The 57,671-nt window shown below is 58.6% G+C and carries 27 protein-coding genes and 1 riboswitch (1 of these 28 running past the window's edge); of the genes, 11 read left to right on the forward strand and 16 right to left on the reverse strand.

The features are described from left to right. Positions 1 to 116 precede the first annotated feature (116 nt). Positions 117 to 740, forward strand: a complete 624-nt coding sequence (locus E6C55_RS05050) for an IS110 family RNA-guided transposase (protein ID WP_168735466.1) — start codon at positions 117 to 119, stop codon at positions 738 to 740. A gap of 226 nt (positions 741 to 966) precedes the next feature. Here the strand turns inward: E6C55_RS05050 and E6C55_RS05055 are convergent, their stop codons facing one another. The 3 genes from E6C55_RS05055 to E6C55_RS05065 all read right to left on the reverse strand — a co-directional run bounded on the left by E6C55_RS05055 (position 967) and on the right by E6C55_RS05065 (position 18,443). Next, a complete protein-coding gene (locus E6C55_RS05055; protein ID WP_136368705.1) occupies positions 967 to 15,012 on the reverse strand; it encodes an S-layer homology domain-containing protein in 14,046 nt (4,681 codons plus the stop codon). A gap of 468 nt (positions 15,013 to 15,480) precedes the next feature. Continuing rightward, positions 15,481 to 16,632, reverse strand: coding sequence for a response regulator (locus E6C55_RS05060; protein WP_136368706.1), 1,152 nt, complete (start codon positions 16,630 to 16,632; stop codon positions 15,481 to 15,483). After that, positions 16,629 to 18,443 (reverse strand): sensor histidine kinase, encoded by a 1,815-nt coding sequence (locus E6C55_RS05065; protein WP_168735467.1) that lies wholly within the window; start codon positions 18,441 to 18,443, stop codon positions 16,629 to 16,631. Before E6C55_RS05065 ends, E6C55_RS05060 begins: the two co-directional genes overlap by 4 nt. Positions 18,444 to 18,537: 94 nt before the next feature. Between E6C55_RS05065 and E6C55_RS05070 the strand changes: the two genes are divergently transcribed. From E6C55_RS05070 to E6C55_RS05100, 7 genes are all read left to right on the forward strand, one after another. Continuing rightward, positions 18,538 to 20,058 (forward strand): spore germination protein, encoded by a 1,521-nt coding sequence (locus tag E6C55_RS05070; RefSeq protein ID WP_136368708.1) that lies wholly within the window; start codon positions 18,538 to 18,540, stop codon positions 20,056 to 20,058. Next, the gene (locus E6C55_RS05075) at positions 20,055 to 21,236 is read left to right on the forward strand and encodes a Ger(x)C family spore germination protein (RefSeq protein WP_136368709.1); all 1,182 of its coding nucleotides are present in this window, start codon (positions 20,055 to 20,057) and stop codon (positions 21,234 to 21,236) included. The genes E6C55_RS05070 and E6C55_RS05075 overlap by 4 nt, the downstream gene beginning before the upstream one ends. Positions 21,237 to 21,239: 3 nt before the next feature. Beyond that, on the forward strand, positions 21,240 to 21,473 hold the full coding sequence (locus tag E6C55_RS05080; protein WP_136368710.1) for a hypothetical protein: 234 nt from the start codon (positions 21,240 to 21,242) through the stop codon (positions 21,471 to 21,473). Between the two features lie 60 nt (positions 21,474 to 21,533). Continuing rightward, positions 21,534 to 22,652, forward strand: coding sequence for a GerAB/ArcD/ProY family transporter (locus E6C55_RS05085; RefSeq protein WP_136368711.1), 1,119 nt, complete (start codon positions 21,534 to 21,536; stop codon positions 22,650 to 22,652). Positions 22,653 to 22,788: 136 nt separating this feature from the next. Further along, a riboswitch (cyclic di-GMP riboswitch) is annotated at positions 22,789 to 22,874 on the forward strand. Between the two features lie 32 nt (positions 22,875 to 22,906). Then, positions 22,907 to 23,680: an EAL domain-containing protein gene (locus E6C55_RS05090; RefSeq protein WP_136368712.1), complete on the forward strand. Its 774-nt coding sequence runs from the start codon at positions 22,907 to 22,909 to the stop codon at positions 23,678 to 23,680. Between the two features lie 61 nt (positions 23,681 to 23,741). Next, positions 23,742 to 24,023, forward strand: coding sequence for a hypothetical protein (locus E6C55_RS05095; protein ID WP_230986547.1), 282 nt, complete (start codon positions 23,742 to 23,744; stop codon positions 24,021 to 24,023). After that, positions 24,020 to 24,817, forward strand: a complete 798-nt coding sequence (locus E6C55_RS05100) for a CBS domain-containing protein (RefSeq protein WP_136368714.1) — start codon at positions 24,020 to 24,022, stop codon at positions 24,815 to 24,817. The genes E6C55_RS05095 and E6C55_RS05100 overlap by 4 nt, the downstream gene beginning before the upstream one ends. A gap of 1,640 nt (positions 24,818 to 26,457) precedes the next feature. Here E6C55_RS05100 and E6C55_RS05105 read toward each other — a convergent pair. Beyond that, positions 26,458 to 28,821 (reverse strand): beta-glucosidase, encoded by a 2,364-nt coding sequence (locus E6C55_RS05105; RefSeq protein ID WP_136368715.1) that lies wholly within the window; start codon positions 28,819 to 28,821, stop codon positions 26,458 to 26,460. 116 nt (positions 28,822 to 28,937) lie between these two features. Between E6C55_RS05105 and E6C55_RS05110 the strand changes: the two genes are divergently transcribed. Together E6C55_RS05110 and E6C55_RS05115 are read left to right on the forward strand one after the other, a co-directional pair. After that, positions 28,938 to 30,203 carry a helix-turn-helix domain-containing protein gene (locus E6C55_RS05110; protein ID WP_136368716.1) on the forward strand — a complete coding sequence of 422 codons (1,266 nt, stop codon included), beginning with the start codon at positions 28,938 to 28,940 and terminating at the stop codon, positions 30,201 to 30,203. A 189-nt stretch (positions 30,204 to 30,392) separates the two neighbouring features. Further along, entirely contained in the window at positions 30,393 to 32,369 is a 1,977-nt protein-coding gene (locus E6C55_RS05115) for a methyl-accepting chemotaxis protein (protein WP_136368717.1), read from the forward strand. Positions 32,370 to 32,534: 165 nt separating this feature from the next. Here E6C55_RS05115 and E6C55_RS05120 read toward each other — a convergent pair whose 3' ends face one another. The 11 genes from E6C55_RS05120 to E6C55_RS05170 all read right to left on the reverse strand — a co-directional run bounded on the left by E6C55_RS05120 (position 32,535) and on the right by E6C55_RS05170 (position 52,447). Beyond that, entirely contained in the window at positions 32,535 to 38,696 is a 6,162-nt protein-coding gene (locus E6C55_RS05120) for a discoidin domain-containing protein (RefSeq protein ID WP_136368718.1), read from the reverse strand. 91 nt (positions 38,697 to 38,787) lie between these two features. Next, complete coding sequence (locus E6C55_RS05125) at positions 38,788 to 40,458, reverse strand: type 2 periplasmic-binding domain-containing protein (RefSeq protein WP_136368719.1); 1,671 nt, start codon at positions 40,456 to 40,458, stop codon at positions 38,788 to 38,790. A 121-nt stretch (positions 40,459 to 40,579) separates the two neighbouring features. After that, positions 40,580 to 41,455, reverse strand: a complete 876-nt coding sequence (locus E6C55_RS05130; protein WP_136368720.1) for a carbohydrate ABC transporter permease — start codon at positions 41,453 to 41,455, stop codon at positions 40,580 to 40,582. Between the two features lies 1 nt (position 41,456). Next, positions 41,457 to 42,416, reverse strand: a complete 960-nt coding sequence (locus E6C55_RS05135; protein ID WP_136368721.1) for an ABC transporter permease — start codon at positions 42,414 to 42,416, stop codon at positions 41,457 to 41,459. Between the two features lie 200 nt (positions 42,417 to 42,616). Then, positions 42,617 to 44,035, reverse strand: coding sequence for a response regulator transcription factor (locus tag E6C55_RS05140; RefSeq protein WP_136368722.1), 1,419 nt, complete (start codon positions 44,033 to 44,035; stop codon positions 42,617 to 42,619). Further along, positions 44,028 to 45,758 (reverse strand): sensor histidine kinase, encoded by a 1,731-nt coding sequence (locus E6C55_RS05145; RefSeq protein ID WP_136368723.1) that lies wholly within the window; start codon positions 45,756 to 45,758, stop codon positions 44,028 to 44,030. Before E6C55_RS05145 ends, E6C55_RS05140 begins: the two co-directional genes overlap by 8 nt. A 222-nt stretch (positions 45,759 to 45,980) precedes the next feature. Further along, on the reverse strand, positions 45,981 to 47,441 hold the full coding sequence (locus E6C55_RS05150) for an RICIN domain-containing protein (RefSeq protein ID WP_136368724.1): 1,461 nt from the start codon (positions 47,439 to 47,441) through the stop codon (positions 45,981 to 45,983). A gap of 127 nt (positions 47,442 to 47,568) precedes the next feature. Beyond that, positions 47,569 to 49,221, reverse strand: a complete 1,653-nt coding sequence (locus E6C55_RS05155; protein ID WP_136368725.1) for an alpha-L-rhamnosidase-related protein — start codon at positions 49,219 to 49,221, stop codon at positions 47,569 to 47,571. A 22-nt stretch (positions 49,222 to 49,243) separates the two neighbouring features. Next, positions 49,244 to 50,083, reverse strand: coding sequence for a carbohydrate ABC transporter permease (locus E6C55_RS05160; protein ID WP_136368726.1), 840 nt, complete (start codon positions 50,081 to 50,083; stop codon positions 49,244 to 49,246). Beyond that, on the reverse strand, positions 50,080 to 50,961 hold the full coding sequence (locus E6C55_RS05165) for a carbohydrate ABC transporter permease (protein WP_136368727.1): 882 nt from the start codon (positions 50,959 to 50,961) through the stop codon (positions 50,080 to 50,082). Before E6C55_RS05165 ends, E6C55_RS05160 begins: the two co-directional genes overlap by 4 nt. A gap of 109 nt (positions 50,962 to 51,070) precedes the next feature. Then, positions 51,071 to 52,447, reverse strand: a complete 1,377-nt coding sequence (locus E6C55_RS05170) for an ABC transporter substrate-binding protein (RefSeq protein WP_136368728.1) — start codon at positions 52,445 to 52,447, stop codon at positions 51,071 to 51,073. A gap of 609 nt (positions 52,448 to 53,056) precedes the next feature. On the opposite strand from E6C55_RS05170, the gene E6C55_RS05175 reads away from it, so the two are divergent. Then, positions 53,057 to 54,019, forward strand: coding sequence for an ABC transporter substrate-binding protein (locus tag E6C55_RS05175; protein ID WP_136368729.1), 963 nt, complete (start codon positions 53,057 to 53,059; stop codon positions 54,017 to 54,019). Positions 54,020 to 54,090: 71 nt separating this feature from the next. Here the strand turns inward: E6C55_RS05175 and E6C55_RS05180 are convergent, their stop codons facing one another. Then, positions 54,091 to 57,671, reverse strand: partial view of an S-layer homology domain-containing protein gene (locus tag E6C55_RS05180; protein ID WP_136368730.1) — the 3' end only. It continues 4,945 nt past the right edge of the window; the window shows 3,581 of its 8,526 coding nt (coding positions 4,946-8,526); the start codon falls outside the window, past its right edge; it ends in the stop codon at positions 54,091 to 54,093.

Below are 57,671 nucleotides of genomic sequence, written 5' to 3' on the forward strand. Positions count from 1 at the left end.
CGGAGGCCCTCGAGCCATTTATGCCGTGGTCCGAGCAGCTTCCGGCAGAATGCCGGATGCCCCAATCCAAGTAAAAGCTTAGTCGAATCTCGCTCCCATCGCCAGGTGGGGGCTATTTGACGCTTACGGCGTTGTCGGCCAACCACCGCTTTCTTCTTCAACAGTCTTGGGATCATTTGTGTTACCTGGAACAATCCCTCGCCCAGTTTGATGCTGAAATTGATAGCCACTTGGAACCCTATAGGCTTGAAGTGGAGCTCATTCGATCGATTCCAGGCATAGATAGGACTGCTGCTGCCTCCATCTTGTCCGAGATTGGAGCAGATATGCTTCGGTTTCACTCGGAGAGGCACTTGGCTTCTTGGGCTGGGCTTTCACCTGGAAATAACGAGAGCGCCGGAAAGAAGAAATCTTCCCGCACCTCAAGTGGAAACCCTCACATTAAATCGGTGTTAGTCGAGTGCGCCTGGGCTGCATCTCGAACCAAACGAACCTATTTAGCCGCAAAGTTCTGGAAACTTGCTGCAAGGCGAGGGAAGAAGAAAGCGCTCATCGCGCTCGCTCATAAAATGCTGATTATTGTGTATCACCTGCTACATAGACAACAACCTTATCTTGATTTGGGCGAGGATTACCTGGACACTTTAGGTCGAGATTCAAAAGCAAAACGCTTGCTGCGACAGCTCAAATCGTTGGGATACGATGTGCCCAGCGAATCTCATCCGAACGAAGCTTCCTAATTGCAAATAACATATGGCTTGATTCAAGGAGCGGAATCGCACAGAATAGCCGCACCGGGCATCCTATTGCCATTTTCCCGCTCCTTCGTTCAATGATCGACATCGTGCATGACTTTGGGGTAGATCGAAGAAGTTCCTTTTTCGTAAAAAAAAAAGCAGGAGCTGCCTCTCGGTCGTGAATACCCGGGGACAGCTCCTTCTTCCAATCCATTCTTCGTTCAGTCGCTTATGTCGCGGCCTCGACCACTTTGGTCGTGATGTTCACGACCTTGTAGAGCAGCTTCGCCATATCGTAGTATTGCTTGAAGTCCGGAATAAAGCTCGCGGCGGCCTTCAAGGCCATGGACTTGATGATCGTGATGCCGATGACCTCCCGGTACACATCCCACATGGTCTCGAGAATGTCGCCTACGTTAAATCCGGCGTACACGAGAATCTTGACGGCGGTCATCAGATCCGTCACGTGTTCCGTGTTCAACAACTGCTCGGCGGCGTTCGTCAAGCTGACATTCGCGTATCTCAGCGTGGAAGCCATGACGATCATCGCGATGTCGTCGTTATTCAGCAGCTTGCGGCTGACCGAATCCAGCGCGTCGTAGTACGCTTGTCTCTCCTTCGTCGAGATCTCCCGGAGAATCAAATACGCGTCATCCAGACGATTGCCGTTGGCGTACTGGATGGCTCCCACTAGTTCCACCAGAGAGAGCAACCCCCCGTCGAGCAGTTCCTTCGCAATTCCCTTGATCGTCCAATCGGCGATCTCGTCCAAGTAATAGATGATCCACAGCTTGGAGCAGTTCGCGGCCAGCAAGGCGTCCGCCACTTCGCGAATGGATGTGAACCCGCCGTCGTACAGCACTTTGGCCATCCGGTAGTAGCCCAAATTCATAGGAAGCATCAGCACCGACAGTTCCTTCGCCGTGTAGCCGGCCTCTCTTAAGACCGCGATCGTATCCCCCGAGTTGACACCCGTCAGGGATAAATACCTGAAGTAGTCGGAGATCGGGTAGCCGTTCGCAACGAGATTGCGCACCATGTCGGTATAAGGCAGATCGGAAGCGTAATTCATCGCCTCGCGGGCGGTTAAGCCCAGCTTCTTGAACTTGGGAGCGAGCGAAGAAGGCTTCTCGCCGATCGCGTCTACCCCGCCCAGAATATCCGCTACGGACCAGTACCCGTAATCCTTCATCGCGAGAGCGATCTCTTCCGTCGTCGCACTCGGGTTCGCCGCACGCACGATGTAGAACGCCTTATAGGCCAGCATAGTCCACTTGCTAAGAACCGTCACGATATCCTTCGTCGAAGTTACGCCCAACTGGGCCAACTGAGTCCCCTGCTCCAGCTCGGTTCCTTCGTTGAGGCGCCCCGTATTGTAATAGAGATAGCGCACTTTCAAAATGGTGTCCGTATCGTAACCGAGCTGCAGCAGCAGATCGACCAGATAACCCGCCGGATTCAATTCCAGCAATCCCCGCTGATTCAGCTCCACCGCGATATCGTAGGCGGTCTTGCCATTGTCCTTCATCCGCTTCAGGTAGGCGAACAGCGGATCTTCGCCGAACACTTCGGCGACGACGGCGCGAACGCGCTCCGGGGACATGTAAGCCGGCGAGATCGCGTCGATGACCCCCAGCGCATCCAGCCCGAACATGACCTTCAAGGCCAGAACGATCTGCTTATCTCCGAAAATCCCGCTCATCTCGTTAACGACGGTACTTGGCGTAGACGAGTTGCCTGTGATCACTTTGGTGACGTAACCGATGCTGCTGTCGCTGTAGAAGGCTTTGACGATGGCGAGACCGAGTTCGCTTCCCGGATAAACCGGGGCAAGAATCTCCATCGTCTCGTCCGAGTCGAGTCCGTAAGCGTCCTTCATATACTGAACGACGTCCAGAACCGGAACCTCCTGTCCCTTGAGGAACGTTATCGCTTCCTCCCGGGACTTGATGCCGTACAGCTCCAGAACCTGCTGCAGCGTGCCGGACGACATGCTGACCGAATCATAAATCTGCGAGACCGTCGTCTCGATGGCGGACGATGAGTACAGGCCCAGCGAAGCCAGAATCGTCTTCGTCTCCGCGAACGTCTTGCCGTAGCTCCGCTTCATCGTCTCGGCGATATACGACATCCGGTACCCGCTTCCACTGAGCAGCAGAGCGGCCGTATCGGCAGAATCGAATACTCCGGAGCGCTTGAAGACGTCGAGCATCGCTTCGTCGTAGCTCGAGCCGTAAACTCCGTTCATGCTGTACAAGACGGCCAGCCGGTCAAGCGACGAATTGGCCAGCAGCATTCCGGCCGCTTCGACGGACGACTTGCCGTGGAATTCCTTCAAGAACCGGGCGATCTCCGGAACGGAATACCCCGCATTCCACAGATAGTCGATCGCCGCGTTCCCGTCGGTAATTCCCGCTTCCTCCAGCGCCTCAATCGGCGTCATGGATTCGGAGGTGCCCCCCGATGCTTCTCCGTATACATTCCGTACCGTCCATTCGATAATGGCGCCGTCCTCGAAGCCGAGGGCGGAGAGCGCATCGATCGTCGCCTGCATGGAATTGCCGTAGTACGTCCGCGATATGTCGGCCACATCCTGCAGCGAATACCCCATCGACCGAAGGAGCTGCGCCGCGTCGCCGATCGAAGCGATCCCGCTCTCGTCCAGCACGTCCTGGACGCTCTGGGCAATCGGCTTGCCATAATACTCGGCAACGGTTGCCACGACATTCCCCGTTGCGAATTGCTTCGACTCCAGCAAGGCGAACGTCGTTTGCCCTGCGGTCAGCTTGTAGTAGTCCTTGCCTGCGAGAACGATGTCGGACAGCTCGTATTGGAGCCTCCGCATCTCGACAATGCCGTCCGAGAAGCTCGGCTTGCCCATGGCGGCCAGCGCGTCGAGCATCGTCTGCGTCATCGTCTGATTGTACACATCCGTCACGGCCAGATTGATCTCGTCTCCGTTATAGAACCCGTCCAGAGCGGCATAGGTCTCTCCCGCGCTTAACTGATAGTACTCTTGGCCGACTCTGGCGATGTCGGACAAGCCGTACCCCTTCCGGCCCAGGAACGTAACCGCGCTCGCGAGCGTATCGTAGCCGTTAGCCGCCAGAGAATCCACGATACTCGACCGTTGAGAAGTGCCGTATACGTCCGCGACGGCGCCGACAACATTCGTCTGCGGATAAAGTGCAGAATCCATCAGCGCCTTCAATGCTTCACCGGACGAGATCCCGTAGCCGATCTTCGCGACCTTGACGCTGGTCGCCAGATTGAACGTAACCTGATAGACGAACGGGATCGCTCCGGCATAGGTGTTTGTCCCCGACGAGACAAGCAAGTCATGGATGACCTTCTCCACAGGGAGCTCGTAAGCGGCCGCGATCGCCGTCACAAGCACGCTTTTGGTGCCTCCCATGTTCCGCTGATTAAACGCCGCCCCCGTCTGTCCGGCCGTCCAGCCGAACCGATCCTTGAACAGAACGGCCAGCTCCTGGATGCCGAAGCCTTCGTAGCGCAAGTAATCGAGTGCGCTCTCCGCGGTCGTAATTCCGGCCGCTTCCAGCGATTCGGCCATCGTTGCCGAGAGATCCTGCCCGTACAGGCTGGCCAGAACGGACACGATCGCTTTCTTGTCGTTCGGGTATTTCTCCACGAGCAGCGCCGATGCCTCTCCGGCCGTCAAGCCGTAGTAATCCTTCAGGCTGCCCGCGATGTCTCCCATCTTGTACCCGGCATACGACAGGAAGTCGATCCCGCTCTGCGGCGTAGTCAGAGAAGCCGACTTCAGAAGCTGGCCGATCGTGACTTGTTGCTGGGAGAAAAGCGACTGCAGCACGCGAATCGTGTCCTTAAGCTGTACGACACCATAATAGCGATAAGCGATCGTTATCATGGCTTCCAGAATATCCTCCTGCGAGAAGCCGGCGTTCAGCAGAATCGGGCCGATCGTTCCGGCGTCCCGATAGCTCGGATAACGGGCGAGAATCGAGTTCATGACAGACGTCGCCGTCCCTCCTTGCGAACGGAGAGTCTGAACCCATAGCGCAATCGGGTCTCCGCCGTACGCCCACGAGATCGCGCGGCCGATGTCCTCGTCATCCTCGTTCGTATTCGCGACCAACGTCGCGATTGCCTCCGCGGAATCGAGAGCGTATATCTCCCGCAGGACAAGAGCCCGGTCCTTAAGCGGATACGGTTCAAGACGAGCGGTCGTCTCCGCGGCCGTGGCGGACTTGCTCTTCAGATAAGCGGCGACATCGCTTGCGGCGATGCCATTGTTGTGGAAGGCGTCGATCCAGCGGCTCAAGCCCAAGCGATCGAATTCGGCCGCCACATCCTCGAAGGCATATCCCGAATTTTTGAGAGATGCCAGGACGTACGGTGCGGCGGTGTTCCTGTCGCGTCCGTTCCTAGTGTCCTGCAGCTCAAAGTTCGCCAAGACTACATCGGAGAGGCTGTACGCGCTGGACACGCTCATCGCCGTGGTAAGATCCTGAATCGTCACTCCCGAGAACAAGTACGGCGCCTCGCGAACGACGGTTAGTGCCGAGCAAGGACAGCCGAACTTCTCGAAGCCGTTCGACCCTTCCAACTCGACGAATTCCTTCAGCGTCAATCCGAGCTGGCTCTTGATCGCCGCGGCAATCTCAAGCTTGGCCCAATAATTGCCGGCCGCGCGGGCAAGACCGACGGCGCTCAGATCCACATTCTCGTCCCCGGCGAACACCGTCTTTATCGCCGAGATAGCTTCCAGCGCCGTTGCCGGGCGGCTGTAATCTCTCAATATGACCAGCAGCGCGTCCTCCAACCCGAACGAGGTTCCGCTCTGAGCCAATGCGTCGTATACGCTCTTCAAAGCATCGGCGGTCGTTACTCCCGCTTCCTTGAACTGCCGGTACGCTTCGTAACGGCTAACCCCGTTCTTCAGGAAGATGTACATCACCTTCGCAGGCTCGTAGCCTCCCGCCAGGATAACCTTATAAATCCCCTTCTGCGAGCTATAGCTCTCGCTTGCGATGATGGCGCTCGCCGCCTCTGCGACGTCCGCGTCGAACTCCTCGCGCAACAACACGGCGCGCTGCTCGAACGTATATCCGTTCGCGGCGAATTCCGGAAGAATAGCGGCCAGAGAAGTGCCGGAGATCACCCAGATGTCCTTGACGAGTTGGGCAATGGCCGTATCCGAATCCCCTTCGCCCTTCATCGCGGCAATGATGACCCGCGCGCCGTCTGCGGCCAGGCGAACGGCTTCGCCGACCTCCCGCGCGGAGAAGTCTCTGTCCAGAAGCCCCGAAGCGATCGCTTCGCGCGGATATTCGCTGCGCAGAATCGCATAGGAATCGGCGCCGGAGAAGCCCGCTCCGAGGTATACGTCCAAGGCATCGTCCACGCTGTCATAGCTGTACAATTGCGCCAGAGCGGCACCGATCGCCGAGGCGTCGAATCCGGCTCCGGACAGGAGCGATGCATTCGTCACCGCATCGATGCCATAGAGCGATTGCACGGCTGCGGCGATATCGCCGACAGGCAGCCCGCCGCCAGCCAGCGCCTGAACAACATCCGGAATGTCGAGGCCATACGCGGCTCGAATGCCGACTGCGAGCTCGTTCGCACCGTAGCTGCCAATCCGCGCCAGCGAAGCCGAACTCCCGCTTGTCTCGTCGAAGCTGTTCCGAAGCACCCGCACGATATCCGTCGCAGAGGCTCCGGCCTGATACAGCACAATGGCCGCGCTCCGGCTTGAGAAGCCCATTTTCCGAAGGACAGCACCATACTCCACATACGTATAGCCCGCTTCGATCAACTGTTTGACGACCGTATAGGCCTGATCGTCGAGATGCTTGCTGCCGTAGGCCTCGAAGATCGTCTGCGGATCGGCATTGAGCGCATAGAGCAGCTTGGCGATCTCGACGCCTTCCAATCTGTATTCCAGAATAACCGTCCGGAAGAGGAGGGCATTCCTGAATCCGCCTTCCTGAAGCTTGCGTGCGGTCTCGATCGCCGTCAACCCGTACTGCCCGTGAAGCACTTGCGCCGGGTAGGCGGCCGGATTCTCGATATCGTCCCGGTACACATAGCTCTGGATCATGCCCATCAGCGTCGAGACATTCGTTACGGCAACCTCTTCGAACGGCGCCATGAACGTCTTGTTGACGGCGTTCACCCTGTTCACGCTGCTGGAGGCGACCGATACGGTCGAATTCTCGTCGATGACCTTGCCGCTCCAGGTCAGCACGATCTGCCTCTTGTCGGTTCCGAGCCTGGACAAGACGTCGCTCTGCCACTGGGAGTTGATCTTGACGGAGAACACCGCTCGCTCTTCCGTCCAGTTAAGCTGCTTATCGAAGGTAAGCGTAATGCTCTTGCCGTCGGCGCCCGTTACCGCCGTTGCCACCTGCGGAGGCGCGCTCACATTATTAACCGGAATATCGGAGCCGAGATCGTAACCGCTCTTGCCAAGCTTCAGCGTGAAGTCCTTATTGTAGGACACCGCCGCTTCGATAACATACGTCAAGCCGTTATCGTTCGTTGTGAGCCTGCCGACGTAATCGCTGCCGGTTGCGGCATCGATCAGCTTCACGTTCAAGTCGGTCACCGGCATCGACAAGCTGACCGTCAATCCGCCTTCGTGGATGGAGGCCACCTTGGCGCTGACCAGATAAGGAACGTAGACGCTCTTCGCCGTTCCGAAGTCGTAAGTGTACTTGTCAATTCGCAGCGAATACGTCGCTCCTTGCGCCAGCGCCGCTTGAACGGCGAAGGCTCCGGCCGTCTCCCCGGCAACGACCGAGCTCACGCGAACCGTGTCTCCGGCCGAAGTCAGCAGCTCGATGTCGGCCGGCAGAAGCTCAACGTCCGAGCGGCTCAGCAGGATCTTGATGCCGCTGTCGGAGACGCCGGTCACCGTGCTGCTCGCGGAGATTGGCATGACCAGCTCGATCGGACCTTCAACCGCCCGGCTCGTTCCTTCGATGGACAGCCAATACACGATGCCGGATTCCAGATAAGCTTGCGAGAACCTCGCCGTGAACTCCTGGTTGTTGCTCTGGCGAGAGAGCGATCCGACAGGAATGACCGTGCCGTCGTCGCTTACCACCTTGATAGAGCTTGGTTCCAGATCGGGCAACGGTTCGCTGAAGCGGATGCCGATTCGGTCCGAAGCGAGGTTCGTCAGCTCCAGCTCCACCATCATCTGGGCCTCGAACGACAGAGATGAACCGAATTCGACCTTGGACGAGGCGAGCGACAGCGTGTAGCTTCCGCCGCCGAGCAACGTCACGTCCGCCCGGTAGCTCAGCCCGGCATTCGCCGTCGTCAACGAATCGATCGCGATCGGATTGCCGAGGCTGTCCTTAAGCGAGAGATTGGCTGCCGTCAAGCTCTTGACCGCATGATCGAGACTCAGCGTGAAGCCGGTCTGCGTCGCGTTCTGAACCGCAGCCGCTGCCGGTTCTTTGACATAGAAGGACAATCCGGTGCCGAAGTCGTAGCCGTCGGCGGTTACGCTCAGGCTGTACGTATGATCGTAGGGCAGCTCCGCCTCCAGAATATACCCCAACCCGCCGTTAATGGGCGAAGCCGAATCGACAGCAATGCTCTGCCCCTCTTCGTCCGTCAGCGCAAAGTCGGCGGCGGTCAACGGGATCGCCCAATTGCCGAAGTTTACCGTAAGGCCGACGGGCGACACCCCTTCAAAGGTAAAGCCGACGGGAATCGGCACCTTGACGGTCGCAGGAGAGTCGAACTCGTAGCCCGCCGCCGTCACGGTTAAGGAATACGTCGCGCCGGCCGCCAGCTCGGCGCTTATCCGGTACGCCTTGCCATCGCTCAATTCCTCCACTGCTTGAATCGGGACAGGCTGGTAGGAAGCGTCCCTGAGCGCAAAGCTGCTTGCAGCAAGACCCTCGACCCCGGGATTCAGCAGCACCGTTAGCCCGGTCTCGTCGATCGCCGCCGCCTCGCTCGTTACCGCTCTTGCCAGCTGAGCCGCAAGCCCCTCGCTGCCGAAGTCGTATCCCGTATGCTGAGGTGCGACCGTGTACGTCTCTCCTCCAACGAACGGGCCGGACAGACGATACGATTGACCGCCGTCGAACGATTCCGCGGACGTCAGGGCGAGCGAATGGCCATCCTCATCCTTGACGATAAAGTCGGCGGCGTTAAGCCCCAAGACAGTCGGATTAAAGCCGATGTCGACGTAGTTGGCTCCCGTTCTCAGCACCGCCGGGCTCACAATAATCGGGACAAGAATCGGCAAGGCGTCGCCGAAGTCGTACCCGTTCTTGGACGGAAGCACCGTTACCGTCTCCGCGCCCCAGAAGCTCGATTCAATCCGGTAGGTGTAGCCGTTATCCTCGGTCGTCGCGTCAAGCACCGGCAGCGGCGCGCGCTGTCCGTACCTCATGATCGTGAAGTCGCTCGGCTTAAGGCCCGGCACGGCTTGGTCGAAGCTTAAGGTGAACGCGTTGTTGTTGCCGCTCTCCATCCCCTCGAACGTCGTTTGGACGCTGCGCACGGCAAGCGGGATGTCGCCGCCGAAGTCGTACCCGAACTTGTCGAACGCAAGCGTGTAGTTCTTGTCCGCTTCCAGCGTCGCCTCCACGGCGAAGCTGAGCCCGCCGTCCGAAGAGTAGAAGGAACGAATCCCGACCTCTTGCCCGTCCTCGTCGATCAAGCGAACATCATTGTCGTACAAGTAAACCGGCGTGTTGAAAATCAAGCGGAATCCCTTCAGCGTCAACCTGTCGACCGACGCCCCGTTCGTGTTTAGCGAAATCGACGTGTTGGACGAGAATTGGAATGCATACGGTCCTTTGTCCGCAATGGCTACCTGGTATTTCTTGCCGCTGACAAGCGGTACCTTCGCGTAGTAAGTCCATCCGGAATCCGACGTCTGAATGTCCGTAACCGTCGCCGTTCCTCCCTGATCGTCCGTAACCGTGAAGTCCGACGGTTCCAGTCCTTCCACGCCGGGCCACAGCAGCAGCTTGAAGCCGGTCTGGGAGCCGAAGGCGAAGGCGGCCACTTCGATCTTGAACCCGACGGTCAGCGGCGCGAACGTATAGTCGGGATGAGTCACCTTAAGCGTGTACTTCTGATTGATGTCGAAGGCGCCCGTCAGAACATAGAAGCTCGCAGCGCTATCGTTCTGAGTAACCGTGACGGCAACCTTCTGCCCCTTGGCGTTGTACAGCGCGAATTGATCCTCCGTCAGGCCCGTAACTCCGGCATCGACGATAATCTGCGTCGCCGTCGTGCTGTACAGCTTAAGCGTCTTGCCCGCCGGCACCTTGAACGGCACCGGAGCGGCCAGCTTGTATTCCTCTCTTGCCAGATCCAACATATATACGTAGCCCGGATATACCGAATTGAAGGCGATCTGGTAGGTAAGCCCGCCATCCGTCGATTGGAGCGAGTAAGAATCGGTTGACAGCCGATTCCCATCCTGCGTCAGAACGAGCTGCAGCGGCTGCAGCTCCGGCACCTTGGAGCTGAACGTCACCTTCATGCCCGCCTGCGAGATCTCGCCAAGAGCCGCGGTCACAAGCTTGGATACGACGAACGGAACAGGCTCGACGCTCAGCTTCAGATCGTTCGGCTTGTATTGGAGCGTATACTTCTTGCCTGCCGTCAGAGCGGCGGCAATCGTATAGGAAGCTCCTCCATCATCCGTCGCGGCCGAGGACACGACGAAGGATTCGCCGGTCGAGCTCTTGATGACGAAGTTCGCCTTGGTCAGCCCCGTCACCGGAACGTCGAAGCGGACCTTCAGCCCGGACGTATTCGCTTCTGCGACTTCAACAATGCCCGGAATCGTGAAGCTCACCGGCTCCATGGCATACAGCTCGTGATCGAGCTTGATCGTATAGACGACTCCCGGCTTCAAGCCGTTGTTCGGCACCCGAATCTCGTAGCTGACGCCTTGATCCGAAGTCTCGAAGTAATTCGGCATGTAGACGAGCCCGTCCGCATCCGTAATGGACAGCCCCAAGTAATTCTGAAGCTCGGGGAAAGCCTTGTCGAACGTCAAGATCAGCTTCCCGGCGTTCGTCACGTCCGTGACGGTCCCCTTGATGACAGGCTTCACATGCACCGCAAGCGGCGAATCGAAGACGATGTAATCCTTCTGAAGCTTGACCGTGTAAGTCGCGCCCGTGGTCAACGCGACGCTGACGCGGTAGGACAACCCGCTGTCGCTGGTCGTCAGCTTCACCCCGCCGAGCTTGTTGTTCTGCTCGTCCCGGATGTCGAGATTGGCCGGAAGCAAGCCGGGCACGGCGTTCTCGAACGTCAGCGTGAAGCCCGCCGCCGAGATGCCCGATACCGCAGTCGCCCCGGCATCCGTCACGTCGCCGACCGCGAACGCGACTCCGTCTTCCGGCAGATGACCGGGCAACGTCAGTCTGTAGTTGCCGGCCGGCAAGCTCGCGGCAAGCCGATAGGTGCTCCCTTGATCGTCCGTAACCGCCGAAGCGATGCTCACCTGTTCGCCCGTATCGGCATTCGTCAGGCCGAAGCTCGTCTCGTCCAGATTGTCGACCGCATAATTCAGCTTGGCCGTCAGCCCCTTGTTCGTGACTTGATCGACGGACAGGGTCGCGATCAGCGGAACGCTGACGTAGAAGCCGTTCGAGTCGAGATTGGCATCGACATTCAGGAAGTACCCCCCCGGCGCCAACCGGGCATTAATCCGATAAGTCCCGCCTACTCCGTCGACGTTATCGACCGACTGGATCGCAACCGACTCGCCGGAAGTGTTCGTCAGATGGAAGCCGTACTGCGTATTGATCAGAACGGAAGGTACAAGCGCCAGCGTGAAGCCGTTGTAGGATACCTCCCCGATATCGCTCTGGCTGTAGACGTGAATCAGCTTCGGAGCGCCGAAGTCGTAGCCGTCGACATGCACGGATACCCAATAATCGTTGCCGCCCGAGCCGTTGAAGGAGACGATGTACAGATGGTAGCTGCCGTCGTAATACGCATCGACGATCCCGACGTCGTTGCCCGACGCATCCTTGGCGGTGAAGTTCTCCTTGGTCAGATCCGCCACATAAGGATTCAATCCGGCCATGAATTGTGTCGGAACATGCCCGGCGTTCCACAGATTAAGCGTCGGGTTGACGAGTGTCGCCGGCTCTCCGAAGTCATAGCCGTCTGCCGCGATGCCCAGCTTAAACGGTGTGCCGCCCGAGTTCAGCCCCGATGTCGCCAGAATATACGTGCTTCCTCCGTCGGCCGACTGAGCCGAATCGAGAGCAAGCTGACTGCCGGAGGAATTCGTCAATTGGAAGGCGGACTCGGTTAGCCCCGGCACCGACTTCTCGAAGTGAACGGCAAGCCCCGTGTAGGAGCCGGAATAGCCCTCGAACGTCGTATATTTGCCGACAGCGACGGCCTCGGGAACCTCGATCTCCCCTTCCGAATGCTTCGCATCGTCCGTCTCGAACCGATAGGCGTAGCTCCCCGTCGCGTTCAAGTCGGCCGTGACGACAACGGACTTGGCGTCCGCCGCGAGCTGGAAGCTCTGAATGTCGACGGCTTGGCCGTTCGGGTCCGTCAGCGCGAATTGCGCGGACGTCAAGCCGTATACGGCACTTGCGAACGTCAGCTTAAACGCGCCGCGAGTGGCCCAGTCGACCGTCGCCGGCACCTCGACGACCTGTACCCGAACCGAAGCCGGTTCGCTGAAGACGTAGCCTTCCTTGTTCAAGGATAAGGAGTATTCCTTGTTCTTGGCGAGCGCGGCCCACACCTCGTATTGGTTGGTGCCCCGGACGGCGCTCAGCATGTCGATGCTGATCTCCTGCCCGTCCTCGCTCTGCAGATCGAAGTTGAGCGCATCCAGGTCGGCGACCGTCTTGTCCATCGCGAGCAGGAACCCGTTGACCGACACATTGCTGGCGGTCGGAGTAACGACGATCGCCTGCTCGGCCGGAAGCGAGAAGCTCGGCGATGCCCCGAAGCTGTAGCCGGTCTTCGCAATCTCAAGCGTGTAGACGATTCCCGCCTCCAATGCTGCAGCGAGAACGTAAGAGGAGCCCTCTGCCGCTTCCGACGTTCCTGCAACCGCAACGGTCGCCCCGCTGTCGTCCGTTAACCTGAAGTTGTCGGCGGTCAAGCCGGCGACGGGCGAACTGAGCAAGACCGTAAAGCCGTTCGCTCCGACCCCGTAAACCGTCGAAGTCACCGAGACGATCTCCGGATCGGTGACCGGAACGAACACGGTCAACGGACTTCCGAAGCCGTAGCCGCTGCTTGCGATCGCGAGGGAGTACGTCGCTCCTTCCTCAAGGGCGGCCGCGACGGAGTAGGTCGCTCCGTTGTCGGCGGATACGGCCTCCGCCGCCTCGATCGCTTCCGCGGAGCCGAGCTTGGACAGCGAGAAATTCGCCGCCGTCAGCCCCGCGACCGCGGGACTGAGCGTCACGAGGAAGCCTGTGGAACCGATGTCCCTTGCGCTCGCCGTTACCGCAACCTCTTGAGGCGGAGCTGCCGGAACGCTGAAGGCGACGGCGCCGCCGAAGTTATAGCCGGACAGCGTCAGGCGGACCGTATACGCTTCTCCTTCCCGAAGCGTCGCGACGACCCGGTACGTGCTGCCGCTGGTCAGCGTTGCGGCCGAAGCGATCGCGACGGCTTGGCCGGAGGAATCGGCAAGCGTTATCGCAGACGCGGTCAGTCCCGGAACCGCCGGGCTCAGCGTCAGGCGGAATCCGCTGAGACTCGCCTCGCCGGCCTCGACGCCGACATCGGTCGTCTGCGGCGTATCGCCCCCGCCGGTTCCACCCGTTCCGCCGCCTCCTGTTCCGCCGGTGCCGCCACCGCTTGATCCTCCTCCGTCAGCCCCGCCGCTCCCGCTTGACCCGCCGGCCGTCCCTGCGGAAGCTCCCGCCCGGTCCGTCGTCTCCACGGCGCCGGGCTTCGTCTCGAATTCGATGTTCGGCGCGTCCAGCAGCGCCTTCGCAATCTCGCCGGCCCCGCTCACGCTGGCCGTGCCGTGAAGCTCCATGCTCGCCACCTTCACGCCTTCGTTCAGCGCAATGGCCGAGCCGCCGACGCCTTCCGCGACGATCAGCCTCTCGATCGACCCCGTGCCGACGGTGAGCTTGACGTCGCTCGACACCGTAACGCTGGCGAACTTGCCGGACAGGACAACTTCTCCCGCGGCGGTAATCTCGATGCCTTCGATCGCTCCCGCAGCGGCGCCGTCGGCTTCGATGCTCGCGTCCGTCTTCACGTCCATCTGCTCGATAACCGTCGTGCCTCCGACGACGATCCGAATCCTTCCGTCCTTCTTCTCGATCACAACCGTTCCCAGGTCGGAATCGTCGATATGGACGCTGTTCTCGCCGCCGCCTTGAATGGAGGTGCTCCCGTTCACGGTTACATGATCGAGGAACACGTCGCCTTCCCCGACCGCCTCGCCGATCGTCAGATTCCCCTTGACAACAACGTGGCGAAGCGTCACTCCAGGCACATCGACGACGAGATCGCCCGCGACCGCGAACGTCCCCGTCTCCGGTCCGTACGTTCCCGGCTCCGTCAAGACGAGAGCGGACAGCTTGGCTCCGCCCCCCGACGCCTCCGCGGCCGAGCCTTTAACAATACGGTCCAGCAGCACAACCGCTTCCGCGCGGGTAAGCTTCTGCCCCGGGCGCACCGTCCGGTCCGCGAAGCCCTTCACATACCCGGACCCGATCAGAGCCCCGAGAGAAGCGCGACCGTACGCCGGAACGCTGTCCCGGTCCGTGAACGCATCGAGCGAATTCGCCCCGTCCCGCTCAAGCACAGGCACGAGCTTCGCGAGCATAACCGCCGCTTCCACGCGCGATAGAGCCTGATTCGGCTTGAAGGTGCCGTCCGGGAAGCCGCTGACGTATCCGGCGCCGACGGCGGCCTTCACCTCGGACGCGAACCAGGCGCCGCCCGGCACATCCGCGAAGTCGACCGCGGCCGTCCCCTTGTAGGCGAACAGCCGATTCGCCAGCGCGACGAATTCGATCCGCGTAATCGTCTGATCGGGCCGGAGGCTCCCGTCCGCGAAGCCGTTGATAAGCCCGAGGCTCTGCCACCGGGCCATCGTCTCTTCTGCCCAATGGCCGGCAATATCGCTCGCTGCCAAGTTGCTGCCGGACAACGTCGCGCCGGACGCCGCCGCACCTCCCCTGGGCCCGATGCCCGGCTGAACGAGCCCGAGCAGCAAGCTGACGACGAGCAGACAGACGAGCGCCCCCCGTTTCTTGACACCGGCGAACCCGGTTTTTCCGCTGCGCATATGTCCATTCCCCTTCCCTTAACCCTGCCTCGAATACGCCCTCCGGACGAATCGACCGAAGCGGACACCATTCGAGCATCCAAGCTCAAGTGTAGAGGAACGCAATAAAAGAATAATAAAAAAATCGGACAAGAATAGACAAAAACCGCCTAGCAGCAAGGCTGGACGGCATTCCGCGAGCTTCGAAAAAAATTTATTCGGCACTGTCTTGCATGGTCTAGTACGGTTGCCATCCCGTCCAGCGCCTCCCTCTTCCCCCTGCGCCCTATTCCCTCTGGCGGCATTAGGTCTCTTCTCCCTTTCGTTCAGGATAGGGATGTCCAAGGAGAATGAGCTAACCCGAAAGCAAAGGGCATGAACGTCAAGCGGAGGCTCCTGATTCAAGGGGAGAAGAGGCATAAGGGTTTAGAAAGGGAATCGAGCCCTCGTAACTCCCATAATGTGGAAATTTCCTTGCTATCATGCCCTTTATTCGCCGCCAATCTGCAGTCCGCTGAGAAGGGAATCGTACAGCAGCAGCAGGTCCTTGGACGGCTTGATGCCGAGCTCTCGGGCCAGCAGCTTCACGTAGTCGGTGTACTGAGCCGTCAAGCCCTTCCGGTCGCGACCGAGCGCATGCTTCTTCATGATCAGCCCGACCGTCGCTTCGTCCAGCGGGTTGCGGGCGTGCAGCTTGTGCAGCAGCTTCGAGGCGGCGGGCAGATCCGGCAGGGCAAGAAGCACCTCCGCCGCCTCCCGGACGAAAGCCTCGTAGCGGGCAGCCAGCCTCTCGGTCTCGTGAATCGCCCACACGTAGGCTTTGCTCCCGAACAGCTCTCCCGTGTACAGCCGCTCCGCGTTCAACGCTTCGGCCACATTGCCGGCGTGCAGCTTGCCGAGGCTCTCCGTCCGGCGCTCGAACTGCTCGTAATCGATCGAAGCCCCTTCCAGCTCCAGCACGTAGCCGTCGTTCTCCGAATGGATCGCTTCGCGCAGGCCGATCGGCTCCAGCGACTTGCGCAGTTGATAGACGGTCGTGTTCAGGTACTTCTCCGCACTCGGAGCGGCCATCTCGGCGAAGATCTCTTCCAGCAGCCGCCGTCTGGACATCCGCCTGCCCCGGTTCAGCAGCAGGCAGGCGAACAGCTCGGCGCTCTTGCTGGAGATCCACTTGACTCGTCCCCGATCGCTCCATACCGAGAAGTCGCCCAGCGTCGCGACGCTTACGCCGCCCGAGCCGGACGGCGAGACGCCCGCATGCATCGCGGCCTGCTGCGCCTTGCGGCTCTCCAGCGCCCGATTGACCGTCCGCTCGAGGCGTTCCTGCGTAACCGGCTTGATCAAATAATCGAGCGCGGACAGCTCGAACGCATCGACCGCGTAGTCTTTGTGGGACGTAACGAACACGATCTGCGTTCTTGCCCCTTCGAGCTCCAGCCGCGCCGCGAACTCGAGCCCGCTGCCGCCCGGCATCGAGATGTCGACGAACGCCAGCTCGATGTCATCGCTCTCCTTCAGGAACGCCGCCGCCGAGCCCGAATCCGAGAACGTTCCGGCCACCTCGATCTCGGGATGCTTCTCGAGCATCTTCCGCATAATCAGGTGCATCACAGGTTCATCGTCAACCAGCATGACTCTCATTCCGTCAACGCCTCCATTCTGTCGCGGTATGCCGCCTCTTCGCCGCCGGCGGAGCCCGTCAAGGTGAAGTAGAACGTCGTGCCGAGCCCGGCTTCGCTCTCGAACCACAGCCTGCCGCCGTGCATACGCAGGAATTCCCGGGTCAGAACAAGGCCGAAGCGCATCTCCCCCGCCTCTTCCCCGCTGGCGAAGCCCGGCTCCTTGAAGTACATCTCGTCGTGGCGGAGCAGCTTCGCCGTCGCCTCGTCGATGCCGCTGCCGTTGTCGCGGATGAAGACCGTCACGAGGCTGCCGTCGACGAACGCGCCCGCTTCGACCTTCCCCCCGATGCCGGTGTGCTTGATCGCGTTGGCGAGCAGATTGCGGAAGATCAGATCCAGCATCTCCTTGTCGGCCTGCACCGCGATGCTCTCGTCGATCCTCTCCGTCAGCGCGATGCTCTTCATTCCGGCTCTCGTTCCGGAGAGCGATATGGCTTGCCGAACCACCTGCTGCAGGTTCCAGGGGAGCGGCCGGAAGGCGATCTGCCCGTTCTGGCTGCGGTACCAGTCCAAGAGATTGTCAACGAGGTGGTAGGTTCCCTTTACCTGCCGCTTGATCTCCGGCAGCACCTCGTTCTTCGTCGAATCCGTCTCCGCGGCATCCGTCTCCAGCAGCTCGGTCAAGCTGACGAGAAGCGCGATCGGATCGCGAATGTCGTGCGCCATAACCGTGAACAGCTTGTCCTTGAACGCGTTAAGCTGCGTAAGCTGCCGCGACTTCTCCCGAAGACGTTCCTCGTTCTCCTTCAGTTCCGTTACTTCGCTTAAGAGCAGCATTTTCCCAATGGGGGTTGGCCCGGCGTCGTAGATGTGCGTCAGACTGCACAGGTAATGCCGGACCCGATCGCCTAGCGCCCGCTCGAGGGGGAATCGGGCATCGCGGAACTCCCCTTCCTTCAGCCTCGCGAGCAGCTCGGGGCTTGAGCGCAGCGCCTCATCGGCGGATACGGACGGCCCGTTCGGCCGCGGGAGCTCGGGATACGCTTCGATCGCCGCCCCGTTGCAGCTGACAATCTGATTCTCGTAATCGAGCAGAATGGCGCCGTCCCGGATCGTGTCGAACATCTTCGCATAAGCGAGAGGCGTCAGCCGCAGCAGCCGGAAGCGGAAGATGCCCCATGCGTAGACGAGCCCCGACAAGGCGAACCCGAACGGGGTGAAGTCGACCTCCTTGTTGACCATATACGCCATATTGAACAGCATCGGACCGGCCGCGCCGAAGATAAGAACGCCGATCTGCTTGCGCACGATCGGAACGGCTCGAAGGTACATCGGAAGGAAGAGGAGGATGCCCAGCAGCAGAATCGTATAGTTGTACACGGCGTGAACCACGTACCAGGGACCCTTGATCGTGTTGTACAGCGGAATCGATCCGGGCGCGTTCGGGATAAACCCCTTGTAGAGGAGGTGATGCCAATCGTTCGTGAGCTGAAGCACGAAGGTCGCCGCGGGGATCAGGAACAGCATGGCCCCGATGCGTGTCCGATAGGAAGCCGCAGAGCCGGTGAATTGGAAAACAAGCAGCAGCCAGAACGCGGAAACGAAGGGGATGCCCAAGTATTCGAGCTGATAGCTCAGCTTCACGCCGGCCAGATCGTCGCTCAGCAACTCGAACGAGTAGCCGAGAGCGTAGCAGGATGCCGTCAGCATCATCGCAATCATCGTGCGGGCCATCGGGTGCTGGCGCTTCACGTAGGAGAGCGCCGCCACGAACAGCATAAGCGCCGTCGCCACGCATAGCAGAATCGACATCCATTGCCTCGTGTCCATCGGTCTCCCCCCCTTGTCTTCGAGTGTATATCCGATTCCGCTCTGGAGCAAGCTAACGATTGGCAAACATGTCCAATCGCGAAGGAGCGTCGCTATGCCCAACGATCTTACGACCCGTCCCGCCGGCGCCGAGCATGCCGATCTGGCCGTGTCCCGGCGATTAAGCGACAATATCACGATCATGAACCGCCTCTTCGCGGAATGCGGGGATCTGAAGGTGTATTCGTGGAATTACGGAGCCGGGCTTGGCAGCAAGGCGTGCTCCGTGTTCCTCGATACGCTCGTGAACCATCGGCGGCATAACGACTTCAAGGAAGCGCTGCAGAACTTGACGACGGACCGGATCGGACCGACGACCTCCGTTACCCTCGCCGAGCTTATCGCCTTCTTCGAGCATCGCGGAACCGCCGAACCGGCCGTCGAGCTGCTTGGCGACTTCTCCCGCGTCGTCGCCAGCGTCCTGGACGGTTATGTGGTCGTCTTCGTCGACGGCTGGAACCGGGCGCTCGGCTCCCTGGCTCTCGACATCGCCAAGCGGCCAGTGTCCGAGCCGATTACGGAGCCTACCGTGCAAGGACCGCACGCCAGCACGATCGAGGATCTCGACAGCAACATCGGAGTCATCCGCAATCTGCTGAAGACGAATCGGCTGAAGTTCCGCTTCTTCGAATCCGGGGGAACGGTCCGGCGGCGGATCGTCTACGGTTATCTGGACAACGCCGTCAAGCCCGCCACGCTCGAACGGTTCCGCAGCCGTATTGACGGGATTGCGGCGGAAGACATTCTCGACGTCTCTTACCTGGAGAGCTGGCTCGTCGAGTCCCGCTGGTCCCCCTTCCCGCAGGTGCGCTATACCGAACGGCCCGACACGGCCGTCGCGGCCCTCCTGGAAGGGAAGATCATCGCGCTGGCGAACGGAAGCCCGTCCGTCCTGATCTGTCCGGTCAGCTTCATGGAGTTCTTCGTCACGAGCGAAGATTACTATTACGGAATCGTCTATTCGACGCTGATCCGGTTCCTGCGCATGAGCGCCTTCATCATCGCGCTGCTTCTCCCGAGCACGTATATCGCGCTGTCGACCTTCCATTCCGAGCTCATTCCGACCGTCCTGCTCTTGGCCATTCTGAACACGAGAGAAGGCATTCCGTTCCCGGCGATGGTCGAAGCGCTGCTCATGGAGTTTTTCTTCGAGCTGCTGCGGGAAGCCGGCATACGCCTGCCGCGGCCGATCGGCTCCGCGGTCAGCATCGTCGGAGCGCTCGTCATCGGCCAAGCGGCCATTCAGTCGCAGATCGCCTCCCCCGTGATGGTCATCGTCGTCGCGCTGACCGGCATCGCCTCCTTCGCGCTGCCGCAATACAACATGGCTATCGCCCTCCGCATTCTGCGGTTCCCGCTGATGTTCCTCGCCGCTTCGTTCGGGGGGCTCGGCATTATGGTCGGCTTCATTCTGATCTATCTTCATTTAACCTGCCTGCACTCCCTCGGCGAACCTTATCTGTCGCCGCTCGCTCCGCTCGAGGTGCGCAAGCTGAGGAACTCGTTCTTCGTGCCGTCCCGGCGCAAGGCACTATCCGGCTTCCGGAGGCGGTCTGCGGACCGGCCGCCGTCATGAGGCTCAAGCGGGGGGCCGCCCTGGCTGTCGTCCTGGCTTGCGCGCTTGGTCTCTCCGGATGCTGGGACAACAAGGAGATGGACGAATACGGTTACGTCCAAGGCGTCGCGGTCGATGCGGCCGAAGACGGGACGTTCGCTCTCGAGGTGTTGTTCTACAACCCGACCAACTCCATGTCGCCGAACGGCTCGGCCAAGTCCCCGGAGAAGCGGGGATTAACGATCAAGACCGACGGCGCTTCGATGTTCCAAGCCATCCGCGAGATCCCGATGAAGCTCGGCCGCAAGGCCAAGTGGGATCACATGCGCGTCATTCTGCTCGGGGAGGACCTGATCAAGTCCCACAATGCCGGGGAAGTGCTGGACTTCTTCTCCCGAGACCACGAGCCTCGCGGCACCATTCTTCCCATGATCGCAGAGAACAAGGCGGGCCCGTTCCTGAACATCAAGCCCTTCATCGAGGAGACGATCGGCCAGCAATTCAAGCGAATGGAGACCGAAGGGGCCCATTATTCGGCCAAGACGTCGGGAATCCCGCTGTTCGACCTGGCGATTCATCTCAAGAGTCCGGCGCGGATCGCCGTCGTTCCTTACCTTCATCGCGACGGCTCGAGCGACAGGGCCATCGTCTCCGGGCTTGCCATTCTGCGCAAGGGCAGGTTCGCCGGCAAGCTCGACGGCACGGACGCTTCGTCGTTCATGATGCTGGACAACCGATACCGCTCCGGCATTCTGGAAGTCCGTTGCGCGGGCGAGAAGAGTGCCCGTATTGAAGCGATGGAGTCGCTGGAGGTGTTGTCCTTCTCCAACAAGACGAAGGTGTCCATCGATGACGACGGCCGCGTCCATGTCGGCGTTCGGATTCGGATCAAGGGCACGGTAGGAGAGCTTCAATGCACGAAGCTCCACTCCCCGAAGGATACGAAGCGCTTCGAGGAGCGGATCAGCGAGCAGGTGGAGAGCCAGCTTCGGCATACCGTGTCGATTCTTCAGCAGAACGGCACGGATGCGATCGGCATCGGCAACCGGATTGCCCGGAGACACCCGAAGCTGTGGAGAATCTGGGAGTCGTCTTGGAGCGAACGGTTCGCGGAATGCCGGTTCGACTTCCAGATCAAGACGGAGGTCGTCGGCTCCGGAATGGACATCGGAACTCCGTTCAGCCAAGAGGAGGATTAAGCCATGTTGACCAAAACCGTCTGTTTCGCCTTGCTGGCCGTCGCCATGCTGACGGCCGATCTCGCCCGACTTCGCCCCGCCGGCTTCAAGGAGAAGCTCGTCTACGGGACGCTGCTGGCGGCGATCATGTACCTCGGCGTCGTCTTTATTGCCCGCAAGCTGGAGTGGCCCAACCTGGACACGCTGTTCGATCTGTTTAACGGACCTGCGAAGAAGCTGGTCAAATCCTTGTCTTGACATCGCACGGGGAGCCGTTCTCTGTTCTCCCCTTGGCGCGAAGGAGGTGCCGATAACCGCATGAATCAACCGTCAAGCATCGGGTCCGTTCAGATGGCCTCTCTATTCCTGTTCTTCATGACGGGCTCCTCCATCGTGCTCGTACCGTCTCCGCTCACCCACGAGGCAGGCGCCGGCGCTTGGATCTCCCTGCTTCTCGCCTGGTGCATGGGCGCGGTTTATCTGGCGTGCATCCTGTATCTCTACCGCAAGCACCCGGACCTGTCGCTGGTCGGCAGCAGCCGCCTCGCGCTGGGCAAGCTTCCCGCCAATCTGCTGATGATTCCCGTCGTCGTTCTGATGTTCTGGAACGTAGCCGGCATCGTCAGCGAGATCGGGCTGTTCTTCAGGAGCACCATGCTGAAGGAGACGCCCACCTATGTCGTGAACTCCTTGATGTTCGTCATGATCTCGCTCACCGCAAGAGCCGGCATCGTCGTCATCGCCCGGATGTCGGCGCTGCTGCTTGCGATGATGGTCGCCTTCATTGTCGTCGTTCTGCTGCTGGTGTGGAACCTGTACGAGCCTGATTTTCTGCTGCCGATCCTGCCTAACGGAATGGGTCCCGTGCTTCATGCCGCCTACATCGTTTACGGGTTCCCCTATTCGGAGCTGATCGTCTTCGCCTTTATCCTGCCGCTTGTCCGGCGGGAGGAATCGCACAAGGTCCGCAAGCACCTCTACATCGCCTTGTCGATCAATGGGCTGCTGCTCATGCTCTCGGTGATCGGCAGCCTTATGGTGCTCGGACCGCTTACCGGCGATCTTAAGTATTCGCTGTTCCAGCTTGCCCGGCTCATCTTCGTGCGGGAGATCATCGAACGGATCGAATCGATTATCGGCTTCTCGCTTATTGTCGGCTTCTACTTCAAGGCGTCGATTCTCCTGTTCATTCTTGTTCGCACCGTCGCCGAATGGCTGAACCTGCGCGACGAGAAGCTGTTCACGCTGCCGATCGCCTTCGTGTGCCTGCTGTTGTCCGTCACGACCTACACGCAGGAAGCGTCGCTTGACGAGATGGTGAACGTCGTCTGGCCGCTGCTCAACAACCTCTGCTACGTTCTGCCGATGCTCGCGGTCGCTGCGGTTACGCTCGTACGCCGGCAATCGCCCCCCGACGCCTCCCGTTCTCCCGAATGATCGCTTCGGGAATATTTTTCTTTACGAATTCATAATTTAGAACGCATGTTCTGTAGGAATCAGTCGTATCTTGCCGAATTCTAACAATCGATAGGTATAGAGAATCAAGGCGTAGTCCTTTCGACTTGTTCGCTCAAACCGATAATCGCAAACCTTCCGAAAGGCAGGGACGCAAAACCTATGGGCCTAAGGAATTCGTTCTATGGCAGCCGGGATACCGAAATTGTCGTTCATAGAAAGGAATTCTTAAGACGATGGATAGAATGATTGCTCAGCGGAATTTTTATCACGCCTTCCAGCCGGTCATGCATCTTGACAATCAAGCCGTATTCGGTTATGAAGCCTTGATTCGAAGCGAAACCGTCGCTTCCCCCGATTTGCTGTTCAAGATGGCGAAGGAACAGAACAAGCTGTTCGAGCTCGACCTATTGTCCATTTCCCGCGCCATGGCCGTTTTTTTTACGAATAGAAGAATAAGGGATTCGAGCGAGGTTCTATTCCTGAATGTGTTCCCCTCTTCGCTTGCCGACGAGTCCTTCCGGCAGACTGTGGAAGAGGAGCTTCGCGACTATCGACAGATGGCGCACCGAATCATATTTGAGATTAATGAAGAGATGTCCCAGGCGGACGCCTGGAACGACGAGCGGTTTATCGGGAACATCCGGTTCCTTCGCCGCATCGGATTCCGCGTAGCGTTCGACGATGTGGGAGACGGAGCGACGACGTTCCGCAACATTATCGAGATTGCTCCGGATTTTATTAAGCTTGACCGATATTTTGGCCAGAAACTATCATCCTCCGAGCAGAAACAGAAGGTTCTGAGGCTGTTTGCGGAGTACTGCAACAACGAGACTGGGCTGATCCTGGAAGGAATCGAGGAAGCGGAGGACTTGGCGCAGGCCCGGCACCTGGGCGTTCGGTTGGGGCAAGGGTTCCTGTTGTCCGAGCCCCGGCGATTGTCGGACCTGATCCCCCAGGAAGACGTTCCTTATCATTACGGCAAGGGAGTAAGAAATTGTGGAAGATAGAAAAAATTATTCTAGAAAAGCAACCCTGTCGCTTAAAATCTCCGAATTCGAGATGCCTCCCATGCAAGATTTGCTCATCATCGGGAGGCGTGCTCCGATCGGGCCGGAAGCCGTTCGAAGGATGGCCGAAGCCTTGAGCCCCGAGCAGTTCTCCATCGTTCGCGTCGAGCACCCGAAGATCGAAGCCGTGCTTGTCCGTTCGTCCTTGCTTCAGATGCTCGAGGAACGAGTGCTGATCAACATTATCATTGAAGAAGCGGAAGCTATGATCAGCGATACGATGGTTCTTCGTTCGGAGCTGAAGGTAGCCGTATCCGTTCAACGCGAGGTGGACATGTCATGAAGGTTGGGGAGGAAATGACCCGCACCGTGTATAGCGTAACGTCCGACCGAAGCGTGCTTCACGCATCCGATCTGATGGGGATGCATCTCATCGGCTCGCTGCTTGTCGTCGACTCGGGAGCTGTCGTTGGCATCATCACCTCGCGCGATGTCCGTTCCACCCATCCGAACCGGATTGTCGCCGATGCGATGACCCCGAATCCGATCCAAGTGCCCGAGGACACCTTCGTCTGGGACGCCCTGAACGTGATGAAGCAGCACGGCATCGAGCGCCTTGTCGTATATTCGGACGAGGGCTCCCCTGCCGGCATCGTCACCCGGGAGAAGCTCGCTTCCCGGTTGGCCGAATGGACCGATTCGATGACAGGCTTGTTCAAGGCTCCTTATATTGAAGCGATTGCGAACGCCTGGCTCAGCAGCGGGGAGACGTTCCACTTCCTCTTCGTCGATCTTAACGACTTCGGCAGCATCAACAAGAAGTACGGCCACCCTGTCGGAGACGATCTTATCCGAGGCTTCGCGGAGAAGCTCGTATCCGTATTCGGTCAGGAGGCTTCGCTGTGCCGTTATGCGGGAGACGAGTTTGCCGTCCTGACCCGGAATTCCGCTTCCTTCGTCCGGAGCGCCATCGATACTCTCTCAAGCGGCTTGTCCGTCGGCCCGGCCAAGCTGACCGCATCCGTCGGATGGATGGACATGAGCCGAATCGCGGATAGAGATGCGTTGACTTTCCGGGAGCTGGTGATGCGGGCAAGCCTGTTGTCAACGAAGTACAAGCCGGCAGGCAAGTCCTGATCCGGCTCGCAGCCGCTGGTCTCTCCCAAGCGAGTTGACCTGCGGCTTGTGTTTGATTGCAGTCGTCTCGCCGAGCCGAAATAACCGATCCAAGCGGCATCATCCGAGCAGATCCATCCAAGCAGAACCATCTATTTCTCGGCAACTCTCTCGACAACTATTTCTCTAATTCTCCCTTGGCAACTATCTCCTGGCAACTATCTCCTGGTGACTATCTCGCTACTCTCTCGACAACTACTTCTCCCGCAATGTCCCTACGCCATGCTATTCGCCCCCTGTTCCGCCGCGGTCGGCATGCCGATGAGAGGCGTGACGGAGGGGTGTTAGGGATCTCGGCCACGGAGGTATTTTCCATATTATGGTTATTATAGAGGTGCTATCCCCCTTTTGAACGCTTATGCTTCTTCTCCCCGACACTCAGGAACCTCCCTTTACCGACCATGGCCTTCGGTCTCAGGTTGGCTTGTCCACCCTGCACGCAGCACGAGGCGCAGAATCGTCCCGACCATCTCCGACCTTTGACCATCGCCGCTCTCTGCCCGCAGCCGGATGTTCCCCGCGACTCCCTTCCTGAACGAAAGGGAAAGGAGACCTAATGCCGCCAGAGGGTATAAGGCGCGGAGGATAGCCGTACTGGATGGCAAGCAGAGCGTCGTTGAGCGGATTCCTTCACTAACTCCGCCCAATCAGCCTCTTCACAAATGTGTGGTATGGACTACCATACATCGGCGCAATAGCAGGATAACGAGCAAATGTGTGGTATAGGGTACCGTACATCGGCGGAATAGCACGGCAACAAGCGAATGTGTGGTATGTGAGGTACCATACATCGGCGGAATAGCACGGCAACAAGCGAATGTGTGGTATAGGGTACCGTACATCGGCGGAATAGCACGGCAACAAGCGAATGTGTGGTATGAGGTACCATACATCGACGCAATAGCGGGACAACGGGCGAATGTGTGGTATGGGGTACCATACATCGGCGGCATGGCGAGGCAACGGGCGAATGTGTGGTATGAGGTACCATACATCGGCGGAATAGCACGGCAACAAGCGAATGTGTGGTATGAGGTACCATACATCGGCGGAATAGCACGGCAACAAGCGAATGTGTGGTACGGGGTACCATACATCGGCGGAATAGCACGGCAACAAGCGAATGTGTGGTATGGAGTACCATACATCGGCGGAATAGCACGGCAACAAGCGAATGTGTGGTATAGGGTACCGTACATCGGCGGAATAGCACGGCAACGAGCAAATGTGTGGTATAGGGTACCGTACATCGATGCAATAGCAGGACAACAAGCGAATGTATGGTATGGAGTACCATACATCGGTGCAATAGCAGGACAACGGGCGAATGTGCGGTACGGGGTACCGTACATCGACGGGTTGGCGCGACAGCGAGCAAATGTGTGACGCGGGATACCATACATCGGCGGGGTGTCGGGAAGAAGAGGCAAAGAGGCTGTCTCAAGAGGGTCATAACAAGACCTGAGAGACAGCCCCTTGCATGGCAGAACACGGCCGAGGTTACGCACGCCGCTCTTGCTCTTGCCCTTGCTCTTTCCGTTGCCTTTGCCTTTGCTCCTGCCCTTATTCCCGCCCCTACTCCCGCTCTCGCCTAGCGAGCTCTATCGCAACGAGTTCATCTGCGCGATCAGGCCGTCCAGCATCTCGTCGGTGAACCCGCCGCGGCTGAAGGCGACCAGGTTGCGCAGCGGCATGTACTTCATCATGGCCTCCATCATATCGGCCATGCCCTCGCCCATGCCCTCACTGGCCGCTTCGCCGATGCCCTCGCCCGCCGACTCCTTGCCCGCGTCAGCCGCTTCGCTCGCCTCCGTCTCCGCTCCGGCGCCGCCCGAGAGGCCCATGCCCTGCTGCATCTGCTGCAGGAAGCCTTGGGCGAATGCCGCCGTGCGCGGATCGTTCAGCAGGTCGCCGAGCAGCGAGTTGCGATGCACCTCGAGCGGGAGGGCGACCGTCGATTCGACCGCCACCGTCGCCGACAGCTCGATCTCCGCCGACGAGCGGCCGATCAGAATGTCGAAGTCCCCGGACTCGACATGCCAATCGCCGAGCTTGACATTGTAGTAGGCGAAGGAACGCTTGTCGAGCGTAAACGTCACCGTCTTCGCTTCCCCCGGCTGCAGCTCGACCTTGGCGAAGCCCTTAAGCTCCTTGCTCGGCCGAACGACCGTGCTTCGAACGTCTCTCACGTACAGTTGAACGATCTCCTTGCCCGCGCGGACGCCGGTATTGCGGACGGTTACCGACACGTCCAGCGTATCCGTATCCTTCAGGCGATCCGTCCCCGCCTTCAAGTCCGAATACTCGAACGTCGTGTAGCTGAGGCCGTGCCCGAACGGGAACAGCGGGTTCACGTCCTTCGAATCGTAATAGCGATAGCCGACGAACACGCCTTCGCGGTATTCCACCCGATCCTCTTCCCCCGGGAAAAACAAATACGAAGGGTTGTCGCTCAGCTTCGCCGGGAACGTCTCGGCCAGCTTGCCGCTCGGGTTCGCCGCTCCGAACAGCAGGTCTGCCACGGCGCCGCCGACCGCTTGCCCGCCGAGGTAAGCCTCGAGCACCGCCTTGACGCGGCCGAGCCACGGCATCTCGATCGGAGAGCCGTTCATCAGCACGACGACCGTCTTCCCCTGCACGCCGGCGACGGCTTCGATCAAAGCCTCCTGGTTGGCCGGCATCCGCAGGTGCGTCCGGTCGTAGCCCTCGGACTCGTACCGGTCCGGCAACCCGGCGAAGACGATCGCGACGTCCGCCGACGCGGCGGCTGCCTTCGCTTCCTCGACCAGCGCCGCATCGGAGGCGTCGCTGTCCAGCGTGTAGCCTTGCGCATACGCAACCGAAGCTCCCTCGCCCGCCAGCTTGCGAATCTCCGCAAGCGGCTCATCCAGCTTCGTCGGCTTGATGTGCGAGCTGCCGCCGCCCTGGAACCTCGGCTTCGCCGCGAACGCTCCGATTACCGCGAGCTTGCCACCCGGCGCGAGCGGAAGCAGCGCCCCGTCATTCTTCAGCAGCACCATCGATTCGCCGGCGACCTTGCGGGCAAGCGCATGATGCGCATCCTGATCGTACGCGGCATCCGCACGCCTGCCGTCCACGCTCTTGAAGATCAGCTCGAGCAAGCGGGCAACTGCCCGGTCGAGCGTCTCCTCGGCCAAGCGGCCGCTCCGCACCGCTTCGACGATCTTGCGGTCCCCGAAGCCGCCGTTGCCCGGCATCTCCAGCTCGTTCCCGGCGGCAAGGCCGTCGACCCGCTCGTTGTTCGCGCCCCAGTCGGTGACGACGATGCCCTCATGTCCCCACTCCTCCTTAAGAACGCGCGTCAGCAGGAACTCGTTCTCGGAGGCGTACGTGCCGTTCACCTTGTTGTAGGAGCTCATCACCGTCCAAGGCTGCCCCTTCCGGACCGCGCCCTCGAAGCTCGCCAGGTAAATCTCGCGCAGCGTCCGCTCGTCCACGACGGCGTCGACCGACATCCGGCGATGCTCCTGGTTGTTCACCGCGAAGTGCTTCAGCGACGTGCCGACGCCTTGGCTCTGAACGCCGCCGATGTGGCTCGCCGCCATCTCGGACGACAGATACGGGTCCTCCGAGAAGTACTCGAAGTTCCGGCCGCAGAGCGGGGAGCGCTTGATGTTCGCGCCGGGTCCGAGCAGGACGGCCACATCTTCCGCTTGGCACTCTTCGCCGAGCGCAACGCCCACGCGTCCGATCAGATCGCGGTCCCAGGAGCTCGCCATGCCGGCCGCCGAAGGGAAGCAGGTCGCCGGAACGCTATCGAACAGCCCCAGGTGGTCGCTGCTGCCCTGTTGCTTGCGAAGCCCGTGCGGACCGTCGGTGACCATAATGGACGGGATGCCGAGCCGCTCGACGCCCTTTAACCGCCAGAAGTCCAATCCCGAACACATGCCTGCCTTCTCTTCCAATGTCATCTGAGAGATGAGAGCTTGAATGTCTCTGCTCATATCGGGAGCCTCCCCTTGGTTGTAATCGTTTTCTTCTCCCATTCATTATGGCATGACCTTGGCGCCTGCTATGGTATAATTCAACTATAAATTGTATGAAAAAAGGATGATCTCCAATGAGCGCAAACGCGGCACACGACCCTCTCGAGACGGAGCTTCGGTGGCTGGGCAGACTGCTTCAGGAGTCGCTGCGGCTTCCGGTATACGCAAGGCTGGACGGAGCCGGAATCGGAACTGGAACCGCGGAGCTGCTCTGGCAGGCCGATTCGCCGTGGAGCCCCGCTTATGCCGATCCGGCCGAGCAGATGCGGGCCGTTATCGGAGCGGACGAGCCTGCGGACGTTCCGGTTCTTCGCGCCGTCGGCTTCCTTGAGCATTACGTCGTGCTCCCGGTGCAACGAGGCGGCGTCCGCCAAGCCGTTGTCGTTATCGGCCCGGCGATCGTTGCGCGCCCTTCCGCCAACATCGCGGAGAACCTGCTTAACGATCAGGCCGTCCCCCGGCGCGACCGCCCGAAGTGGTCCGAATATTGGAACCGCCTGCCGGTCGCAAGCCGCATGCAGCTTATGCAGATCGCCGTGCTCGCCCATTGGTCCGTCAACCGGACGAAGGTCGACGTATCGGACGTGCTCCGCTCCAGCTTCCCCTATGCGATCCCGCCGGCTGTCCGCGAAGCGGCCGAACGGACGTTATCGGATGAGCGGGAAGCTTCCCGCCTTCATTCGGGGTACGAGTTCGAACGCCGCATGCTCGGCCTTATCCGCTCCGGGGACACGGCGGCGCTGATGAAGCTGCTGGCCGACCTGTCCTACTTGAACGCCGGAGTGCTCTCCAAGCGCAGCCAACTGCGGAACATCAAGAACCTGGCCATCTGCGGCATCGCGCTCGCCATGCGCGCGGCCATCGAAGGCGGGCTGTATGCGGAGCAAGCCTACACGCTCAGCGACCTGCATATCCAACACATCGAAGAGCTCGGCGATGCGCTTGCGGTCGAAGCCGCGCTTCTGCAGGCGATGCTGGTCTTCGCCGACCGCGTGGCACAGACCCGCCGCGATGCCGTCTCGAGGCCGGTGCACGCGTGCCAGGAGTACATCTACAACCATCTGTACGAGGACCTGACCGCGCAGCGGGTCGCGGAGGCGGCGGGCCTCACCCCCAACTACTTGTCGAGCTTGTTTAAGCAAGAAACCGGGCGGACGCTGATGAATTATATTCAGAAGGAGAAGATCGAAGAAGCGAAGAAGCTGCTTGAGCACACGCGCGACTCCATCTCGGCGATCGGCCATCGCCTCGGCTTCTACGATCAGGCGCACTTCGTCAAAGCCTTCAAGAAGCACGCCGGAATCACGCCGGGGCAGCACCGCAGCCGCCTGGAGCGCTGACCGGACGCCAAGAGGGGCGCTCGCGGGCGCCCCTCCAGGCTTCATACAGACGCGAAGTTCCTTCGTTGATACGTAGTACCCCCGGGAATTAATTGCCCTTTAAGACTATGGCCCCGCTCTGTTTCCCGTCTATAATAAATGGGGAAGTTTTCCTGCAATGCCTACAAAGAAAAAGTGGAGTGAGAACCGTTGTCCAATCTGCAGAAGGTCTTCAGCAACTTCAAAGTCAAGTTAACCGTCGCCTTCGTCGCCATCCTCGTCGTCCCAGCCGCTGCGGTTGGCATTCTCGCGATAGAAAGCTCGAAGTCCGAGCTGCGGGATCAGATGATGATCGGGGCCTCTTCCAGCGTCGAGCTGCTCGACTCCATTATCGATCAATTCATCGAACCGAAGCTGAACGACGTTGAATACTACTCCTCCGCCCTGCACTCCTCGCTCTACACGAACGGGGCGACTCCCGAGCTGAACGCCATTCTTAAGGAATACATGCATCTTCATCCGGAGGCAAGCAGCATGCTCGTCGGCACCGAGAGCGGCCTGTTCATTCGCGAACCCGCCCAGGAGATGGCCGCCGATTACGATCCGCGCACCCGCGACTGGTATACGGAAGCGATGGCGAATCCCGATGTTCCTTATATCTCCCCCCCGTTCACTTCGGCCGCTTCGGGCGTGGTGACCATCACGGTCACGAAGGCGACCTCCGACCGTTCGGGAGTCGTTGGCGTGGGATTGAACCTGGACGAACTGAAGCAGCAAGCGGAAAAGGTCCGTGTCGGTACGGAAGGCTATGCCGTGCTGCTGGACAGCTCGCGCAAGTATATCTCCCATCCGAACGAAGCTGCGGGAGACGAGGCGGTCGAGGAATTCTGGGGACGCATCTATGAACGGAATTCCGACAGCTTCGACTATCGGCTCAATGGCCGCGACAAGCATATGACCTACACGACGAACGAACGGACCGGCTGGAAGATCGCCGGCACGATGTTCAGCTCGGAGGTCAACGACTCTCTTCGACCGATTTTCTACAATACGTTGTGGACGATTCTGGGTTGCGTCGTTGTGGGGGCAGTCCTGATCTGGGCGGCGATGCGCTCGATCATCGGTCCGATTCGCCGCCTGAAGATCAGTGCGGAACGCGTCAGCCAGGGCGACTTGACGACAAGCATCCGCATCGATTCCCATGACGAGATCGGCGCTCTCGGCCAGGCGTTCGACGGCATGCAGACCAGCCTTCGCGAGCTGATCAAGAGCGTCGGAGCGAGCGCCGAGCAAGTCAGCTCCTCCTCCGAGGAACTGACGGCCAGCGCCAAGCAGACGAGCGAAGCCGGGGAACAGGTGTCGAGCGCCGTCCAGGAGATTGCAAGCGGCGCCGAGAGGCAGAACATCGCCATCGACGCGAACGTCGGCTCCCTGGAGGAGATCGCGCTCGGCGTCGGCCGGATCGCCGAGAAGTCCGCCGCCGTCGCCGAGCTCGCCGCGCAGTCGTCCGCCCAGGCGGATGAAGGCGGGGAAGCGGTCCGGCAGACCGTCTCCCAGATGCATGCGATCTCCGAGTCGGTCGCCGCCTCCAACCGGATCGTTCGGGAGTTGCATGAGCGCACGCAAGCCATCGAGGAGATCTCCGAAGCGATCCGCGACATCGCCAGCCAGACGAATCTGCTCTCGCTGAACGCAGCCATCGAAGCCGCCCGGGCGGGCGAGCAAGGCAAGGGCTTCGCCGTCGTCGCCGGTGCCGTGCGCAAGCTCGCAGAGCAATCCGCCGCCTCTGCGGAGCGGATCTTCGACCTGATCACGGAGATCCGCCAAGGCACCGACCGCTCCGTCGCCACGATGGACAAGGTGTCCCGCGAAGTGGACAGCGGGCTTCGCGACTCGGAGGAGACGATCCGCAAGTTCGATCGGATCATCTCCGACATGAAGGAGACAACGCCGCAGATCGAGGACATCTCCGCAACCGCCGAGCAGATCGCCGCCGGCATTCAAGAGGTATCCTCCGGCGCCAAGGAATTGGCCATTATCGCCACAGGCAACGCGGCCACTTCCGAACAGGTCGCCGCCTCCGCGGAAGAGCAGCTCGCGGCGATGGAGGAGATCTCTTCCTCGGCCGAAGCGCTGTCCCGGATGTCGGAGGAGCTTCGCTCCTTGATCCGGAAGTTCCGGTACTGAACCGATTGCGTTTTGCAGCCAGATTGGCTGTCAAACAATCCGTTTGGCCGATTCTCTTCCCGCTAAACGACGAGATGAGCAACCACGGCTCAACCGGAGCAGCATTAGGCGCACAAAGAGGGACTTCACAGATACTGTGAGTCCCTCTTCCGCTTCTATAACCCGTTACAGATGTGCCGCATCGACATAATCAAGCAGGCGGACGATGACGGCCGCAGCCTCCGCTCTCGTAGCATTGCGGGCTGGCTTGAAGCTTCCGTCGGGATATCCGTTCATAATATTCGCAGATATAATCGCCCCAATCGCTTCGTCTGCCCATACCGGAATTTGTTCCTGGTCGATGAAGCCGCCCGAGGTGCCGGTCGCATTCTCCGACAGCTTGCCGGAACGAGCCAGCATGATCGCCATCTCCTGTCTGGTGATGACCTCGTCAGGAGCGAACATATCCCCCGCTCGACCGAATACAATGCCTAACGAGCCGGCAATGGAGATGTAGTCCTTCGCCCAGTGCTGCTTCGTATCCGTAAACACCTTCGTCTCCTGCGACTTCAACCCCATTGCGAGAACAAGAATCTTAAGGAATTCCGCCCTCGTAATTTGAGCTTCCGGCTTGAATGACCCATCCGCATAGCCGGAAATGGCACCAAGCTTCACTAAGCGGTCAATATCTTTCTTGGCCCAGTTGGATTCCGTCACATCCTTGAATGGAACAACAGGAGTCGTTGAGTTGTCCAGTTTCTCGGGAGTAACGGGAGTCTCCTCGTTCTCTTCCTCGATAAGGGACCAATGGGCAACAAGCGTCATATTGGAGGTGATAATCGTAGATGCACTCACAGGTTCTCCGCCGCTTGTGAACCAACCTTCGAAGACGTAGCCTTCGCGCGTTGGCATCGGCAGCGAGCCAACCGCAGAGCCGATGACAACCAACATCCCGCTCGAAGCCGTGCCGCCGTTGGCGTCAAAGCTGACTGCATATTGAACCGGCGTCACCGGTGTAACCGGAATAGCGGCAATTGTCACGATGTAGCTTGCGATAAATCCTTCGTATGCAACGGTCACCGCCTGACTCGATGCCGCCGCAGCGCTATTGAATCCACTGACCATGTCCGCCGTTGCGTCAACAATAGTGACGCTGTCGTCACTCCATCTCACCGCCAGCTTCAAGCCGTCCACACTCAGCGCATCCCCTGCCAGGTATTGCGTCTTGTGCGTCGACTGGTCGCTGATCGCGATGCCCGTGATCGTCGGCTGCTCCGGTGCGGCTACCGAGACGGTATAGGTCGCGCTGTAACCGCCATACGCTGCCGTCAAGGTTTGGCTTGCCGCCGCCGCGCTGCTGTCGAACCCGCTGACCATGTCCGCCGTTGCGTCAACAATAGTGACGCTGTCGTCGCTCCAGCTTACCGCCAGCTTCAGGCCGTCCACGCTCAGCGCATCCCCTGTCAGGTATTGCGTCTTGTGCGTCGACTGGTCGCTGATCGCGATGCCCGTGATCGTCGGCTGCTCCGGTGCGGCTACCGAGACGGTATAGGTCGCGCTGTAACCGCCATACGCTGCCGTCAAGGTTTGGCTTGCCGCCGCCGCGCTGCTGTCGAACCCGCTGACCATGTCCGCCGTTGCGTCAACAATAGTGACGCTGTCGTCGCTCCAGCTTACCGCCAGCTTCAGGCCGTCCACGCTCAGCGCATCCCCTGTCAGGTATTGCGTCTTGTGCGTCGACTGGTCGCTGATCGCGATGCCCGTGATTGTCAGTACAGGCTCGACGATGGACACCGTATAGCTTGCAGTGTAGTCCCCATACGTCACCGTCAGAAGTTGACTCTCCGCCGGTTCACTGCTGTCGAACCCGCTTGTCATGCTCTCCGTCACCGGCACACTCGTTCTGCTACCGTCGTTCCAGACAATGTCAAGCTTAAGTCCTTCCACATTCAGCGATTCTCCAACCGCATACTCGGTTTGGTGCGCCGAGTCCTCATTGATAACTGCAGTCTGATATTCAAGAACGGCACCGTACAGCTCCAGCTCCGCCAGATTGCCGTTCCAATCCTTATCGTTGGTCAACCGGAAGTAACGATAGGCTCCTTGGTCCAGCAATTGGTCCAGATCGTACTCGGTCCATACGCCAAGCACCGCATTGCTTACGTTCCCGATTAACTGCGTCCACGTCTGCTTGTCGTTGGAGCCCAACAGATAAGCTCCATTCATCCTCGCCACGGTGCCCGAGTTGTTCCGAGGCAGCAATCGAACGTCCGTCAATCGGGCCGCGCGATTGTCCCCGAAGTCAATATCGTAGTAAGAACGACCTGTTATCAAATCCCCGTAAGTCTCCGTACTCCCGTCAAATATGCGGGTGGCCGCCACATCGGGCTCGGCGTTGGTTCCCCACTCCTTGGAGGATGCCGCAACAAGCGCTTCTTCCAATACGTTTATTTGAACAAGTTCGACAATAGATACCGTGAACGATGCGGTAAAGCCGCCATATGTCACCGTCAAGGTCTTATCTCCCAGCTCGCTGCTGTCGAATCCGCTCACTTCATCCGCCGTTACGGACACCTGGGTCGTTACGCCATCGCCCCAGCCGACATCCAGCCGGAGTCCTTCCACATTCAACGAGTCGCCAATCCGATATCTCTTCTTATAAGTTGAAGTCGGGCTGACTTCAACGGATTGAGGCTCGAAGATTGCACCGTAGAAGACAACCTCGGCGACGTTGCCGTACCAATTGCTATCGTTGGTCAATCTGAAGTAACGATAATAGCCGTCCGCCAGCAAGTCCTCCGGACCATATTGGTGCCAAATTCCCAACTGAGCGTTGCTAATATTCGTTGTAAGCTTAGTCCATGTCAGCTTGTCGTTGGAGCCAGCAAGATAAGCTCCGTTCAGTCGGGATACGTTGTTGGCCGAGCTGAATCGGGGCAAGATCAGCACATCGGTCAACTTGACTGCCCGTTCGCCGAAGTCGATATCGTAATAAGACTTGGCTGCGTTCAGATCGCCGAAGGTGTTGATATTGCCGTCGAACAATCGGTAGCCTACGACTTCCTTCGGTGTCGGCGTACCAGAAGCAACCCACTCGTCATGGGACGCGACAACGGTCGCTTCATTGGCTACATCCAGCTTGGCCGGCACCGTAATCTCATAGGTGTCCGAGTGGCCCTCGAACGCAACAGTCAGCGTCTGAGCGCTTTGGGCGGCGGAATTGCTGTTGAAGCCGCTGACCATCTCTTCCGTTACAGGAATGATGATAGAGCCGCCGTCCTCCCAGATCACTTTCAAGTTTAATCCCTTCACGCTAAGCAGGTCATTTACTCCATAATTCTTCTTGACCGTCGCGTCCTCCAGAATCTCTACTGCCTCAATCGTCTCTGGGGACACCAGCGCCCAATGGGCTCGAAGAACAACATCGCTTGTCACAATGTCATCCGCGAAGTTCCACTTCTGATCCCCGCTGTACCATCCTTCGAACGAATAGCGGTCTTTGACAACCTGCGCCTCCGGCTCTTCGATGGTGCCCCCATCCGGCACAATCAAGGGGTCGAACTCGGGAGAGCCTCCATCCGAATTGAAGCCTACCTGATGACTTGCTTGTCCGGACTCCCCGAACACCTTGAATTCGTAGAAGCTGGCTGCGGCATCCTCGGGAAGCCCTGTAACAGTCACTTTGACATACCGAACGGAGGATGCGACAAAATAATCGGATTGGACCTGGGAGCTCTTCGTATTCCCCTGATTGTCCGTTGTCGTAACTTTGTCAATCCTCGTGATCCAGCTCAAGCCGTCTGCAGAAGTTTCGATTCTGTACTTATATAGCTGACCAATCTTCTCCCACATCAATTGGGTACCTTCGGTGATGTTTACCTGCTCGCCCAGATCCACCATAAACCAATTATCGGTTTTGCGATCGGCAGCGCTCCAACGGGTTGCCGAGTTGGCATCCGTTCCATTGGAGGCCGGATAGCCTTCCGCGGAGCTGCTTGCTGTTGAAGGCTTGTTCTGGGCCAGATTGATCGGATTGCCCCATACCTTGAAGTCGTAGATGCCGGCCTTGACGCCGGTCGGCAATCCCGTCACGGTCAATCTGACATAACGGGCCGTCGCTGCAAAATAATCGGATCGGACCTGTTCCGTGCTCGTGCTTCCCGTCTTGTCCGCCGCCAGATTCCATTGGATGTTATCCATGGAAGTCTCAATTTTGTATTGGTGGGCGATCCCGCTGTTTGTCCATGTAACCTGTGTACCATAGGAGATTCGTCTGACAGCGCCCAGATCGACCGTATAGGTTGGGCCGGCGCCTTCCTCGGCTGCTTGCCAGAGACTTGTCGGATTGCCGTCGCTGCCATTGGAGGCCGGGGCGCCCGTCTCCGAGCTGCTTGCCGTTGCCGTCTTGCCCAGAGCCAGGTTGGTCGGTTCTCCGAACACCTTGAAGTCAACCAGGTTGGCCGAACCGAAGTCCGCCGGATTCGTCAACGTCAATTTAACGTATCGAGCCGTATCCAGGAAGAAGTCCGATTGTATTGGCTCCGCACTCATATTGAGCGTTTGGTCGTCCTTCAAGGTCCAGTTGACATTATCGTTCGATGTCTCGATTCGATACGGATAAGGTCCGCTGCTGCCCCAAGTAATTTGAGTGCCGCCGGTAATATTCATGTGCTGCCCCAAGTCCGCCGTCCAGGAACTTCCGTAATCGTCCGCAGCCACCGATTTGCCATAGGCGATATTCACCGGCACAGGAGCCGCAATCTCCGCAGCCTCAGGCACCGTTCCTCCGGTTGCGATAAAATTAATGTTCCGAGTATAATTGCCGACCGTGAAATTTCCCGCTGCGGCATTCAGAATCGAATTCCCATTGATCACCAGATTCTCAAAGGTAATATTCTGGGTAAGCCGCGTCGCATCATAACCATAAATTGCAGATCCGTTGCTATTGCTTCCATTGTAAGTAATATTCTTGAAGCGAATGTTGTTGATGCCGCGTCCCGCTCCAAGGCCGTAAGCGGCATTGTTAACGGTACGAATCTCTACGACCTTCCCGACCGATTCACTGCGATCATCGATTCGAATATCGGAGAAATTGGCGTTAATGATCAGATTGCCGTCGCTTGCATCCAACCGAATAGGACCAACCGAGTACGGCTTGTCAAGCAGAATATCCAGATTGGAGAAGTTGAGATCGCTAAACGACTCTCCCCCTCCAGGCTTCGATGGATCTCCATGTGTCGCAATATTGAGCGGATGAGCCAATCCCGGCATGAGAACGGAATTCGTTACGCTAATGTTGGCGGAGTTGCCGGACCAGATTCTCCCGCTGTTATGACGAGAGTTATACAAAGCAATCGCATCATCGCTGGTGCGCATAAATATGTCGTTAATGGTGATGTTGGTTGCGGCGAATGTATCAATGCCGTCCCCCCATTTATTGAAGCTGAACGCTTTAAAATTATTTACGTATACATTGGTAGCGTTGCCAAGAGCAATCGCGCAGCCGCCTGCATCTGCGTATCCGTAATCGTTAACGATAATCCCGTCTATTACGATTTGATTGGTATAATCTGCCGATATCGCTTTGCCCGAAGGGAGATCAAGAACACCGCGGCCCAACACCTTGGCATTCGTCGCGTTATCCAGCACAATCCCGCCGTTAATCGCCGCTCCGCCTGCGATATAAAGAGTTCGGCCGCTTCCGACTGTAAAGTCCTGCTTGTAATAACCGGGAGCTACATATATAACTTCCGGATCGTTGTCACTCGGCGTATAGACGTCACCGGGGCGGATGACAAGAACATTGTCATCATCCGGATTCGGAGCATCAACCTCCAGAGGATTGGCGAACACATGCAAGTTCTTCTGAACGTTGCCGTTAATCTCGACCGACAGCTTCGTCGGCTCCGTTATCGTAAAGGCTATAGTATTGGCAGCGCTATCAATAGTAGGAATAAGATTGTTGCTTGCAGGCCGAATCTCAGCCGTCGCAATCGTTTCGGTGTTGGCCTTTACCAACAGCTCAACAGGCCCGTCCATATCGAATGATACAAACGAAACAGCGGTAACCGTACTTCCGTTCCCTACTCTCGTGTTGTATTCATCCAGGTCCTGCCACTCCCCTCCGGGCACTCGAACCTTAACCGTGTAGGTCGAGTTTAACGTCACTCCCGAAGGCGCCGGGTACACCTTTAGTGTGGTATCCGGCGAGGCGGCTTGGGCATCGGCAGGCAAACTCAATGAGATCGGCACATAGGCAGCCAATATAGCCAACACCATAAATAGCAATCCGAATTTCGATCCGCTGCCCTTGCGAATGCGCCGGCGAATTAACAAGCTCTTCCTCACTGGCTCAGCTCCTCTTGCTTTATAAATTGAATGCTTATTGGAAAGGGATGAGACATTTTATGTTCAAAATGCCGCATCCCTTGCCGATTGCTTATTGAATGCCCATCTCTTTGGCTTCTGCATTCACTTCCGTAATGGCGTCCTGCAGCCCTTTGGCGTCGTAGGACTTAACGACCTTCTTCCAGGCCTCGACCGGGTCGGATTTGCTCAGAACGACGTTGAACAATTCGTCTACAATTCCCCCGTTGTTCGGTGTAAGAGCGCCGGCAAGCTTATCCTTGGCCGGAGTGGACATGAGCGTAATCTCGAAGTTGATCGGGGACGCCTTGTTCTCCGACTTGAAGCGATTAAATGCTTCGCTGGCTGCGGTGTCGATGGCAGCCACGTTCGGATTGGCGTTGACGACCTTCTTGCCTTCCGCTTCGAATTGACTGTGCCACGAAGCCAAATAACCGAATTTGCTCGTAATCGGATACTTCTGCACGAGAGTCTGCTCCGTTCCGAGCAGGGAGACCGCCTTCCCGTCTTCGAGCTTGTAGTCCACCCCTTCGATCCCGTTGCTAATCAGCGCGGAATATTCTTCGGACATCATGTAGTCCACCAGTCGGAGCGCTCTGTCGAACTTCTCGTCGTCCAGCTTGTTGCTGAAGAACGTCTCGGACCAGTAAGGCGTTAACCCGAAGTTATAGCGGTTCCCGTCCGCCGTCGGCCAGATGCTCATATAGCCGATATCCGACACCTTCGCATCGGGATTCGCCTTCGCGAACGCCTCGATATTGTTCGGATCTCGAATATTCCCCCCAAGCGAGATAAACGCTTGACCGTTCAGGAACTTGCGGAAGCCGTCCGCATCCTTCTGGATCGCGAAGTCCTTGTCCAGCAGACCGTTATGATACAGCTCCCAGATCTGCTTGACCGCATCCGGAGCCTTCGCAGAAGCGAAGGCGGGAATCCACGTGCCATCTTCGTTCACCCAAGCATCCTTCATACTCGCCAATTCCGGGAAGCTGCCAAGCATTGGGGTCAACAGGTAGTCCTTGTTGTTGATCGCGATGCCGGTCGCATCGGGATGCTGTGCCATGACCGCCTTGACCATAGCGACGAATTCCTCGTAGCTGTTCGGATCGGAGGTGTATCCGGCCTGCGCCGCCCAGTCCTTGCGATATAGAATCGGACGGTCCATGACTCCTGCGCTGCTCCCATCAAGGAAGCCGACACGCGGGACCATATAGAACTTGCCGTCAACTGTAAGCGGTTTCGCTGAAGGGAGTTCCATGACTTGGGCGATATTCGGATAAGCGCTCAGATCGTCCGGCAACGCCTTAAGGACACCTTGCTTCGCCCATGTGCTGTACAAGGAACGATTGTCCGTCGCAATCGCGTTCGCGAAGATATCGGGCAATTGGGCGGACGCAGCCCACACCTTCTCCTTCTCTTGCCAGTCGTTCCAGGTAATCTGAACAGGCTTCACCGTAATGTTCAGCTTCTTCGTCAGATCGTTATAAATCGTATCGTTCTTGGCTTCCGGGTTGTCGAATCCGTCTTGAATGTCCCAGATGGCAACGCTGAGCTCCTGAGGCTTGGCCAGCGGGTCCGCGCTGGCGGCCGGTTCGCTTGCCGATGGGCTCGCAGTCTGCTCGGACGCCGGTTGTCCGCTGGAAGAAGCGGACGAATCGGAGTCATTGTTGCTGCTGCATCCGGCGAACACCGTGGCGAATGCAAGCAAGGAGATCGCCGTGACGAATCTTTTCTTGTTTCTCATGCATAATCCTCCCTCTTATATGTGCGCAACTTATATAATAATAGCTAAGGCTACTATTAACTCACTCATAACTCACTTAACCTGACCCTTTACTCCAATTAACCCTTGCCCGGAACCCGGATTAGCCCTTGATCGATCCGATCATAATTCCTTGGGCGAAGTACTTCTGAACGAAGGGATAGACCGCCAGAATCGGCGCCACGGCGATCATGATGAGGGCTCCTCGCACGGAGCCTTCATAAGCATTCTGCGTCCCTCTGACCAACGCCTCGGCCGAGGCGTTGCCAACCGATGCGCTCAGATTCGTCAGCGCGTTTCGAAGAACCAATTGAAGCGGATACAGCTTCGTATCGTTAATGAAGATCGTAGGCAACCACCACTCGTTCCAGCGGTCCACGGCGTAAAACAGGAACATCGTCGCCATAATGGGCATGGACACGGGAATGACAATTCGTGCCAGAATCGTAATGTCATTGGCGCCGTCGATCTTGGCCGATTCTTCCAGCGCCGGCGATATCGTCTGGAAGAAGTTCTTCATCAGGATCAGATAGAACGTGTTTACGGCCAGCGGAAGAATCATGACAAGCAAGCTGTTCTGCAAGTGAAGCTTCTGCAAGGTAAGAAAGTAGGGAATCAAGCCTCCGTTAAAGAACAGCGTAAACAGTATACCGCCAAACATAAGGCCTCTGCCGGGCAATGACTTCTTCGATAAGGCGTACGCTCCTGCCGAGGTGACCATCAGACTGACGGCAGTGCCGGCGACGGTCACTATGCCGGACACGAGCAGTCCCCTCGTGACTTTGCCTTCCGCAAACAAAAACTTGTAGGCTGCCAGATCAAAGTTCGCAGGATAAAGAAAAATTCGATTGGCACCGACATCGTTAAGGGTGGAGAAGGACATCATCAGCGTCTGATAGAAAGGAAACAGGGCGACGAGCGACAGCAGGGCGAGAAGAATGGTGATGAATACGTTGGCAAGATTGGGTCCTCTTCTCATGTTACAAGCCCTCCTCCTTCGCAACTGTTTTGATGAAATAATTCGCAGCCAGCAGCAAGGCGCAATTGATCACGGACTTCAAGAAACCGACTGTCGTCGAGAAGCCGAAGCCTGTCGCGTCTTGGAATGCGCTTCTGTACACTAAGGTGTCCAGAATATCCGAGTATTTATATACGGCAGGGTTGTACAGATTAAAGATCTGATCGAAGCCGCCATTCATAATGTTGCCGACGGCCAGGATCAGAAGCACTGCCGCCGTAGACTTGACAACCGGCCATGTGATCGCTTTCATCTGCTGGAATCGATTCGCCCCGTCAACGGCTGCCGCTTCGTACAGCTCCGGGTTGATCCCCGCTATGGCCGCCAGATACAGGATGGCCGACCATCCGGCTTCCTTCCATATGTTAGAGAGGAACAATACGGCCGTGAAGCTCGGGCCATCCGTCAGCACGGAGCGACCCTCGAGACCGAATAAGAATAAAAGCTGATTGTACAAGCCTTGGCTGCTGAATATCCCGACAAGGATTCCGCTGATGACAACCCAACTGATAAAATGGGGAAAGGTAAAGACCGTCTGAATAACGCGAGTCAGCTTCCCCTTGGATACCTCATTCAGCAGCAGCGCAAGCAGAATGGGGGCGGGAAATTCAATCAACAACCGACCGAAGCTGATCAATACCGTGTTCCGGAAAGCGTTCAAGAAGTCCGGGTTGGCGAACACATTCGAGAAGTTGCCGAACCCGATCCACGGACTCCCGAAGATCCCCTTGGAATAATCGAACTCTTTGAAAGCGAGTACAATACCGTACATGGGGACGTACGTAAACAACAAGTAAAACAGGATGGTCGGAGCGACAAGGATGTACAGGTACTTATGCTTGGAGATTTCATTCCTTAGAGGGCTCCGCGATCGTCTCGGATCCGGTTTGTGTTGCAAGGCTGTCTGGACTGAATTGCTCATGTTTCTCACCTCTGTCTCTTTCTATCCTGTATTTTACGCGACTGCTGCAAGCGCAAACATATTGTATTCTTAGGCAAATTTGCACGGATTGCAGGAGTTGAATGCGCTTTCTTGCGAGAAAAGTCTAAATTCTGTCCATGGTACCTAATCAGCTTCCATACCAACGAAAAAATCTCTGCCCATAGTGGCAGAGATTCCCTTCATCGCCCGGTTCGATAAGCGCTAGGCGTTATTCCTTTGATCTTCTTGAAGATTCTGCTGAAGTAGAAGTAATCGTCGTACCCCGATCTCTCCGCAATCTCGTTGATGGGATCGTCCGTCGCCGTCAACAGCTTGCATGCATGCTCGAGCCGCAGGCTCGTTACATACTCCGTAAACGTCATCCCCGCTTCCTTCTTGAACAACTGACTCATATAGTTGGCGTTGATGTTGAACATCCTCGACATAGCGGGGATCGAGATATCTTCCCGGTAATGCTCATTGATATAGTGGATAATCGGTTTGAACGTTCGATTCTGCGCCTTGGAGACCACTCGCTCCTGTGCTCCGGCGAGCTTCTCCTCCAGCATCCCCTTCAGTTCCTGCATCATATCCCGGACCGTGCCGTACAACCTCGCCAGCCGATCGAAGGAATAAACGAAATCCTCGTACACTTCCTCTTCGTGCCGATAGCAGAAGGAATGCACGAGATGATAGACGATCAGAGCGTGCTTAATGTTTAACTGCCCGCTCGCGAACAAGCTCCCAAGCTCATCGAACCATTTATGAATAAGACCGCCGTCTTCACGATTAAGAGCTTCCTCCAGCTTCTTGATGGCATAGGTTCTCTCCTGATCTTCTTCCGTCTGGGCGGACACCCGGTCTCCCGTTGTGAAGTAACGATAAGCCAGAATCTCGGCAACATGGACAGCGTCCCTGATTCGATCGACCCGATGAATCGCTTCCCCATATCCGAGCCCTTTGATTCCCTCCAGGTCGGACTCCTGCAGCCCGGTCAGCAGCCGACGAAGGTCGCCCATCCGAAGCAAATAAGCATACTTGGCGAAGCCCATTCTTACGATAATGCAGCTTCTCCAGTCGTCCAGCCTCAGCTTGCTCGGGCCAATCGATACGGCGATGCCGAGACCTTGCTCCGAACCTATATCGATTCCTGCCGATTGCAGCGCTTGCTCCAATGCGCGGCCGGAACGTTCATCGTCTTCCTCTAGGAGGTCGATCAGCTCGATCCGATCGGACGGCTCGCGCTTCTCCAGAATCGCCTTCGCTTTGATCAGGAACGCAGATATCTCCGCCTCGTCGAACGGCTTCAGGCAATATCCGAACGCGCCGTAATTCATCGCCTTCTGGGCGAACGCGAACTCGGCGTATCCGCTGATGACGATATGAAGCGCACTGTCCCCAGCGTCCTTCAAATTCTTGATCAATTCCAGACCGCTCATACCGGGCATCCGGATATCGGTAAAGACGATGCTTGGCTTGACGTGCCCGATGGCCTCGAATGCATCGTTGCCGCTTAATGCGTACCCGACGACTTCGAACCCGTAATGGCCCCAATTCACGCTCTTGATCAAACTCTTGATCACAAGCTCTTCATCGTCGACCAGAAACACTTTATACATCGATCTCACCTCCAACCGGCATGATAACGACGGCTTCAGTCCCTTCTCCGGGCGAGCTTCTCAGCCTAAGTCCGTAATCTTCTCCATAGGTCAACTTGATTCGATTGTTCACGTTGGCCAATCCGATCCCGGTGCCGGGAGCGTCGTTATTCATTAATGCCTCTAGCGTATGTTTATCCATGCCAACTCCGTTATCCTTAATGGCCAGGTACAACCGATTGTCGGCAAGATCGGCTTCCAACCGCAGCAATCCGACTCCGACCTTGGGCTCGATTCCATGGAAGATCGCGTTCTCCACAATCGGCTGCAGAATCATCTTCGGAACTTTGAGCCGCAGCAATTCGTCGGGGAACCGATACTCGACTTCCAGGCGGCTGCGGAAGCGCACCTTCTGAATCTCGATATAGCTTTGGACAATGAGCAGCTCCTCGCCAAGCGGCACCTTGTCCTTGCCTTTTATGCTGTAACGGAACACGCGCGCCAACGCCTTCGTCATATTAAAAATATCGTCCGCGCCTTCTTCTGCCGCCATGCCTTTGATGGATTCCAGCGTGTTGTATAAGAAATGGGGGTTGACCTGACTCTGCAAGTAGGCCAGCTCAGACTGCTTCTTCACCAGCTCCAGCTCGTAAAGCTTGGTTCGACTATCGATCAATCGATGGGTCAAGTCGTCGACTTCGTCCAGCATTTGGTTAAAGTTATTGGCAACGACAATAATTTCGGCGTACCCCTGAAGTTGAATCCTTTTTTTTAAATTCCCCAGCTTCCCCAGCTTGATCTCGTTCATAAGCTGCATCAGCTTCTTCAACGGCTGAAGAATGTTGTTGACCACGAGCAGATACGGCACGGCTAGAAGCAACAAGGCGATCAGCACAATCATGAACGCTTGCTTGCGGATATCTTCGATGCCCCGAAGAAGCTCGCTTCGCGGAAGCTTCACGATGATCTCCCCGTCGATGTCGGGAATCTCCCCTCTCTGGACGAAGTAATCCTTCTCTTCCCCTCCGGAAGCCCCCTCATCGTAAGCGCTTCCCAATGCAGCCATCGGATCGTTCGAATAGAACAGATTGCCCTTGCGATCCAACAGATATACCTTGCTGCCGCTGGAGTACACCGCTTGTTCCGGAGAACCCAGCAGCGCGTCGGCGTCCAGTACGATCAATAACGTCCCGATCTCTTCCTGCTTGTTGAAGTCGATTGTTGAATAGATGCGCGTTCCCGCGACAAAAAAATTCCGATCCTTCAAGTTTATCGGAATGGTCTTCAGTCCCAAGAAGTAATACAGCCGCTTCTCCGGAATCTCGTCCTTGAACGGAAGCAGATTGTTGATCTCGCCGCTCGTATTGAATGGGGTGCCGTCATTGCCCAATATGGCAATATCGAAGATGCCGTCCTTCATCCCGATCATGTCGGATATATAGCTCGTCAGTTGCGTGTAAGCCGAGAACTTGGCTGCCGGATCTGTCTCGTTTAAATACTTCTGCACGATCGATGTGTTGTAGGAGATGTTCTGGAGCAAGCGCTTCACGACATCGGCATTGGACGCAATCGTCTGGTTCATCTGCAGGATCGTTTCGGTGAAGTATTCGCTGTTCTTCTGTTCGACAACCTTAGCTGCTTTGGAATAATTGGTGAAAATAATGATGACGACGATGGCGAGAATGAACAACAGCAGCATCGATAATTGGGTCCGAATGGGCGTTCTCTTCAAGTAGGGCAGCATGCTTCACAACCTTGGGATGGTAGTTGCTATTGAGTATATCATAGATTCGCTCCCTGTCATTGTAAGCGCATTCTTCGACAAGCGGTATGATCGGTAGTTAGCCATATTTGCACAGGGGTTAGAAAAACGCTGCGAATTCAAAGTCCGGCCCGCCTCTGACGAAGCGGACCGGACGGTAGAGCGGCAGAATCGTTCGGGATGATTCAGCCTATGTTTATACGATTACGGCGCCGCAATCTGCCACTGCTGGTTCGCGCTGCTGCTGCTCGCGTACTGGCCGAGGTCGCTGCCGTTGGCTGTGCGTCCCATGCCGTCGAGGTACAGGCCGGTCGCCGCGTTCTTCAGGCGGACGTTCGCCCCCGCAGCCACGAGCTGCCACGTCTGGTTGGAGCTGCCGCTGTCCGCGTACTGGGCGGCGGCGCTGCCGTCCGTCGTCCGCCCCATGCCGTCCAGATACAAGCCGGTCGCCGCGTTCTTCAGCCGGTAATTGTAGCCCGAAGGCACGAGAACCCATTGCTGGTTCGCGCTGCCGCTGCCCGCGTATTGCCCGGCGGCGGCTCCGTTCGTCGTTCGCCCCATGCCGTCGATATACAGGCCGGTCGCCGCGTTCTTGAGCTTGACGTAGATGTTCGCCGGATCGTCGGAGCCGAGTCCCCAGGCGTAGTGCAGCCGATCGAGGCCGGACGAATTGTTCACGGTCAGATCGATGCTTGAGCCGGTGCCCGACTTGGTCGTCAGGCTGTAGCCGTCGCCGTCCCGCAGCCCCGGCCAATAGACGCTGCCCATGCCCCAGTCGCGCAATTGCTGGCTGATGCCCCGCACGTAGGCGGTCCAGAGCGAGCCGCCCGGCGTGTTGTAGTCCTGGAGCGGATACGTCACGTTGTACCGCGAGCTGTAGCCCGCCTGCATCATCGCGCCCCACTCGGTCATGACCGTGCGGGAGGAATAGCTGCCGACAAGCCCCTTCAGATGATCGGCCCATTGCGCTTCGCTCATATACGGGGAGCTGACGAAGAAGGCGTAATCGTGAACAGCAAGAAGCGTTCCGTTCAGCCGGGAATCGCAGCCGGGAACCGATACGTTCGTCGCGTATCCGGCCCCGTCCAGAATGACCCTGCCCTTCGGGACGCTCGAATAGTTGGTCAGCCAGTCGTTGTACAGATTGTTCAGATCCGTGTTGCTGTAGCCGTACGGCTCGTTGATGACCTCGAAGTACAGGTTCGAATTGCCGCCATACTTGTTGACGACGGTCGTCCACATGCTCCAGAACGCCGTCATGTCCGCGGGCTTGCCGCCGCTGTACGCCCAATAGGCGAGAATAACGTTGCCCTTGGTCAGCGCCTTGTCGATTGCTCCGGTATACGTGCTCCAATAGCTCGACACGGTCGCCTCGTTGATCGGCATCCGCACCGTATTCGCGCCAAGCTTCGAGACGAACTGGCCGACGACGCGGTCGGCGACGGTCGCGGCGCTTGCATACGTATCCGTCGAGCTAAGCCCGGATACATAGAGCACGCCGTTCACGAAGTTGTCCCGCTGATCCGCCCAGTTCACCCCCTTGATCGCATTCGTCGCCGCCTCGGCCGCCTGCGGCTTGCCCGTTCCAAGCCCGCCGACGAGCCCGAACATCAGCGCAAGCAACAGGGCGAGCACAAGCGGTTTGCTTCTTCCGACTGCCAACATTATTCATTCCTCCTCCAATGTAATAGCGCTTACATGTAGAGGATAATAATTTTGGGCCTGCTTGACATGATCCGATTTTTACTGTTTATAACAGAAATTTGTAATGTTGATAAGCAAACAGGACGAATCAACGGAAGTGCTTCCTGATCAGATAAGCCGGGGTGCAGCTCCAAGCGTGGCAATAGCTGTTGATCAGGTTGCTGCCGTAGGGCGAGTTGTTCTTGTCGGAAGGGTTGTACACCTCCCAGAACGTGTCCGCTCCGTCCCGCGCCATCTCCCCCCAGTAGGCGCGCATCTGCTCCAGCGCCTTCTCGCGCCGCCCCGCTGCCAGCAGCGCTTCGACGAGATGATGGAACATATACGGCGTCATCGGCCGCACCTCCGGGTTGTCCGCGAACAGCCGGTCGAGCAGCGCCGCGTTCTCTTCGCGGGGCAGCACGTCCGCAAGCACCATCCACACCTGCGATGCCCACGATACCTGGCGGCCCGCTCCGCTCGCGAAGAAGCCGGTCTCGGGGTCGCGCAGGTGCTCAAGCGCTGCCGCGGACACCCGGTCGATCTGCTTCCGAAGGGCATCCGCTTGCTTCCGATAGGCTTCGGCTTCGGCTTCGGCTTCCGCTTGCGCTTGCGCCTCCTTCCGCTCCTGGGCACTGGCCGTCTCCCTGCCAGCCCGATCCCCCGAAGCTCCCCCGAGCCAGTCCGCAATCGCGACCGCCCGCTTCATGCCGTAGATCAGCACCGCTTGGGCGGACGCCTGCTTGTTCAGATCGTCGTGCCAGTCCGTGAAGCAGTACCACGACGGATCGTCCTTGACGAGGCCCCGCTCGTCCAGCCGCTCCAGCGACAGATGCACCTGCTCCAGCGCAATCGGCCACAGCTCCTCCAGCGTCGCGCGGTCGCCGGACGCCTCGTAATAATCGTGCAGCGCCGCGATGAAGAACAGCGAATAGTCGTACAGATAAATATCGTCCGCCGACGGCTCCGGCTTCTCATACACGCAGGCCGACACCTGGCCGCCCGGCAGCCGCAGCCCCGCGAACAGGTACAGGCAGCGCTTGACCAAGTCCATATTGCGGAACGTCTCGTAGTTGACGAGCGCCTGCAGGCGCAGGTCCCCGATCCAGAGGCGGCGGTCCCGCTTCGGCCCATCTTCGAATACGGTCTGCATACAGTCCTGAAGCGTCCGGACCGAGATCCGATCCAGCTCGCGCAGGTCCTCCGGCACGCTGTCCGGCAGCGCAGGCACCGCCGCCAGGTCCGCCGAGCTCACCGACGTCACAAACAGTTCGTCGAACGCCACCTTGAACTTGCGGGCCGGCGTCAGCACCTCGACCTTCAGGTAGCGGAAGCTGTAGCGGCGCGGCAGCGTGTACGTTCCCGGCACGACATCCAGGTTCACGATCTCGTCCTGCAGCCAGGAGCGGTCGAGCCAGCCGTCGTACGTGTCGAAGCTCTCGCCGATCTCGACGGGCATCTCTCCGAAGATCAGCTTCAGACGCACCGGCGCATCCGCCCGGGCCTCCTCCGACCGAAGCTTGAACGTCAGGTATCCGACCTGATGGTCGCCGAAGTCGACGACGAAGCTGTCCCCCTTGGACAATGCCCGCGTGCGAAGAGCTTCGGCCTTCCCCGTCTCCCTAACCTTCCACCCATGCAGCGCAGTCCGCTCGGCTTCCGCCTCAATGATGCGAACCGGCTCCGCGCGACGCTCGCGCAGCGTCGGCGTCAGGCGCTCCGCCTTTGCCACGAACGCCTGATCCATGAATGATTGTTGTCTCATGCTGTCCGCCCTCCCTTAATCCTTATCCCTTGACCGAACCGACCGTCAGGCCGCCGATGAAGTACTTCTGCAGGAACAGGAACGCCGCAAGCAGCGGAAGCACGCACAGAATACAAGCCGCGAACAGCACGTTCCACTGCGCCGGGTTCTGCTGGTCCCCGAGGAAGCCGAGCATCGCGACCGGAATCGGCGATTCCGACGCCTTCGTGATGAACACCATATTGAAGAAGTAATCGTTCCAGATCCAGACGCCCTGCGTGATGACGACGGACACCGTAACCGGCAGGATAAGCGGGAAAACAATAATCCAGAACCGCCGGAACAGCCCCGCCCCGTCCAGGTGCGCCGCCTCCTCCATCTCCTCGGGCACGCTGCTGCGGATGAAGCCCGTATAGAGGAACGTCGAGAACGGCAGGCTGCACGTGATGAACATGAGAATCGGCGTGTATTGGTTCATCGGAATGCCCAGGTCCTTGATCATCTGAATGATCGGGATGAGCACCATCTGCCCCGGCACGACAAGCCCCGACAGGAAGAACAGGTACAGGAACTTGCTTGTCTTGCTGCGGATGCGCGCCATCGGGTAGGCGGCCATCGCCGCGAGCAGAACGACGAACACGACGGACACGCCCGTGAGAATGACGCTGTTGAGCAGCGCCGTAGGGAAGTGCATCCTCTCGAACGCGGAGCGGAAGCTTGTCATCGAGAACTCGTTGAACCAGTCGAGCGGATTGGTCATGTTGCCGGGGGACCGCAGGGAGCTGGAGACGACGATGAGCAGCGGCGCCAGGTTGACGAACGCGATCAGGATAATGAGCACATGGGTGAAAACGCTGCGCGTACGGCTGACGGAGTCCGTCATGCGGACACCTCCTTGCGATTCAGAGTAAGGACGAACGCGGCCGTAATGACGATAATGATGGCGAACGAGATAATGCCCAGCGCGGAGGCTTTGCCGAATAGCTGCTCGGTGAACGCCATTTTGTAGATGGCGAAGATGAGCGTGTTCGTCGACGTGCCCGGCCCGCCGTTCGTCATGATGTACGAGTAGTCGAATGCCTTCAGGCCGTTGATGACGCTCAGCGTGACGTTAATGGTAACGGAGGTGGCGAGCAGCGGGATCTTGATGAAGCGTACGAGGCTCCAGCGACCGGCGCCGTCGATCTTGCCCGCTTCGATCAGGTCCTGCGGAACGGTCTGCAAGCCCGCCAGGAAGATGATCGTGCTTGTGCCGATGTTCTTCCAGATATCGACGGCGATGATCGAATAGAGCGCCTTGTCGTAGCTGCCGAGGAAGTTCGTATCGATGCCGGTGAAGCCAAGCTTATTCAAGAGAGAGGCGATCAGTCCTTCGTCGGGCATATAGATGTAGCTCCAGATGAACCCGACCACGATGGCGCTGAACAAGGTGGGAATGTAGAACGCCGACCGGTACAGACCTTTCGCTCGAATATTCGCATTTAATAAGAAGGCCAGCGCGAGGGCAATGATATTGCCGAGGACAACGCTGATGAACGTGTACAGAAGCGTGTTCTTGATCGAGACGCCGAGAATCTCTTCATGGGCGAGCGTCTTGAAGTTGTCGAAGCCGATGTAGCTGAACTGCTGCACGTAGCCGTTGTAGTCGGTGACGCTGTATTGGAACAGCTTGAGAATCGGGAAGATCCAGAACAGCAGGTAGAAAATCAGCGCGGGAAGCACGAACAAATACATCGTTCTGGTCATGACGGCGCGATTCATGGATGTGTGGCCTCCTATCTTCGTATCCTATCCGGGGAACGGGAATGGCATCAAGGGAGGATCGGACCTCCCTTGACGCTCCCTTCTCTATGTGGCTATACGGACTCGCTTACTTGTTCAGCTCGTCGTACTTGGATTGCATCGCCTTCGCCACGTCCTCGGCCGTCGTCTTCTTGCCGCCGATGATCTCGGAGAACTTCGTCTGCATCGCGTCGCTGACGCCAGCCGGCCACATCTGGTTGGAGAAGTAGTAGGCGTTGCCGGTCGATTGGATCTCGGCCAGCGTGTCGTTAAAGATCGCGTTCGGCGTCGTCAGGCCGGTGTAGACCGGGATCGACGTGTTGGATGCCGCCCACGCCTCGAACAGCGGGGACGAGCCGTCGAACATGTACTCGAACACTTGCTTCGCGGCATCGAGGTTCTTCGAGCTTGCGTTGATCGCGTAGCCCGCCGCCGTGGAGGCGGAAGCGTACACCGGCTGACCGGCGTCGTTGCCCGGCAGGGAGAAGAAGCCGCGCTCGAACTCGGCTGCGCCTTGCGCCGTCACGCCCGGCAGGTCCCACGTGCCCGTGAAGATCATCGCGGCCTTGCCGTCAACGAACTGCTGCATCGCTTGCGCGCTTGCCATGCCGAGGGAGTTCTTCGACACGTACCCGTTGTCGTAAAGCTCCTTGTACTGGTTGATCGTCTTGATCCAGCCCGCATCGGAGAAGTGGGTGTCGCCCGTCTGCAGCTTCGTGTCGAACTCCGGATCGGCCGGGTACACCGAGTTGGCCGCGAGCTGGTACATGCCGAACTGAATAACCCACGGGTCCTTGTCGCCCATCGTGATCGGCGTGACGCCCGCCGCCTTCAGCTTCTCGGACGCTTCGAGGAAGCTCGGCCAGTCCTTCGGCAGCTCGGTGATGCCGGCTTGCTCGAACAGCGACTTGTTGTAGTAGACGCCGAGAATGTCCATGCCCTTCGACACCGCGTACGGCTTGCCTTCGTAGCTCATGTCGTTCTTGGCGGAGGCGCTGAAGTTATCCCAGAACGTCAGGTCGGACAGATCGGCCGCGTAGCCGGCCTTCGCGACTTCGATCGCGCCCATGTTCGCCAGCTTCGGGAACACCGTGAAGAAGTCCGGACCTTCGCCGGAAGCGAGCTTCGCCTTGACCGCCGTGTAGTATTGGTCATCCGGCAGCTTCTGCACTTCGAGCGTCACGTTCGGGAACTTCTCCTTGACGAGCTTCGGCAGCGTGTCGAGCTCGAAGTCCTCGCCGTCGGCGGCCTTGGAGCCGGACAGCAGCATCGTCAGCGTCACGGGCTTGCTCGTGTCGGTGCTTGCGCTTGCGCTCGCCGTTGCCGAGGAGCCGGCGGAAGCGGAGGCGGAGGCGGACGGGCTGCTCGAGGCGTCATTATTGTTGTTGCTGCCGCATGCGCTCAAGGAAGCGACGGCCAGGGAGGCCAAGGTGATGCCGGCGACTTTTTTCTTCCAATTATTCATTTTGCGAATCCCCCTATGTGTTGAGTGAAGTAGACGAGCGAAGAGCTGGAATCTCGTTGACATCTCTCATTGTAAGGGGTTGCACCGCCAGCCATAAGCGCATGCTTTTTTGGCTTGGCACCGGATTTTTTAGGTCGGGGCGGCGACAACAGCTCATTCCCCTCGATGTGTGGCAGCCAGTGCCGCTCTTGAGGGCGCCGTCGCGCTTTCCCGGCAATGTGTGGCAGCCAGTGCCGCTCTTGAGGGCGCCGTCGAGCTATCCCGGCAATGTGTGGCAGCCAGTGCCGCTCTTGAGATCGCCGTCGCGCTTTCCCGGCAATGTGTGGCAGCCAGTGCCGCTCTTTAGCCAACTTTGCGCTCGAACCCTCATGTACGCAGTCTGGCCACTCTCCTTAACCAATCTCGGCTCTCGTTACCCCATGTGCTCAGTCTGATTACTCCTGAACCGACTCCGCGCTCTCGCCTCGCCCGGTATTTTCCACAAATCCCGGTTTTCTCGACACAAATCTCGGGTTCGCACTTGCTTATCTCCCTATTATTCTCTATAATGTTTCCGTTCTTGAGAACCGTTATCACGAATGCAATCTACTACGGAATGGGAGTCTGAGAATGAGAAGAACAGCATCGTTCCTGCTTGCTGCCGTCATGTTGACCGTCCTGCTGGCGGCTTGCGGCAATTCGAACAACAATGTTGCGAGCGACGTTTATCCTTCGGGAAGTGCGCAGTCGTCCGCTCCGGCTGCCGAGACGAAGACGTACACGGATTACAAGGGTCGGGAAGTCGAAGTGCCGGTTGAGCCGCAACGTATCGTCTATATCGGAAGCAATCCCGGCGACCTGCTCGCCATCGGCGTCAAGCCGATCGGCGCTTCGCTCAGCGTCATTGCCAGCCAAGTTGCCTATCCGGATCTGCTGGACGGCATCGAGGATGTCGGCTATCCGTATTCCGCCGAGAAGGTGCTCGCTATGCAGCCCGATCTGATTCTGTTCGACGACTGGGACGAGGCGGGCATCGAGCCGCTCAGCAAGATTGCGCCGACAGTTGTCGTCGGGCTCGACGGCACGTTCCCGACCGAAGAGCGAGTCACCCGGATCGCGGAGCTGCTCGGCCGCGGCGAAGCCGCGACGCAATGGTTCGACGCTTACGAGAAGAAGGCCAAAGCCGCCCAAGAGTACCTGAACCTGACGGGCGAAGAGACGGCCACTTCCCTGCTCATTCTCGGCGCGGACCTGTACGTGATGGGCAACAAGGGGCTTAACGCGACGCTCTACGGCAAGCTCGGCTTCAAGCCGGCCGCAGGCGTTCAGAAGCTGATCGACGGGGACGAGCGGTTCGTCGACGTGTCCGACGAAGTGCTTCCCGATTACATCGGATCGACGATCTTCGCGCTCTCCGATACGACCGAAGAGACGAGCGCAAGACAGACGAAGCTGACGGACAGCCAAGTATGGAAGACGATCCCCGCCGTTCAGGAAGGCCGCGTCTACTGGCTCGACAGCATGTACAACTTCGACGATCCGATCACGCAGGATCGGTTGATCGACAAGATCGTGAACATCATGAACCAGTAATCGTTGGACCAAAAACACGCCATCCAGCTCCGAACCTCGGTGCGAGATGGCGTGTTTGTTTTTAATCGTTTTTATTGCGAGAGGGCTCCGATCGTCGCGAGCGCTCGCAGCAGCAGGGTCGCAGCCTCCGCACGGCTCGCCTGTCCGCGCGGCTTCAGCTCGGTCGGCGTCGCGCCTTGCAGCCAGCCAAGCCGAACGGCGGCAAGCACGGCTTCCCGCGCCCATCCGGACAGCTCGCCCGCATCCTTGAAGCGCTCTTCCAACGCACCCTCCGGAGCGGACGGCCACTCGAAGCCTTGCAGTGCGGCGAACCGCCGGAGCAAGACGACAAGCTCCTCGCGAGTAACCGGGTCGTTCGGACGGAAGCGACGGTCCGCTCCCGTGGCGAGCCCCAGCTCGAACGCCGTATCTACATAGGATGCGTACCAGGCGCCGACAGGGACATCCAGGAAGTCGGCCGCAGCGGCGGCGCTCGGCACAGTCCCGCCGGCCCGCAGCGCTTCCACAAGCATCTTCGTCGCCTCGGCGCGCGTCAGGACACGATTCGGCTCGAAGCGGTCGGCGCTTACGCCGTCCAGAATGTGCCGGCTCACGAGAACGTCCACGTTCGCGCGGCTCCAATGCCCTGCCAGATCAGCGAACGGATGATCGTACAGCAGAATGGCATACCGGCCGTAGGTCGAGAGGCTCACCGCCATCCGCGCCCCATCCGACTGCACAACTCCTCCAACATAAGTCCAGCTTGCTCCAGCGGCGTTATTTTCCCGGTAAATTCCGAATCTCCGTCTGTCCGTGCCCGAGGCGATGCCATCGTCCTCCTGCAAGCTCAACAGCAGCGGCTTCGCCGGGGCTTCCCCTTCCGCCGTAATCTCCACAGTGTCGGACATCCGCGAATAACCCTGCGGAAGAGCGTCCCGGTCCTCGTCGCCAGGCAGACCAACCTTCAGCTTCGTGGCCTCCCGATAAGCGCCCTTCGGAACAGTCAGCACAATCCGCCCGTCCATGAGCGTATACACGCCGCCTTCCGGACCGGTCTCGATCTCCTCCGCACTGCCGCTTAAGTCATCCGGGTCGTCAGAACCGTCAGGCTGGCCCGTTCCGCCTTGCCCGCCGGGAGAGCCGTCTCCCCCGCCCGCTGTCGCAGGCTTCGTCGTCGCTTCGATGCTCGCCCCCGCCGATTCGTTGCCGCTTCGGTCTACTGCGACGGCAGTTACCGCAACGGCGGTGTCCGGACGCAAGCCCGAGATCGTATAGCCTTCCGCTCCCGGCATCGCTTCCGCGTCATGCACGCGGCCCGGATCGTTCGCCTCGGTCCAGCTCAACCGGATTTGGGCCACGTCGGCGGACAGCGAATCGGTCCAGCTCAGCCGAAGCGTCGTGTCGGTCGCCCCCGCCGCTGTCAGATCGGATACTGCCATAGGAGCGGTCATATCCTCTGCCATCGCTACAACGATCCCGACGCCTGCCGACTCGTTGCCGGAATCGTCTACCGTCGTGATGCGGAACTCGTAGCCTGCGGCGTCCGGCAAGCCCGGCACCTGCGCCCATAAGCTCCCCTTCGCGACATCGATCGGCTCTCCGTAGGCCGAGCCGCCGACCGGCCGCCAGCGAATGCGCGCCTTCGCGTAATCCCGTTCCTTCGGGTCCTCCCAGACGAGAGTCGCCGTTCCCGACGATACTCCCGCCATAGCCTTGCTCACTTCCGAAGGCGGTGTGGCATCCTGCCGGACCACCTGAACCGTGCGATGCTCGTCGCTCCCTAACGGCACGCCGGCATAGCTGACGAGCGAGCCCGCAATTGCGACTTCGTAAGCGCCGTCCGCAAGCGGCTCCTCCGGCGTGAACCTCACGGTCATGGCCAACGTCTGTCCGTTCTCCCCGACCGGATCAACGGCCTGAACGTTGCCTGCGATGATCGAAGCGCCATCCGCTGCCGTTACTTGGATGGAATCGTCGCCGAGAGCTTGCACATTCATCGGCTTGCTGAAGACAATGTCCACATATCCGCCTCCGACGGCCGCAGCAACAGCCGTTACCTCCGGCGGACGATACGATACAAGCGGGATATTCACCTCAAGCTGCGGAGGCGGTACCTCAAGCTCGTCGCTGTAGGCCGTCTCGTAATCCTCCTTGTCGTACCTCACCTTCCACAGGCCCTGCGGCACATCCCAGCCATAGCGGCCTTGGCCGTCGGTCGTGAGCGGGTTGGACTGTTCGTACCATTCCGCATCCCAGACGTTCCATTCTCCGGTTAACGGATTATGCTCCATGGCGGTCGCCGTCGCGCCTTGCACCCGATTGCTCCGAATGCCTTCGTATACATAGCCGCTCGGGTCCCAGATGTACTTGGGTTCGGCCACCGGATCAAGCTTCTTCTTTTTCTTCACGCAACCCAGTTCGCTGTTGTACGCCTGCAAGCGCTGCTCCAGCTCTGACAGCTCATCGTTCAAGACTTCATCCAGCTTCTGACCGATGTAGTAGCCTTCGGCCCAGAACGCAATGCCCCACAGCCCGGAGCCGAACAGAGTGCCAAGCGCACCCACGCTCAACTTGACCTGCTCATGCGCGAAGCTGTCGGTCTTGACCTCCCAAGCGAAGTTCGTATAGTACTCCTTCGCCTTCGGATCACAGATCTGTTCCGCCGCCTCCATCGCCCGATTGATCCGCCTTGCGAAATTATCCGGATCGGCGGCGTCCATCGCCCCCGCAATCACATCGCGGAAGCCAAGCGCCTGGCCGGTCTTCTCGATCGTGAATTCGAGCGTCTTCTTGGCGAGTTCCTCCTTGGCCCCCAGAGCGGCAATGCTGCGGCTCGCGATTCCGGACGCGCCGGATGCGACAGAGGCGCCGGAGCCTGCAGGCACGTAACCGGAGATGCGAATCGTAATCTTGGATTCCGTCTTCTTGCGACTGATCGAGAAGCCGTAGACGGGAACTCCCGATGTCTCGGCAAGCTTCAGATCGCGTTCGCTCGGCTCGTAGCCAAGCGCCTGCTCGCCGAATACGCTCATCTGCGTAGAGAAGGAGTCATTCACCTTAAGCCGGATCGATGCGGAGTCGTCCGTATTCACCGAGTCGTCCGGATTGGTCTCTCCCGGACCTGCCGCCCACTCGACCTCGTAGTTCTCGAGCGGCAGCGGCAATTGTTCGCGATACCCCGCTTCCGTCGGCACCTCTCCGGGAGAAGCGTCGCTGTCCCGACTTATCCGGTATTCGATGCCGACCGCCCCCAAGAAGGCGTAGGTGAACGGAACGATCGCTCTGTACTTGCCGTCAACAAGCTGCGCCGACACGATCTTATCGCCCACATCCACGTATACGTCCTTGATTCGGGACACGTCCCGGAACGCCAGATCAAAGACGAATGGAAGAGTAGGAATGACCACATATGGGAAAACAGCTACTCCATTCGCCGTATCGAACTCGATAACCCGACCGTCCGGCTGATGCATGATGACCGAGGCCAACCCCGCATCGTCCGGATCGTACAGCATCACCGCGCTCTCGCCGACCGAACGGCTTCCGTCCACGTCGGCCACGGTCGTAAGCCGATGCTTCCGAACGCTCGGGTCCGCCAGCTCGGCGTCCAGCACCCACGTTCCCGTCTTCGAGACGTCAGCTTCTCCGAGGGAGATGCTGTTGTCGTACACCG

It is taken from the genome of Cohnella fermenti (assembly GCF_004801405.1).
GTDB lineage: Bacteria > Bacillota > Bacilli > Paenibacillales > Paenibacillaceae > Cohnella > Cohnella fermenti.

Excerpts from the sequence above, each read along its gene's own strand:
- E6C55_RS05055 (WP_136368705.1), bottom strand. The coding sequence starts at position 15,012 with ATGCGCAGCGGAAAAACCGGGTTCGCCGGTGTCAAGAAACGGGGGGCG.
- E6C55_RS05060 (WP_136368706.1), bottom strand. The coding sequence starts at position 16,632 with ATGAGAGTCATGCTGGTTGACGATGAACCTGTGATGCACCTGATTATG.
- E6C55_RS05065 (WP_168735467.1), bottom strand. The coding sequence starts at position 18,443 with ATGGACACGAGGCAATGGATGTCGATTCTGCTATGCGTGGCGACGGCG.
- E6C55_RS05070 (WP_136368708.1), top strand. The coding sequence starts at position 18,538 with ATGCCCAACGATCTTACGACCCGTCCCGCCGGCGCCGAGCATGCCGAT.
- E6C55_RS05075 (WP_136368709.1), top strand. The coding sequence starts at position 20,055 with ATGAGGCTCAAGCGGGGGGCCGCCCTGGCTGTCGTCCTGGCTTGCGCG.
- E6C55_RS05080 (WP_136368710.1), top strand. The coding sequence starts at position 21,240 with ATGTTGACCAAAACCGTCTGTTTCGCCTTGCTGGCCGTCGCCATGCTG.
- E6C55_RS05085 (WP_136368711.1), top strand. The coding sequence starts at position 21,534 with ATGAATCAACCGTCAAGCATCGGGTCCGTTCAGATGGCCTCTCTATTC.
- E6C55_RS05090 (WP_136368712.1), top strand. The coding sequence starts at position 22,907 with ATGGATAGAATGATTGCTCAGCGGAATTTTTATCACGCCTTCCAGCCG.
- E6C55_RS05095 (WP_230986547.1), top strand. The coding sequence starts at position 23,742 with ATGCAAGATTTGCTCATCATCGGGAGGCGTGCTCCGATCGGGCCGGAA.
- E6C55_RS05100 (WP_136368714.1), top strand. The coding sequence starts at position 24,020 with ATGAAGGTTGGGGAGGAAATGACCCGCACCGTGTATAGCGTAACGTCC.
- E6C55_RS05105 (WP_136368715.1), bottom strand. The coding sequence starts at position 28,821 with ATGAGCAGAGACATTCAAGCTCTCATCTCTCAGATGACATTGGAAGAG.
- E6C55_RS05110 (WP_136368716.1), top strand. The coding sequence starts at position 28,938 with ATGAGCGCAAACGCGGCACACGACCCTCTCGAGACGGAGCTTCGGTGG.
- E6C55_RS05125 (WP_136368719.1), bottom strand. The coding sequence starts at position 40,458 with ATGAGAAACAAGAAAAGATTCGTCACGGCGATCTCCTTGCTTGCATTC.
- E6C55_RS05130 (WP_136368720.1), bottom strand. The coding sequence starts at position 41,455 with ATGAGAAGAGGACCCAATCTTGCCAACGTATTCATCACCATTCTTCTC.
- E6C55_RS05135 (WP_136368721.1), bottom strand. The coding sequence starts at position 42,416 with ATGAGCAATTCAGTCCAGACAGCCTTGCAACACAAACCGGATCCGAGA.
- E6C55_RS05140 (WP_136368722.1), bottom strand. The coding sequence starts at position 44,035 with ATGTATAAAGTGTTTCTGGTCGACGATGAAGAGCTTGTGATCAAGAGT.
- E6C55_RS05145 (WP_136368723.1), bottom strand. The coding sequence starts at position 45,758 with ATGCTGCCCTACTTGAAGAGAACGCCCATTCGGACCCAATTATCGATG.
- E6C55_RS05150 (WP_136368724.1), bottom strand. The coding sequence starts at position 47,441 with ATGTTGGCAGTCGGAAGAAGCAAACCGCTTGTGCTCGCCCTGTTGCTT.
- E6C55_RS05155 (WP_136368725.1), bottom strand. The coding sequence starts at position 49,221 with ATGAGACAACAATCATTCATGGATCAGGCGTTCGTGGCAAAGGCGGAG.
- E6C55_RS05160 (WP_136368726.1), bottom strand. The coding sequence starts at position 50,083 with ATGACGGACTCCGTCAGCCGTACGCGCAGCGTTTTCACCCATGTGCTC.
- E6C55_RS05165 (WP_136368727.1), bottom strand. The coding sequence starts at position 50,961 with ATGAATCGCGCCGTCATGACCAGAACGATGTATTTGTTCGTGCTTCCC.
- E6C55_RS05170 (WP_136368728.1), bottom strand. The coding sequence starts at position 52,447 with ATGAATAATTGGAAGAAAAAAGTCGCCGGCATCACCTTGGCCTCCCTG.
- E6C55_RS05175 (WP_136368729.1), top strand. The coding sequence starts at position 53,057 with ATGAGAAGAACAGCATCGTTCCTGCTTGCTGCCGTCATGTTGACCGTC.